Origin of the sequence: Micromonospora orduensis (assembly GCF_006228125.1) — a bacterium.
Lineage (GTDB): Bacteria > Actinomycetota > Actinomycetes > Mycobacteriales > Micromonosporaceae > Micromonospora > Micromonospora orduensis.
This window is the reverse complement of record NZ_VDFY01000151.1, coordinates 1-49,584: the sequence shown is the minus strand read 5'-3', so window position 1 is coordinate 49,584 and position 49,584 is coordinate 1. Positions and strand designations below refer to the sequence as shown.

44 protein-coding genes and 1 riboswitch are annotated in these 49,584 nt (G+C 73.3%); of the genes, 13 read left to right on the top strand and 31 right to left on the bottom strand.

The features are described 5' to 3' along the window. The 10 genes from FHG89_RS13955 to FHG89_RS13910 form a co-directional block, all read right to left on the bottom strand. The coding region (locus FHG89_RS13955) for a sporulation protein (protein WP_139584808.1) at positions 1–878 on the bottom strand (878 nt) is incomplete at its 3' end. 118 nt (positions 879–996) lie between these two features. Continuing rightward, the gene (locus FHG89_RS13950; RefSeq protein WP_139584807.1) at positions 997–2,061 is read right to left on the bottom strand and encodes a hemolysin family protein; all 1,065 of its coding nucleotides are present in this window, start codon (positions 2,059–2,061) and stop codon (positions 997–999) included. Then, the gene (locus FHG89_RS13945) at positions 2,058–3,413 is read right to left on the bottom strand and encodes a hemolysin family protein (protein ID WP_139584806.1); all 1,356 of its coding nucleotides are present in this window, start codon (positions 3,411–3,413) and stop codon (positions 2,058–2,060) included. Before FHG89_RS13945 ends, FHG89_RS13950 begins: the two co-directional genes overlap by 4 nt. Before the next feature lie 180 nt (positions 3,414–3,593). Continuing rightward, the gene (mnhG, locus tag FHG89_RS13940) at positions 3,594–3,953 is read right to left on the bottom strand and encodes a monovalent cation/H(+) antiporter subunit G (protein WP_139584812.1); all 360 of its coding nucleotides are present in this window, start codon (positions 3,951–3,953) and stop codon (positions 3,594–3,596) included. After that, on the bottom strand, positions 3,953–4,216 hold the full coding sequence (locus FHG89_RS13935) for an MrpF/PhaF family protein (RefSeq protein WP_139584805.1): 264 nt from the start codon (positions 4,214–4,216) through the stop codon (positions 3,953–3,955). The genes mnhG and FHG89_RS13935 overlap by 1 nt, the downstream gene beginning before the upstream one ends. Beyond that, the gene (locus tag FHG89_RS13930) at positions 4,213–4,827 is read right to left on the bottom strand and encodes a Na+/H+ antiporter subunit E (protein ID WP_139584804.1); all 615 of its coding nucleotides are present in this window, start codon (positions 4,825–4,827) and stop codon (positions 4,213–4,215) included. Before FHG89_RS13930 ends, FHG89_RS13935 begins: the two co-directional genes overlap by 4 nt. Next, entirely contained in the window at positions 4,824–6,329 is a 1,506-nt protein-coding gene (locus tag FHG89_RS13925; RefSeq protein ID WP_139584803.1) for a Na+/H+ antiporter subunit D, read from the bottom strand. Before FHG89_RS13925 ends, FHG89_RS13930 begins: the two co-directional genes overlap by 4 nt. Next, positions 6,329–6,808 carry a Na(+)/H(+) antiporter subunit C gene (locus tag FHG89_RS13920; RefSeq protein ID WP_139584802.1) on the bottom strand — a complete coding sequence of 160 codons (480 nt, stop codon included), beginning with the start codon at positions 6,806–6,808 and terminating at the stop codon, positions 6,329–6,331. Before FHG89_RS13920 ends, FHG89_RS13925 begins: the two co-directional genes overlap by 1 nt. Beyond that, complete coding sequence (locus FHG89_RS13915) at positions 6,805–9,642, bottom strand: Na+/H+ antiporter subunit A (protein ID WP_139584801.1); 2,838 nt, start codon at positions 9,640–9,642, stop codon at positions 6,805–6,807. The genes FHG89_RS13920 and FHG89_RS13915 overlap by 4 nt, the downstream gene beginning before the upstream one ends. A 155-nt stretch (positions 9,643–9,797) precedes the next feature. Continuing rightward, entirely contained in the window at positions 9,798–10,184 is a 387-nt protein-coding gene (locus FHG89_RS13910) for a hypothetical protein (RefSeq protein ID WP_139584800.1), read from the bottom strand. A gap of 177 nt (positions 10,185–10,361) precedes the next feature. Here FHG89_RS13910 and FHG89_RS13905 point away from each other — a divergent pair, with 177 nt between their 5' ends. Next, positions 10,362–15,011: an ATP-dependent helicase gene (locus FHG89_RS13905; protein WP_139584799.1), complete on the top strand. Its 4,650-nt coding sequence runs from the start codon at positions 10,362–10,364 to the stop codon at positions 15,009–15,011. A gap of 240 nt (positions 15,012–15,251) precedes the next feature. Here FHG89_RS13905 and FHG89_RS13900 read toward each other — a convergent pair whose 3' ends face one another. Then, on the bottom strand, positions 15,252–15,839 hold the full coding sequence (locus FHG89_RS13900; protein WP_139584798.1) for a hypothetical protein: 588 nt from the start codon (positions 15,837–15,839) through the stop codon (positions 15,252–15,254). Between the two features lie 135 nt (positions 15,840–15,974). Between FHG89_RS13900 and FHG89_RS13895 the strand changes: the two genes are divergently transcribed. Genes FHG89_RS13895 through FHG89_RS13885 form a run of 3 tightly spaced genes read left to right on the top strand, consistent with a single transcriptional unit; the run spans position 15,975 to position 17,271 of the window. Then, positions 15,975–16,193 carry a hypothetical protein gene (locus FHG89_RS13895; RefSeq protein WP_139584797.1) on the top strand — a complete coding sequence of 73 codons (219 nt, stop codon included), beginning with the start codon at positions 15,975–15,977 and terminating at the stop codon, positions 16,191–16,193. 9 nt (positions 16,194–16,202) lie between these two features. Then, positions 16,203–17,003: an SAM hydrolase/SAM-dependent halogenase family protein gene (locus FHG89_RS13890; RefSeq protein WP_139584796.1), complete on the top strand. Its 801-nt coding sequence runs from the start codon at positions 16,203–16,205 to the stop codon at positions 17,001–17,003. Between the two features lie 25 nt (positions 17,004–17,028). Further along, on the top strand, positions 17,029–17,271 hold the full coding sequence (locus FHG89_RS13885; protein ID WP_225854764.1) for a CPCC family cysteine-rich protein: 243 nt from the start codon (positions 17,029–17,031) through the stop codon (positions 17,269–17,271). Positions 17,272–17,297: 26 nt separating this feature from the next. Here FHG89_RS13885 and FHG89_RS33715 read toward each other — a convergent pair whose 3' ends face one another. Together FHG89_RS33715 and FHG89_RS13880 are read right to left on the bottom strand one after the other, a co-directional pair. Continuing rightward, a complete protein-coding gene (locus FHG89_RS33715) occupies positions 17,298–17,642 on the bottom strand; it encodes a hypothetical protein (protein ID WP_244295424.1) in 345 nt (114 codons plus the stop codon). After that, positions 17,588–18,553, bottom strand: a complete 966-nt coding sequence (locus FHG89_RS13880; protein WP_244295423.1) for a hypothetical protein — start codon at positions 18,551–18,553, stop codon at positions 17,588–17,590. The genes FHG89_RS33715 and FHG89_RS13880 overlap by 55 nt, the downstream gene beginning before the upstream one ends. Before the next feature lie 109 nt (positions 18,554–18,662). Here FHG89_RS13880 and FHG89_RS13875 point away from each other — a divergent pair, with 109 nt between their 5' ends. Continuing rightward, the gene (locus FHG89_RS13875) at positions 18,663–19,472 is read left to right on the top strand and encodes a DNA-formamidopyrimidine glycosylase family protein (RefSeq protein WP_139584795.1); all 810 of its coding nucleotides are present in this window, start codon (positions 18,663–18,665) and stop codon (positions 19,470–19,472) included. A gap of 163 nt (positions 19,473–19,635) precedes the next feature. Next, positions 19,636–23,283, top strand: a complete 3,648-nt coding sequence (locus FHG89_RS13870) for a hypothetical protein (protein WP_139584794.1) — start codon at positions 19,636–19,638, stop codon at positions 23,281–23,283. A gap of 11 nt (positions 23,284–23,294) precedes the next feature. Here FHG89_RS13870 and pspM read toward each other — a convergent pair whose 3' ends face one another. The 7 genes from pspM to FHG89_RS13835 all read right to left on the bottom strand — a co-directional run bounded on the left by pspM (position 23,295) and on the right by FHG89_RS13835 (position 29,563). After that, on the bottom strand, positions 23,295–24,080 hold the full coding sequence (gene pspM, locus FHG89_RS13865; RefSeq protein WP_139584793.1) for a phage shock envelope stress response protein PspM: 786 nt from the start codon (positions 24,078–24,080) through the stop codon (positions 23,295–23,297). A 22-nt stretch (positions 24,081–24,102) separates the two neighbouring features. Continuing rightward, positions 24,103–24,963, bottom strand: coding sequence for a PspA/IM30 family protein (locus tag FHG89_RS13860; protein WP_139584792.1), 861 nt, complete (start codon positions 24,961–24,963; stop codon positions 24,103–24,105). Between the two features lie 202 nt (positions 24,964–25,165). Next, a complete protein-coding gene (locus FHG89_RS13855) occupies positions 25,166–25,624 on the bottom strand; it encodes a helix-turn-helix domain-containing protein (RefSeq protein ID WP_139584791.1) in 459 nt (152 codons plus the stop codon). A gap of 152 nt (positions 25,625–25,776) precedes the next feature. Further along, a complete protein-coding gene (locus FHG89_RS13850) occupies positions 25,777–26,316 on the bottom strand; it encodes a CinA family protein (protein WP_139584790.1) in 540 nt (179 codons plus the stop codon). 90 nt (positions 26,317–26,406) lie between these two features. Beyond that, positions 26,407–26,997, bottom strand: coding sequence for a CDP-diacylglycerol--glycerol-3-phosphate 3-phosphatidyltransferase (pgsA, locus tag FHG89_RS13845; RefSeq protein ID WP_139584789.1), 591 nt, complete (start codon positions 26,995–26,997; stop codon positions 26,407–26,409). 77 nt (positions 26,998–27,074) lie between these two features. Further along, positions 27,075–28,577: a 30S ribosomal protein S12 methylthiotransferase RimO gene (gene rimO, locus FHG89_RS13840; RefSeq protein ID WP_139584788.1), complete on the bottom strand. Its 1,503-nt coding sequence runs from the start codon at positions 28,575–28,577 to the stop codon at positions 27,075–27,077. A 62-nt stretch (positions 28,578–28,639) separates the two neighbouring features. Next, the gene (locus FHG89_RS13835) at positions 28,640–29,563 is read right to left on the bottom strand and encodes an ornithine cyclodeaminase family protein (protein ID WP_139584810.1); all 924 of its coding nucleotides are present in this window, start codon (positions 29,561–29,563) and stop codon (positions 28,640–28,642) included. 106 nt (positions 29,564–29,669) lie between these two features. Then, positions 29,670–29,728: riboswitch (guanidine-III (ykkC-III) riboswitch) on the top strand. A gap of 55 nt (positions 29,729–29,783) precedes the next feature. On the opposite strand from FHG89_RS13835, the gene FHG89_RS13830 reads away from it, so the two are divergent. Both FHG89_RS13830 and FHG89_RS13825 read left to right on the top strand, forming a co-directional pair. Further along, entirely contained in the window at positions 29,784–30,098 is a 315-nt protein-coding gene (locus FHG89_RS13830; protein WP_139584787.1) for a DMT family transporter, read from the top strand. 73 nt (positions 30,099–30,171) lie between these two features. Further along, positions 30,172–30,417 (top strand): hypothetical protein, encoded by a 246-nt coding sequence (locus FHG89_RS13825; RefSeq protein ID WP_139584786.1) that lies wholly within the window; start codon positions 30,172–30,174, stop codon positions 30,415–30,417. A gap of 64 nt (positions 30,418–30,481) precedes the next feature. Here FHG89_RS13825 and FHG89_RS13820 read toward each other — a convergent pair whose 3' ends face one another. Further along, complete coding sequence (locus FHG89_RS13820) at positions 30,482–32,935, bottom strand: DNA translocase FtsK (protein WP_139584785.1); 2,454 nt, start codon at positions 32,933–32,935, stop codon at positions 30,482–30,484. A gap of 113 nt (positions 32,936–33,048) precedes the next feature. Here FHG89_RS13820 and FHG89_RS13815 point away from each other — a divergent pair, with 113 nt between their 5' ends. Beyond that, positions 33,049–33,528: a type III secretion system chaperone family protein gene (locus FHG89_RS13815; RefSeq protein WP_139584784.1), complete on the top strand. Its 480-nt coding sequence runs from the start codon at positions 33,049–33,051 to the stop codon at positions 33,526–33,528. Further along, the gene (locus tag FHG89_RS13810; protein WP_139584783.1) at positions 33,525–35,099 is read left to right on the top strand and encodes a type III secretion system chaperone family protein; all 1,575 of its coding nucleotides are present in this window, start codon (positions 33,525–33,527) and stop codon (positions 35,097–35,099) included. The genes FHG89_RS13815 and FHG89_RS13810 overlap by 4 nt, the downstream gene beginning before the upstream one ends. A gap of 62 nt (positions 35,100–35,161) precedes the next feature. Here the strand turns inward: FHG89_RS13810 and FHG89_RS13805 are convergent, their stop codons facing one another. The 5 genes from FHG89_RS13805 to FHG89_RS13785 all read right to left on the bottom strand — a co-directional run bounded on the left by FHG89_RS13805 (position 35,162) and on the right by FHG89_RS13785 (position 40,610). Beyond that, complete coding sequence (locus FHG89_RS13805; RefSeq protein ID WP_139584782.1) at positions 35,162–36,850, bottom strand: ribonuclease J; 1,689 nt, start codon at positions 36,848–36,850, stop codon at positions 35,162–35,164. A gap of 52 nt (positions 36,851–36,902) precedes the next feature. Next, positions 36,903–37,829: a 4-hydroxy-tetrahydrodipicolinate synthase gene (dapA, locus tag FHG89_RS13800; RefSeq protein WP_139584781.1), complete on the bottom strand. Its 927-nt coding sequence runs from the start codon at positions 37,827–37,829 to the stop codon at positions 36,903–36,905. A 47-nt stretch (positions 37,830–37,876) separates the two neighbouring features. Continuing rightward, entirely contained in the window at positions 37,877–38,617 is a 741-nt protein-coding gene (gene thyX / locus FHG89_RS13795) for an FAD-dependent thymidylate synthase (RefSeq protein WP_139584809.1), read from the bottom strand. Between the two features lie 180 nt (positions 38,618–38,797). After that, a complete protein-coding gene (locus FHG89_RS13790) occupies positions 38,798–39,391 on the bottom strand; it encodes a DUF2752 domain-containing protein (RefSeq protein WP_139584780.1) in 594 nt (197 codons plus the stop codon). Continuing rightward, on the bottom strand, positions 39,381–40,610 hold the full coding sequence (locus FHG89_RS13785) for a winged helix-turn-helix domain-containing protein (protein WP_139584779.1): 1,230 nt from the start codon (positions 40,608–40,610) through the stop codon (positions 39,381–39,383). Before FHG89_RS13785 ends, FHG89_RS13790 begins: the two co-directional genes overlap by 11 nt. A gap of 80 nt (positions 40,611–40,690) precedes the next feature. Between FHG89_RS13785 and FHG89_RS13780 the strand changes: the two genes are divergently transcribed. Next, positions 40,691–41,242 carry a GNAT family N-acetyltransferase gene (locus FHG89_RS13780; RefSeq protein ID WP_139584778.1) on the top strand — a complete coding sequence of 184 codons (552 nt, stop codon included), beginning with the start codon at positions 40,691–40,693 and terminating at the stop codon, positions 41,240–41,242. Here the strand turns inward: FHG89_RS13780 and FHG89_RS13775 are convergent. Then, a complete protein-coding gene (locus FHG89_RS13775) occupies positions 41,141–42,415 on the bottom strand; it encodes a glycosyltransferase family 87 protein (RefSeq protein WP_139584777.1) in 1,275 nt (424 codons plus the stop codon). The genes FHG89_RS13780 and FHG89_RS13775 overlap by 102 nt on opposite strands. A gap of 35 nt (positions 42,416–42,450) precedes the next feature. Between FHG89_RS13775 and FHG89_RS13770 the strand changes: the two genes are divergently transcribed. Beyond that, on the top strand, positions 42,451–43,026 hold the full coding sequence (locus FHG89_RS13770; RefSeq protein ID WP_139584776.1) for a GNAT family N-acetyltransferase: 576 nt from the start codon (positions 42,451–42,453) through the stop codon (positions 43,024–43,026). Positions 43,027–43,062: 36 nt separating this feature from the next. On the opposite strand, the gene FHG89_RS13765 is transcribed toward FHG89_RS13770, so the two are convergent. The 4 genes from FHG89_RS13765 to FHG89_RS13750 form a co-directional block, all read right to left on the bottom strand. Next, entirely contained in the window at positions 43,063–43,938 is an 876-nt protein-coding gene (locus FHG89_RS13765; RefSeq protein WP_139584775.1) for a carbohydrate ABC transporter permease, read from the bottom strand. 1 nt (position 43,939) lies between these two features. Continuing rightward, on the bottom strand, positions 43,940–45,061 hold the full coding sequence (locus tag FHG89_RS13760; RefSeq protein ID WP_139584774.1) for a carbohydrate ABC transporter permease: 1,122 nt from the start codon (positions 45,059–45,061) through the stop codon (positions 43,940–43,942). A gap of 72 nt (positions 45,062–45,133) precedes the next feature. Further along, positions 45,134–46,381 (bottom strand): sugar ABC transporter substrate-binding protein, encoded by a 1,248-nt coding sequence (locus tag FHG89_RS13755; RefSeq protein ID WP_139584773.1) that lies wholly within the window; start codon positions 46,379–46,381, stop codon positions 45,134–45,136. A gap of 25 nt (positions 46,382–46,406) precedes the next feature. Next, the gene (locus FHG89_RS13750) at positions 46,407–47,369 is read right to left on the bottom strand and encodes a LacI family DNA-binding transcriptional regulator (RefSeq protein WP_244295422.1); all 963 of its coding nucleotides are present in this window, start codon (positions 47,367–47,369) and stop codon (positions 46,407–46,409) included. Positions 47,370–47,541: 172 nt separating this feature from the next. Between FHG89_RS13750 and FHG89_RS13745 the strand changes: the two genes are divergently transcribed. Further along, the coding region (locus tag FHG89_RS13745; RefSeq protein WP_139584771.1) for an amylo-alpha-1,6-glucosidase at positions 47,542–49,584 on the top strand (2,043 nt) is incomplete at its 3' end.

Here is a 49,584-nt window from a genome sequence, read left to right as displayed (position 1 = left end):
GTGCCGCCCAGGCCGTAGCCGGGTTTGATCGGCTCGTCCGGGTGGCGGCTGACATGGGCGGATTCGGTGATCTGCGCGGACCAGTCGGCGTGCGCGGCGGCTGCGGCGTGCCGGTTGATCGCCTGGCGCAGCCAGCCGTCCACGGTTGCGGCCCAGTCCCGCTGCCCGGCGCCCGCGTGCCAGATCCGGAACCGGCTGATGCTCTGGTGGGTGATCCCGGCCAGCGCCAACCGCCGGTCCAGCCAGATGATCACCTCAAGGCCCGCCGAGTTCGTCACGAAGATCAGCTCAAGTTCGGTGATCGGCCCCGCGTAGAGCGGCCCCACCCAGTAGCCCCACCGCTGGTGCAGCGGCAGGGTGTGCTCCACACCCGGCAGCCCGCCCTCCTGCAACCCCGCCTGACGGATCGCGAAGCCCAGCGTGTCCAACGCCGCCAGGATGTGCTGCTGCGTGGGCACCGGATGCACGAAGACCGGCACCATGGCCCCCTGGTCCAGATCCGGGTCGACGGACACCTCGGTCCGCAGGCCCATCCGCAGACTCAGCAGCGGCACCCCGCCGAACATGGTCACCGGGATCTCCCACGGCAGCGGCATGGCGAAGTCGACCGCCCGCCGGCGACCCGCCGGTACGACGAACCGGCCGGCGATGGGCACCTGGTGGAACTGCATCAGCCGCCGCGGCGCCGCCGGATCGTCCGGCTCGACGGTGGTGACCAGGCCGAGCCGGATGTGGCGGACGAGCACGTCCTCGGGGCCGGCGGCCACTGTCACCCGCCCCGGCAGGCGCAGGCCCGGACGGGTGCTCGGGTTGGGAAGCGTGGTCTGCACGGACAGCCCGGTCCAACCGGACTCCCGCGACACCCCGGTCAGCCGCACCGCGCGCCTCCCTCCGGGGCGAGGCCCCGGCGGTCCCGCACCAGCCGTGCCTACCCGGTGGAGGTCACCTCAAGCCGGCCGGCCCGGCCGTGCCGCACAGCACGGCCGGGCCGCGCCGTCATCGCAATCTGCGCCCGCGCGGGACCGTGTCGGTCTCGTCGTCGAACTCGCCGATGACCTCCTCCAGCAGGTCCTCCAGCGCGACGAACCCGATCGGCCGGGCCGGGCCGCCGCCGTTGCGCACCAACGCGAGCTGCGACTGCCGGGCCCGCATCGCCGCCACCGCCTCGGTCACCGACGACGTCGCCGGCAGGGTGAACGCGTGCGTCATCAACTCCCCGGCGGTGGCGGCGCGACCGGTGGTGACCACCCGTACCGCCTCCCGCACGTGCACCAGGCCGCACACGTCGCCCGCCTCGTCCAGCACCGCCAGGCGGGACCGGCCGCTGTCGCGGCTGACCTCCTCGATGCGCTGAGCCGGGTCGTCGCGGCGGACGGTGACCATGGTGGCGAACGGTTCCATCACCTGGGCCACCGACGTGCCCTGCAACTCCAGCATGCTGGTCAGCAACTGGTGCTGCTCGGCGCCGAGCAGGCCGTGCTCACGGGACTGCTCCAGCAGGATCCGCAGCTCGTCCGGACCGTGCACCTGGGCGAGCTGGTCCTGCTGGTTGACCCCGAACAGCCGCAGGATCGCGTTGGCCAGGGCGTTGAGCGCGGAGAGCACCGGCCGGGAGACCCGGGCGAAGGCGCGGAACGGCAGCGCGAGCAGCGTCGCCGAGCGTTCGGCGTCGGTGATCGCCCACGACTTCGGCGCCATCTCCCCCACCACCAGGTGCAGGAAGGTCACCACGCCGAGCGCGAAGATCAGGGCGATCAGGTGACTGGCCGCGTCCGGCAGACCCACCGCGTGCAGCAGCGGGCTGAGCAGGTGCTCGATCGCCGGCTCGGCGAGGGCGCCGAGGCCCAGGGTGCACAGGGTGATCCCGAGCTGCGCGCCGGCCAGCATCAGCGACAGCTCGCGGACGCCGTCCAGCGCCGCCCGCGCCGCCCGACCGCCGTTCGCGGCCGCCTGCTCCAGGCGGTAGCGCTTGCTGGCCACCAGGGCGAACTCGGCGGCCACGAAGAACCCGTTCAGCGCCAGCAGGATCACCGAACTGAACAGTGCGATCCCGGGGCTCATGCGGTCACCTCGGGTCTGGTCAGCTGCAACCGCACCGAGTCGGCCACGTGCCGGTCCACGGCCAGCACCTCGACCAGCGCCCGGGGCTCCGCCTCGTTCTCCTCGCCGTCCGCTCCCTCGGGTTGCAGGCTGATCTCCAGCCGGTCGCCGACCTCCGGCACCCGGCCCAGCTCCCGCATCACCAACCCGGACAGGGTGTCGTACTCGGGGGCCTCGGGCAGGGCGATGCCGGTGCTGTCGGCGACCTCGTCGATCCGCCAGCGGGCCGGCACCACCCAGGACCCGTCGTCCTGCCGGGCCGGTGCCCGCTCCGGCGGGTCGTCCTCGTCCCGGATCGGGCCGACGAGTTCCTCGGCGATGTCCTCAAGCGTGATCACGCCGGCGAAGCCGCCGTACTCGTCGACCACGCACGCCATCTGCCGGTGCCCGGACCGCAGCCGGTCCAGCACAGTGGGCAGCGGCAACGTCTCCGGCACCAGCAACGGTGGCCCCGCCACCGCACTCACCGGGGTGGTCGCCCGCTCCCCCGGGGGTACGCCGAGCACGTCGGCGATGCCGACGATGCCGATCAGGTCGTCGACGCCCTCAGCGCCGCGTACCGGGAAGCGGGAGTGGCCGGTGTCGAGCAACTCGACCACCCGGCTCACCGGTTCGTGGGCCCGTACGGTGTGCACGTCGACCCGGGGCACCATGGCCTCACCGGCGGTGAGTTCGCGGAAGTCGAGTCCCCGGTCGAGCAGCGTGGACATCTCGGCGTCGAGGCTGCCCTCCTCGCGGGACTCGGCGATGATCTGCTCCAGGTCGGCGGGTGTGGCGCCGCTGGGCAGCTCCTCGATCGGCTCGATGCCGACGCGGCGCAGCAGCCGTACCGATGCCCGGTCGAAGAGCCGGATCAACGGCCCGGCGACGGCCAGGTAGATCAGGGTGGACCGGCTCAGCGCCCGGGCCAGCGGCTCGGCCCGCGCGATGGCCAGGTTCTTCGGGGCCAGCTCACCGAGGACCATCTGGACCACGGTGGCGATGATCAGGGCCAGCGCCACCGACAGCGGCAGGCTTACCGACTCGCTGACGCCGGCCACGCCGAGCAGCTCGGCGAGACCACCGCCCAGGTACGGCTCGGCGACGTAACCGACAAGCAGGGCGGTGACGGTGATGCCGAGCTGCGCTCCGGAGAGCATGAAGGAGAGCCGGCTGGTGACGGTCAGCGCGCGGGCGGCTGCCTGGTCGCCGTCGTCGGCGAGCTGGCGCAGCTTGCCCCGGTCGACGGCGACGTAGCCGAACTCCTGCGCCACGAAGTAGCCGGTGGCGGCAGTGAGAATGATGATCAGAAGGAGACCAACGACGATCAACACGGGTCGCTCAGGGCTCCCGGGGTCGTCGGTACGGGGATATGCCGGGCACGACCCGGCTGGCTACTGCTGCCCTCCTGGGCAGAAGAGTCGATCATGCTGTCATTTTATCGGCCCTGGCTGGGACTCCGCTGAGGGTGGGCCGAAGGCATCCGATCGTCCGGTTCACCCGCCGCGCCGGCCTCAGCCCGACCCCGCCGAACCGCCGCCCGATCCGCGGTCGGCCAGTTCGTCGGCGTCGAGCAGGTCCCGGTCCAGCCGACCGGACCGGTACGCGGCCCGGCCGATCATCTGTGCCGCGACCGGGGCGGTGGCCAGCTGGAAGACGGCCACCAGGACGATCATGCCGAGGTCCGCCATCGACCGCAGCCGCAGCGCGATGCCGAGCAGCAGCAGGAGCACGCCGAGCACCTGCGGCTTCGTGGCGGCGTGCATCCGGGACAGGGAGTCCGGGAAGCGCAGCACACCGATCGCGGCGGCCAGCCCGAGCATCGCGCCGGCGACCAGGCAGGCGGCGCCGAGCCAGTCCGCGACCGTCGCGATCACGCCGGCTCCCGTACGGCGAAGCGGGCCAGCGACACCGAGCCGACGAACCCCAGCAGGGAGAGCACCACGAGCACCGGCAGCGTGGTGGCGTGCCGGTTGACCGCCGCCTCCGCGCCCACCCCGGCGATCATGGTGGCGAGCAGCATGTCCGCGGCGATCACCCGGTCCAGCAGCGACGGACCCCGATAGAGCCGGGCCAGCGCCAGCAGCGCGGTCACCGACAGCAGCGCGGTGAGGACGACGGCCAGGACTGTGATCACGGGGAGGTTCCCTTCTCGACGGGTGGGTTGTCGATACGGCGCAGTTCGGCGGCGGAGCCGACCGCCCGGACGATCCGCCGCTCGAGGGCGAGCGTGCGCTCCCGGGCCGCGACCAGCTCCGCCGGCCCGTGGGTGTCCAACACGTGCAGGTAGAGCGTCGCGGACTCGCGGTCCATCTCGAGGACCAGCGTGCCGGGCACCAGCGTGACCGCCTCCGCGGTGAGCGCCATGTTCAGGTCCGTACGCACCCGCAACTCGACCCCGATGATCGCGCCGCGCGGCCGGCAGCCGGGCTGCACGGCGATCCGGGCGACGTGCAGGCTCGCGCTGACCAGCTCGGCGGCGAACCGGGAAGCGAACACCAGCAGCGCCCAGGGCCGCAGCCGGCCGCCGAAGGTGACCGCCGGCAGCGGGAAGAACACCAGCACCGCGCTGCCCACCAGCAGGCCACTGGCCAGGTTCGCCCAGCTGATCTGGCCCCAGAGCAGGTTCCAGACCAGCGCCAGCCAGCCGAGCGCTATCGCCTGGTCCCGCCACCGCCCGAACCGGCCACGCCGGGACGCGGACTGCTCGCCGACAGCCTCCCGTCCGCCGTCGCGCGGCCCGGTCACGGCACACCGTCCGGCAGGACCGCCCGCACGTACGGTGTGCGCGACAGCAGGTCGGTGGCGGCGTCGGTGGTGACGTCGAACAGCGGACCGGCCAGCACGGTCAGCACCAGACCGAACGCGACAAGGGCGACGGTGGCCCCGATCATCAGTCTCGGCAGTTGGACGACCGGGTCCCCGGTGGCGATCCGGGGTGCCCGCCAGAAGGCGATGTTCCACACCCGGGAGGCGACGTAGAGGGTGAGCAGGCTGGTCAGCGTGCCGGCCCCGACCAGCGCGAAGGGCAGCGCCCCGCCGGCCGCCACCCCGGCCTGGAGCAGCCCGAGCTTGCCGAGGAAACCGGAGAACGGGGGCACTCCCGCGAGGTTCATCGCCGGCACGAAGAACAGCACGCCGAGCAGCGGCGCGACCCGGGCCAGCCCACCGATGCGGCGCAGGTCGGTGCTGCCGGCTCGCTCCTCGACCAGCCCGGCGACCAGGAACAACGTGGTCTGGATGGTGATGTGGTGCACCACGTAGAAGATCGCGCCGGAGAGCCCGGCGGCGGTGCTCAACGCCACCCCGAAGATCATGTAGCCGATGTGGCTGACCAGGGTGAACGAGAAGAGCCGCTTCAGATCCGACTGGGCCACCGCGCCGAGGATGCCGACCAGCATGGTCAACCCGGCGACGACCATCAGCAGATCGTCGACCTGCCCGTCCGGGAAGAGCAGCGTCTCGGTACGGATGATCGCGTAGACACCGACCTTGGTGAGCAGCCCGGCGAACACGGCGGTGACCGGGGCCGGAGCGGTCGGGTAGCTGTCCGGCAGCCAGGCCGACAACGGAAAGACCGCCGCCTTGATCGCGAAGGCGAGCAGCAGCATCAGTTGCAGGGCCAACCGCACGCGGTCGGGCAGCGCGTCCAGGCGCTGGGAGAGCTGCGCCAGGTTGAGCGTGCCGGTGGCCAAGTACACCAGCCCCACGGCGGTCAGGAAGATCATCGAGGAGAGGACGCTGACGACCACGTACGTCGACCCGGTCCGGATCCGTGTCTCCGTACCGCCCAGCGTGATCAGCACGAAGCTGGCGACCAGCAGGATCTCGAAGCCGACGAACAGGTTGAACAGGTCCCCGGCGAGGAACGCGGTGGTGACACCGGCGGTGAGCACCAGGTACGTCGGGTGGAAGATGACCACCGGCGTGGTCTCGCCGGTCTCGCTGCGGCCCTGGCCGACCGAGTACAGCAGCACGCAGAGGGTCACCGCCGAGGAGACCACAAGCATCAACGCCGCGAGCTGGTCGGCGACCAGCACGATGCCCACCGGGGCAGGCCAGCCACCGATCACCATCACCACCGGCCCGTAGCGGTACGCCTGCACGAGCAGCACCACCGCGACGGTGAAGGTGCCGGCCAGACAGAGCACGCTTACCGCGCGCTGGATCCGGGGTTGGGTGGCCAGCAGCAGGGTCAGCGCCGCGCCGAGCAACGGCACCACCACCGGTAGCGGCAGGAGCGTTCCCATCACGCCTCTTCCCCGCGCCGCAGCCGGCGGCGGGCGGGTTCGGGATCCACCTGCTCCGGGTCGTCGTCCGGGCCCTCTCCGCCGAGGTCGGCGGCGCCCACCTCGTTGCGTTCGGCCCGGCGGATGATCTGCCGGTCCTCCAGGTCGTCGGGCACCTCGTCGTCACCGGTGAGAAACCAGCTCCGGTACGCGACGGCGAGCAGGAACGCGGTCAACCCGAACGTGATCACGATGGCGGTCAGCACCATGGCCTGCGGCAACGGATTGCTCATCTCGTCCACCGGGCCGGTGCCGACGATCGGCGCCCCACCGGCGCGTCCGCCCAGCAGGATCAGCAGGTTGACCCCGTTGCCGAGCAGGATCACACCGAGCAGGATCCGGGTCAGACTGCGTTCCAACAGCAGGATCACCCCGCAGCCGACAAGCACCGCGACCACGAGCACCAGCATCAGCGTGGGTCCAGCGCCCTCGGCGGTCATGAGCGCTCCCCCTTGTCGACGGCCAGCCCGCCCGCGGCGGTCCCGGTCGCCTCGATGTGCCGGTCCACCTCGGCGCCGAGACTGCGCAGGATGTCCAGCACCAGCCCGATCACGACCAGGTACACGCCGATGTCGAAGAACAGCGACGTGACCAGGTGCGCCTCGCCGATCAGCGGCAACGACTGGTTGATCTCGGCGCTCTCCAGCACCTGCCCACCGATGAGCAGGGCCACCACGCCGGAACCCACCGAGACGGCCAGCCCCGCGCCGAGGACCAGGCCGGCGCCGACCGGGGCCGCCTCGGTCAGCTCGTACCGGCCACCGGCGAGGTAGCGGACCACCAGCGCGAGACCGGCCACCAGGCCACCGGAGAAACCGCCGCCCGGCGCGTTGTGCCCGGAGAAGAGCAGGAACAGCGAGAACAGCACAACGGTGTGGAAGATCAGCCGGATGACCACCTCCAGCACTATCGAACGGCGTTCCTCGTAGAGGGTCGGCCCGCCGCGCAGCCACACCGGCCGGCCCGGCCTGTTGACCCGCCGGTCCGACTCCGGCCGTCGCGGTCGCGGCCCGGTGCGGGACCGCTCGAAGATCAGGCTGGCGACCCCTGTCGCGGCCACCACAAGCACCGCGATCTCGCCCATGGTGTCCCAGGCCCGGATGTCGACCAGGGTCACGTTGACCACGTTGCGGCCGTACCCGTGCGCCACCGCCAGATCCGGGAAGGCGGCGGAGATGTCCGGCGCGCGGCGGGAACTGGCCGCCATGAGGGCCAGCCCGGCCGCGACGACGCCCGCCGCCACCCCGATGGCCCGGCGGGTCCACCGGCTACGGCGCAGTGGCCGGGCCGAGAACCGCTCCGGCAGGCGGCGCAGCACCAGCACGAAGACGGCGATCGTCGCGGTCTCCACCAGGAACTGGGTGAGCGCCAGGTCGGGCGCGCCGTGCAGGACGAACAACATGGCGGTGCCGTAGCCGGTCATCCCCACCAGCAGCATCGCGGTGAGCCGACGGCGGGCACCGACCGCGAGCACGGCCGCCACCGCGATCACCACGACGACCACCGGTTGCAGCGGGCTGTCCCAGAGCGGGATCCGCGCCCGCCACGGGCTGGCGGCGATCATCGCGCCGCCGGGCAGCAGCACCAGGGTCACCAGGATGATGCCCAGGTACTGCGGCAGGGAGCCGCGTTGCGTCGCCCCGGTCACCTCGATGGCCAGCCGGTCGAACCGGCCCACCACCCACTCGTACCCCTGGTTGCCGCTCGTCGGCGAGCGGAGCCGGGCCAGCACCGGGGCGAGCGGCCCGCGCGCCGCGAAGAGCAGACCGCCGCCGAGAAGGGCCAGCACGGACAGGCCGAGCGCCGGGGTCGGTCCGGGCCAGAGCGCCAGGTGCGCGTCGACCCCGCCGAGCAGGTCGGCGTACGGGCGCAGCAGACCGTCCAGCCAGCCGGCGGCCGGGCCGGCGAGCAGCCCGACGCCGGCCAGCACGGCCGGCGGGGCCAGCATCGGGCCGGCGATCCTGCGGGCCGGCGGGATCGGTTCCACGCCCGACCGGTCGCTGAACGCGCCCCACAGGAAGCGGACGCTGTACGCCACGGTGAGCACCGTCCCGGCGACGAAGCCGGCCAGGAGCAGCGGCTGGTGGAGGAACGCCGCGAACACCGCCTCCTTGGCCACGAAGCCGACAAGCGGCGGCACACCGGCCATCGACGCGGCGGCCAGGACGGCGACCACGAACAGCGGCCGGGACCAGTGCCGCAGCCCGGACAGCTCGCGCAGGTCACGGGTGCCCGCGCCGTGATCGATGATCCCGACGACCAGGAACAGCGCCGCCTTGAACAGCGCGTGCGCCAGCAGCATCGCGACGCCGGCCAGGGCGGCGTCCGGGGTTCCGGAGCCGGTCACGGCGACCAGCAGACCGAGCTGACTGACCGTGCCGTATGCCAGCAGCAGCTTCAGGTCGGTCTGCCGCAGCGCCGCCCAGCCGCCGAGCAGCATGGTGGCCAGGCCGGCCACCTGCACGACGGGCCGCCACGGGCCGACCGTGGCGAGCGCCGGCGCGAGCAGCCCGAGCAGGTAGACGCCGGCCTTGACCATGGCGGCGGCGTGCAGGTACGCGCTCACCGGCGTGGGTGCCGCCATCGCCACCGGCAGCCAGGAGTTGAACGGCAGCACCGCCGACTTGGACAGCGCTCCGGCCAGGATCAGCAGCACCGCCGTGATCAGGTGACCGCCGCCGGGCAGCGGCCGGGTGGCGATCTCCGACCAGAGGTACGTGCCGGCGTGCTCACCCAGCAGGATGAACCCGACGAGCATGGCCAGCCCACCGAGGGTGGTGACGGTCAGCGCCTGCGCCGCCGCCCACCGGCTGGACCGCCGCTCGGTGCTGTGCCCGATCAACAGGTACGAGAAGATCGTGGTCAGCTCCCAGCCGACGTAGAGCAGCAGCAGGTCGTCGGCGAAGACCAGCAGGAGCATCGCGCCGGCGAACGCGACCAGGACGGCGGCGAACTGCGCCAGCCCGGCCGATCCGGAGTCGAAGTAGCGGGCGCTGTAGACCAGCACCAGCGCGCCTACACCGCCGATCAGCAGGGTCATCAGCCAGGACAGCGTGGTGACCCGCAGCGCGATGTCGAGGCCCAGCTGCCCGATCCACGGGTACGTCTCGACCACCGCCCCGCCGTGGTCCACGGCCGGCGTACGGGCCACCGCCCAGCAGAACGCGGCGGCGGGCGCCAGCGCCAGCGGGTAGCACGCGCGGGCACCCCACCACCGGACGAGCCGCGGCGCCGTGAGGGCCGCCACAAGGTGGAGGATGAGCAGTACCAGCACCCGTGCTCCCGGTCGAGGTGGCCGGCGCCGGTACAGCGGTGGCGCCTAGCAGCGATCAGACGCCAGTTGCGCGCCCGACGGAGCGTTTTGCCGGAATTCGCCCATTCATCGCCGTGCGGTGCCTCTGGGGCGAGCTGCCCCGCGACCGGCCGTGCTCAGCGCAGCAGGGCGTCGCCGACGGGCAGCGCGTCGTCCAGGGCGGGACGGTCGCGGTGCAGCTCGGCGAGCAGGTCGCGCCGGCCGAGCTGGCGCAGGACCTTGTCGACCACCCGCTCGGCGGCGGTCAGCGACCGCACCGACAGCAGCCGGCCGCGGCTCTCCCGACGCAGCACGAAGTAGTGGACGGCGGCACGGACCTGCCCCCGGTCGGCGGCGCTGGCCTGGGCGGTGGAGATGACCAGCTCCCGCAGGCAGCGGGCGAGGCGTTCGGCGAGCTCCAGCTCCGGCCCGTGCAGGCCGCCGCGGAGCGTGGCGAGGTGGCTGTCGACCTTGCGGATCAGCACATCGGTGCCGGGTGCGACATTCCGTTGCTCACCGGCCATCCGATTCCTCCCACCCGCTCGCGTTGCGAGTGAAGTTACTTTATGTTGCTCGTCACAAGCAAGCAGTTAAGTGAGACTTAACGTATTAAGCACGCATCTCGTGCATATTCCATGCAGCCGGACACATCCCGCCCTGGCCTGTTCGTGGTTGTCGTACCGGCGGGGCACGATGGAGCGGTGACCGGGGCAGAGGGAGATACGGGCGAGGTGCTCGACGGGTTCGGCCCCGCCACCCGCGCCTGGTTCGACGCCGCCTTCGCCGCTCCCACCGCCGCCCAGGCCGGCGCCTGGCGGTCCGTCGCCGCCGGCCGCAACGCCCTCGTCGTGGCCCCCACCGGCTCCGGCAAGACGCTCGCGGCGTTCCTCTGGTCCTTGGACAAGCTGGCCCGCGAGCCGGCGCCCGCCGAGGCCCGACAGCGGTGCCGGGTGCTCTACGTCAGTCCGCTCAAGGCCCTCGCCGTGGACGTGGAACGCAACCTGCGCGCCCCTCTGGCCGGCATCCGGCAGGCGGCGACCCGGCTCGGCGTCACGCCACCCGACATCACCGTCGGCATGCGTACCGGCGACACCCCGGCCGACGAGCGGCGGGCCTTCGCCCGCACCCCACCGGACATCCTCATCACCACGCCCGAGTCGCTGTTCCTGCTGCTCACCTCCGCGGCCAGGGATTCGCTGCGCGGCGTCCAGACCGTGATCGTCGACGAGGTGCACGCGGTCGCCGGCAGCAAACGCGGCGCCCACCTCGCCCTCTCACTGGAACGCCTCGACGAGCTGCTGCCCGCCCCGGCGCAGCGGATCGGGCTCTCCGCCACCGTCCGACCGATCGACGCCTGCGCCCGGTTCCTCGGCGGCGCCCGCCCGGTCGACGTCGTCCAGCCGGCCACGCCGAAGACCATCGAGGTCAGCGTGCAGGTGCCGGTGGAGGACATGACCCGCCTCGACGAGCAGGAGCAGCCACCGGAGGACGACCTCGGCGGTCCCGGGCCACGCCGCGCCTCGATCTGGCCGGCAGTGGAGGAGCGGGTCTTCACACTGATCGGGCAGCACCGCTCCACAATCGTGTTCACCAACTCCCGCCGCAGCGCCGAGCGCCTCTGCGCGCGGCTCAATGAGCTGGCTGCCGAGGAGGTGGCCTCCGCGTCGGCCGGTGACGCTGCCGGCGTACCGGACGGGGTGTCGTCGGCGGACGGCCCGGACGGGGGTGCGCGGCAGTGGGGCGGCCCGGCCGGTCCGCTGCGCAACCGACCGCCCGCCGAGGTGATGGCGCAGTCCGGCGCGGCGGCCGGCGCGGCGCCGGTGATCGCGCGCGCCCACCACGGCAGCGTGTCCCGCGAGGAGCGCAAGCACATCGAGGAGGCGCTCAAGTCCGGCCAGCTTCCGGCCGTGGTGGCCACGTCCAGCCTGGAGCTGGGCATCGACATGGGCGCGGTCGACCTGGTGGTGCAGATCGAGGCGCCGCCGAGCGTCGCCGCCGGGCTGCAACGCGTCGGCCGGGCCGGGCACCAGGTGGGCGCGGTCTCCCGAGGGGTGGTCTTCCCCAAGCACCGCGGCGACCTGCTCTCCTGCGCGGTGGTCGCCGAACGGATGACCGACGGCGCGATCGAGGAGCTGCACTACCCACGCAACCCACTGGACGTGCTCGCCCAGCAGATCGTGGCCATGGTGGCGTTGGAGCCGTGGCGGGTCGGCGACGTGGCCGTGCTGGTCCGCCGGGCCGCGCCCTTCGCCGAGCTGCCCGACTCGGCGCTGCACGCCGTGCTGGACATGCTCTCCGGCCGCTACCCGTCCACCGCGTTCGCCGAGCTGCGTCCCCGGCTGGTCTGGGACCGGGCCACCGACCTGCTCACCGGCCGCCCCGGCGCGCAGCGGCTCGCCGTGACCAGCGGCGGCACGATCCCCGACCGGGGCCTGTTCGGGGTGTTCCTCGCCGGCGCCGAACGGGCCGCCCGGGTCGGCGAGCTGGACGAGGAGATGGTCTACGAGTCGCGGGTCGGCGACGTCTTCCTGCTCGGCTCGTCGTCGTGGCGCATCGAGGAGATCACCCCCGACCGGGTGCTGGTCTCGCCGGCCCCCGGGCAGGCCGCGCGGATGCCGTTCTGGAAGGGCGACCAGCTGGGCCGTCCGGTGGAGCTGGGGCGGGCCATCGGTGCCCGGGTGCGCGGCCTGCTGCGGCAGACCGACGAGGCGGCGCTGGCCGCGCTGCGCGCCGGTGGGCTGGACGACTGGGCCGCCGGCAACCTCATGGCGTACCTGCGCGACCAGCGGGAAGCCACCCGTTCGCTGCCCGACGACCGGACCGTCGTGGTCGAGCGGTTCCGTGACGAGCTGGGCGACTGGCGGCTCGCCGTGCACAGCGTCCTCGGCGCGCGGGTCAACGGGCCGTGGGCTCTCGCGGTGGGCCGCCGGCTCGCCGAGCGGTACGGCATGGACGCCCAGGTGATGCCCTCCGACGACGGCATCGTGGTGCGCCTGCCGGACACCGCCGACGAGCCGCCCGGCGCGGACGTGGTGGTCTTCGAACCCGACGAGATCACCCAGCTCGTGGAGGAGACGGTGGGCACCTCCGCCCTCTTCGCGGCCCGTTTCCGCGAGTGCGCCGCCCGGTCGTTGCTGCTGCCCCGCCGCGACCCGCGCCGCCGCCAGCCGCTGTGGCAGCAGCGCCAACGCGCCGCGCAGCTGCTCGACGTGGCCCGCGAGTACGCGGACTTCCCGGTCACCCTGGAGGCCGCCCGGGAGTGCCTCCAGGACGTCTTCGACCAGCCGGCGCTGGCCGGCCTGATGCGTGACCTGGCCACCCGCAAGGTGCGACTGGTCGAGGTGGAGACCAGCGCGCCGTCCCCGTTCGCGCGGTCACTGCTCTTCGGCTACGTCGGCGCGTTCCTCTACGAGGGCGACGCCCCGCTCGCCGAGCGCCGCGCCGCCGCGCTCGCCCTGGACTCCACGCTCCTGGGTGAGCTGCTCGGCCGGGTCGACCTGCGCGAGCTGCTCGACCCGGCGGTGCTCACCGAGACCGACCGGCAGCTGCGCTGGCTGACCGAGCAGCGCCGTCCCCGCGACGCGGAGGACGTGGTCGAGCTGCTGCGGGTGCTCGGCGACCTCAGCGACGCCGAGCTGACCGAGCGGGGTGTGCCCGAGAGCTGGCTGACCGAGCTGGAGGCCACCCGCCGGGCGCTGCGGGTCCGGATCGCCGGCGAGCAGCGCTGGGTGGGCGTCGAGGACGCCGCCCGGCTGCGCGACGCGCTCGGGGTGGCACTGCCGGTCGGGGTGGCCGAGGCGTACCTCGCACCGGTGGCCGACCCGCTGGGCGACCTGGTGGCCCGCTACGCCCGCACCCACGGGCCGTTCGCGGCGGCGAGCTGCGCGGCGCACTTCGGGCTCGGCGTGTTCGTCGTCGAGCAGGCGCTGCGCCGCCTCGCCGCCACCGGTCGGGTGGTCTCCGGTGAATTCACCCCGGATTCGGCCGGCGCCCAGTGGTGCGACGCCGAGGTGCTGCGGATGCTGCGCCGCCGCTCCCTCGCGGCGCTGCGCCGGGAGATCGAACCGGTGCCGCCCCGGGCCCTCGCCACGTTCCTGCCCCGCTGGCAGCAGGTCGGTTCGTCCGCCCGCGGCGTGGAGGCGCTCGCCGCCACCGTGGAGCAGTTGCAGGGCGCGGCGGTGCCGGCGTCCGCGCTGGAGCGGCTGGTGCTGCCCGGTCGGGTCGCCGACTACTCCCCCGCCCAGCTCGACGAGCTGTGCGCCAGCGGGGAGGTGCTGTGGGCCGGGTCGGGGGCGATCTCCGGCGGGGACGGCTGGGTCACCCTGGCGTACGCGGACGCGGCGCCGCTGCTGCTCCCGCCGCCCGATGACGCGCTGACGCGTACCCCGCTGCACGACGCGGTGCTCGACGCGCTCGGCGACGGGCAGGCGCTGTTCTTCCGGCCGTTGGCCGACCGGGTCGGCTCGACCGACGACGCGGCGCTGACCGGCGTCATCTGGGACCTGGTCTGGGCCGGTCACCTCACCAACGACACCCTCGCTCCGCTGCGCGCGGTGCTCGGTGCCGGTGGGGCGCACCGCTCGCGGCCGTCCGCGCCGCGCACCCGCTACCGGCGGCCCGGTCGGGTGGCGCTGCCCACCCGGGGCGGCCCGCCGACGGTCGCCGGGCGCTGGTCGCGCCTGCCCGACCGGGACATGGACCCGACCCGCCGCGCCGCCGCCCTCGCCGACGTGCTGCTGGAGCGGCACGGGGTGGTCACCCGTGGCGCGGTCATGGCCGAACAGGTGGTCGGGGGGTTCTCGGCGGTCTACCCGGTGCTGTCGGCGCTTGAGGAACGCGGCGCGGCCCGCCGGGGCTACTTCGTCGAGGGGCTCGGGGCGGCGCAGTTCGCGGTGCCCGGCGCGGTGGACCGGCTGCGCGCCCTCGCCGAACCGACCGACGGCGCCCGGGGCCGGGGCGCGCCGGCGACGGTGCTCGCCGCCACCGACCCGGCCAACCCGTACGGCGCGGCGCTGCCCTGGCCGGAGCGGGTGGTCGACTCCGGTGACGGGGCCGCACCGGCGACCGGGCACCGGGCCGGCCGTAAGGCGGGCGCGCTCGTGGTGCAGGTCGGCGGCGACCTGGTCCTCTACGTCGAACGCGGCGGCCGGACGCTGCTCTCCTTCACCGACGACGCCGACACGCTCGCGGCGGCCGGCAAGGCCCTCGCCGACGCCGTGCACTCGGGGGCGTTGGGCGCGATGTCGGTGGAGCGGGCCGACGGCGAGGCCGTGCACTCCTCGCCGCTGCGTGACGCGCTGACCGCCGCCGGCTTCCGGGCCACCCCGCGCGGCCTGCGCCTGAGGGGCTGACCCGCACTCCTTCTCGCGCCGGCCGCTCTTCGCTTCGCCGGACGCAGCCGACCGCCGTGGAGCAGCCTCAGTGGCGGGCGGCGGCCGACCCGTTGCCGAACCCACCGCGCCCTCTTGAGGGGCCGGCCTGGGCGGGACGCACTCGATTGAGCGATATACCTCTGGGTCATAAATATGACTCACAGGTATATCGCTCAATGGCAGACCCGCTCCCGGGCCGAGGACGCGGCGGACCGGTGCTCAGCCGAGGCCGTTGAGGACCTTCTCGTAGCGGGGCCGCTCGGCGGCGGGGGTCTTCGCCTCCAGGTAGTTGAGGACCACGGCGCCGCGCCGGTACGACTGGCCGCCCCACGTCTCGGCGATGTCGCTGGCGCTGGTCTCGTCGGGAAACACGTACACCGTGACGGCATCGGTGGCGATGAGCTCGGAGCAGCCCAGACCCAGCCCGTCAGGTCCACAGTCGACCGATCGGTCCTTCGGGTGCGGCACCCTCAGGCCGGCGGCCTTGAACGCGTTGACGACCTGTGTGGCACCGGGCGCGCCGGGCGGGCGTTGGGGCAGCACCACCGGCGGCGGGTTGGCCGGCCGGCGCTGCGTGGGCCCCTGCGGCGCGACGGACGGTGGGAGCGCCGGAGACGCGGCACCACCGACGCTGGGTGGCGCTGCCGAGGGCGTCGGCGCGCTCGGAAGACCGGTTGCCGCCGGGGCCGATACCGGCGAGGCGGTGGGGGCCCCGCTCGACGGATCGGCGTCGTCACCACCGCAGCCGGCGGTGACGGCGACGGCGACCAGCAGGATCCCGACGGCGGGCAGGCTCCGAAGTGTCACCTGCGCAAGTCTGCCCAACCGCGCCCGGCAGCGGGAGTGGCTGGTCGGCCACCGTGCTGTCCCATATCCGCCAGCCGCGTCGACCACCAGCTGGCGGGCACGCTCCGGAGCCGGCGAGCGGACGCGAGGTGGACGGTGGACGGTGTCGAGGTGCGGGCGGCGGGACCCGCCGAGCGGACGGCGATCGACGCCCTGCACGAACGCGAGTGGGGTGGCCCGTACGTGGTCGCCCACGACACCGGCCACGACGTGCGTACCCTGCCGACCCTGGTGGCGCTTTCCCTGGTGGGCGAGCACGGCATCCCGCTGCACGACGAACTCGTCCTGGAACTGCGCACCGACGCTGAGGGTTAGCCTGCGGACATGTCCGTCACGCCCTGGATCTCACTGACCACCGACTACGGCCTCTCCGACGGTTTCGTGGCCGCCTGCCACGGGGTGATCGCCCGGATCGCGCCGGCGGCCCGGGTCATCGACGTGACCCACCTGGTGCCGCCGGCGGACGTGCGGCGGGGCGCGGCGGTGCTGGCGCAGACCGTGGCGTACCTGCCGGTGGCCGTGCACGTGGCGGTGGTCGACCCGGGGGTGGGCACCGCCCGGCGGGGCGTCGCGCTGGCCACCCCCAATGGGCTGCTGGTGGGTCCGGACAACGGGCTGCTGCCGGACGCCGCCGACGCGCTCGGCGGGATCACCGCAGCGGTGGAGCTGACCGAGCCGCGCTGGCAGGCCGCCCGGGTGTCCGGGACGTTCCACGGGCGGGACGTCTTCGCGCCGGTGGCGGCCCGGCTGGCGCTCGGCGCGGCGCTGGCCCAGGCGGGCACGCCTATCGACCCGGCCGGTCTGGTCCGGCTACCCCCGCCGGCGCTGACCTCGGACGATGACGGCTTCACCGCCGAGGTGTCGACAGTGGACCACTTCGGCAACGTCCAGCTGGCCGCGCCGGCGCACCTGCTCGATCCGCTGCCGGCGGCGCTGCGGGTCGGCCCGCCGGCCCCGGCACCGGCCCACCAGGCCGTCCGGGGCCGCACCTTCGGCGACGCCCCGGCTGGCGGCCTGGTGGTGTACGTCGACTCGGCCGATCTGGTCGCCGTCGCGGTCAACGGCGGGCGGGCGGTGGACCTGCTGCGGGTGGACCCGGGTGACGTCCTGCGGGTTTCCCGCTGATATTCGACTGTGGAATGCTGCCCCGGTGGGTGAACACGTAGTTCCCGTGGGCTGTCCGTGCTGTGCGTCCCGAACCGGCGGGGGGACCTGCCCGGTCTGCTTCTGGACCGACGACGGTCAGACCGACGCCGATGCGGACGCCGTCCGGGGCGGCCCCAACGGCGACCTGAGCCTGTCGCACGCCCGACTCAACTACGCCGTCTACGGTGCCAGCCACCCGCGCTACCAGGACATGGTGCGCCCGGCCCGGCCCGACGAGCGCCCCTGACGGCGCCCGACGGGGCGAGGGCCGGGTCAGCAGGCCGGCACGCTGCCGCCGTACACGCTGGAGATGTACGCGTGGCTGACGTACTGGCCGGTGGCCAGCCGGTTCCAGCGGGTGGTGGTGCGGTACGGGCCGGCCACCGACTGGCCGGTGACGTAGCACTGGAGCGGCACGTTGGCGAACCGGGCGGCGAGGCCACGGATCGGGTACGACGTGCTGGCGCCGGTGCGGATGTTCAGCGGCCCGTCACCGACCACACCGCGCGGTCCGCCACCGGTCCACAGGTAGGCGACGTCCACCCAGGCGTTGGTGGTCAGGTTCAGGCCGTCCCAGAAGGTGCCGTCGGCCAGGTCGATGCCGGCCGGGTTGAGCACGGTCCGCCCGAACTGGTCCTGCCCGCCGTTGTAGCCCGACTGGTAGGCGGCCTGCGCCTCGGGTCGGCCCTGCGGCAGGTTCTTCCAGTTCTCCGTACGGCCGACGGGTTCCAGTAGTCGTCGCGGGTGTTCCACGGGCCGACGTCCCAGACGGGGGCGTACTCGCAGCGGGAGCCCGTGGTGGTGCAGACCCGCACGGTGTAGTCGCCGGTGTTCAGGGGGGACAGGCCGCGCCGCGACGGTAGTGCCGCGAAGTGGTCCCGGGGCTGCACGCTGCGGCCGTTCGCGGTCAGCTCGCCGACCAGGCCGATGCGGGTGGCGTACACCCGGTAGGTGAGGCCCGGCGTGGCCGCGGACACGGCGGCGGTCGCGTCGGCGGTGAGCTGGACGCCCCGGACCGTCGCGGTGGTGCCGCCGGCGGGCGCGGTGAGCACCACCCGGGACTGCACCCGGCTCACCGGGCGGTCGAAGACCGCGCTGGTGGTGGCTGCCCGCCACTCGGTCCAGCCGCTGGCGCGCCATGCCCGGACCTGGGCCTCGACGGTGGCGCCGGCCGGCACGTCGGCGGCGACCTGGGCGCGGACCCGGGTGGCCGGGCGGGTCAGGGTGCGGGGCACGCTCAGCAGCATCCCCTCGGCGATGGCGCTGTGCGGGCTGCGCCCGGCGGGCCGGGTGTCGCGCAGCCGCAGCCCGGCGGCGGTACGACGGACGTTGACGTCGTCGCGGTCGACGACGGACAGGTCGGCGTTCCACAGTTCACCGCCCGGAGCGGCGGCGGTGAGGGTGAGCGGGCTGCCGGCGGCGGGGGTTTCCGGGATTCCGCTGGTGACGGGTAGGAGAGTGGCGGTGAGGGCGAGGGTGAGGGGGGCGACGAGGGCGAGGGAACGGATACGACATTGCGGCCTTGACATCAGCATTCTCCTCAGAACTCCCTGACCCTCGCATGTCGGGAGATCATGAGGAACCTGAGTACAAATAGCGACACATGCGAATCCTGTTCCAACGAGGGAGGATGGTGGGGTGCCCGAAGGCGACACCGTCTGGAACACCGCGCGCGTGCTGCACCGCGCGCTTGCCGACGCACGGCTCACCGGCAGCGACTTCCGGGTGCCGCAGCTGGCGACCACGGATCTCACGGGCTGGACGGTCCGCGAGTCGGCGAGCCGGGGCAAGCACCTGCTGCTGCGGCTCGCCGCCCCGGACGGGGCGCACTGGACCCTGCACTCGCACCTGCGGATGGACGGCGCGTGGCGGGCGTACGCGCCGGGTGAACGGTGGAACGGCCGGCCGGCGCACCTGATCCGGGTGGTGCTGCGCAGCCCCGGCGCGGTGGCGGTCGGCTACCACCTGCACGAGTTGGCGCTGGTGCCGACCGCCGAGGAGGACGGCCTGGTGGGTCACCTCGGCCCGGACCTGCTCGGCCCGGACTGGGACCCGGCCGAGGCGGTCCGCAGGCTCGGCGCCCACCCGGAACGGACCATCGGCGAGGCCCTGCTCGACCAGCGCGCGCTGGCCGGCGTGGGCAACCTGTACAAGTGCGAGGTGCTGTTCCTGCGCGGCGTGTCCCCCTGGACGCCGGTCGGCGCGGTGCCCGACCTGACCGGCATGGTGACCCTCGCGCAGCGGCTGCTCGCCGCCAACCGGGGTCGGTGGACGCAGAGCAGCACCGGTTCGCTGCACCGGGGGCAGACCAGCTACGTGTACGGTCGCCGCGCCCAGCCCTGCCGCCGCTGCGGCACCGCCATCCGCAAGCAGGAGCTGGGCGAACGCGTGACCTACTGGTGCCCGGTCTGTCAGCCGGAGCCGCCGGACGCCCCGCCGCCCGACTGACCACACCGGGGCCGACCGGGGCCGTCCCAGATACGGACGATTGGGTAATTCCTATCTGGCCGTCCGCGTCGCATGCTGCGGTTGAGTGCTCACCGACCGTCAGCAGAGCACCAGGGTCGCCACGCCGGGGTGGCGGGCCTCGTGCCCCGACCCGGGGAGAGTCATGGCGATCTTCCGCAGACTCCGCTCCACCTTCTTCGAGCGCACCAGCCGCGACAGCCACGTCAACGGCCGGACGGTTCCCGTCGTGCCGGCCGCGCGGACCGCTGAGCAGGGCGCGGGGACGACCGACGAGGTCGCTCCGACCACCAGCCTCGACCCGGCCGTCGTACCGCGCAGCTTCGGCCCGGTGCCGAACTTCGCGTACAGCCCCCGACCGGCACGGGACGCCGGCGGGCGGCCGGTGCCCGGCACCGGACTGCGCAAGTTCGTCGACGCCCTCCCGGTCCCGGGTCAGGTGGGCGGCGCGGGGCTCGGTGCGTACCTGCCGGTGGCCGTCCCGGACACGATCAGCTATCCGGGCTGCGACTACTACGAGATCGGCCTCCAGGAGTACGCGCAACGCCTGCACCGGGACCTGCCGGCCACCCGGCTGCGCGGCTACCGGCAGCTCAACCTCGGCACCGACGCGTCCGGGCACAACACGGTGGCGCCCCCGGAGCGGCCCTGGCACCTCGGCCCGATGATCCTCGCCCGGCGGGGCCGGCCGGTCCGGGTGAAGTTCATCAACCAGCTCCCCACCGGTCGGGGCGGCGAGTTGTTCCTCCCGGTCGACGACACGGTCGCCGGAGCCGGCCGCGGCCCGTTGGACGGCCCGGCGCCGTACCCGCAGAACCGGGCGGTGCTGCACCTGGCCGGGGCTCTGACCGGCTGGACGAGCGCCGGCAACCCCGGGCAGTGGATCACCCCGGCCGGGGAGATCACCCCGTACCCGACCGGCACCGGCGTGGCCCACGTGCCGGACATGCCGCCGCCGGGAGCTGGCGCCACCACGCTCTACTACCCGAACGAGCAGAGCGGCCGGCTCATGTGGTTCCACGACAACACCCACGGCCTGGCCCGACTCACCGTCTACGGTGGACAGCTCGCGCTCTACCTGCTCACCGACCCGGCCGAGGACGAGCTGGTGGCCGACCAGGTGCTGCCGGCAGACCAGCTGCCGCTGGTCATCGAGGACAAGACGTTCGTGCCGGACGACACCCAGCTCGCCGCTGAGGACCCGACCTGGGACCGGGAACGCTGGGGTGCCCGGGGCAGCCTCTGGCACCCCCACGTCTACCAGCCGCGACAGGACCCGTACCGCCCCGGTGGACGCAACCCGACCGGGCGGTGGGACTACGGCCCGTGGTCGGGCGCCCCGGCGCCGGGCGGCGTCGGCAACGCGCCGACGTCGGCCGGGCCGGTGCCCAATCCGCACCACGACCCGGTGGGAGCGCCGGACGAGCCACCCCTCGCGCCCGGCGTGCCGCACCCGTCCGCGGTGCCCGAGGCGTACGGCGACACCCCGCTGGTCAACGGCGTCGCCTACCCGTACCTGGAGGTGCGGCCCCGCGCGTACCGGTTCCGGATCCTCAACGCCTGCCTGGACCGCAGTCTCAACCTCCAGCTCTACCGGGCCTGCTCGGACGGGCCGATGTGGACCCTGGACGGCGCCCTGGTCGACGCCGAGGCCGGCGAGGTGCCGATGGTGCCCGCCCTGCGGGCGGCGGACCGGCCGGCGGGCTGGCCGACCGACGGACGGGACGGCGGGGTGCCGGACCCCCGCGCCGCCGGACCGGCGTTCGTCCAGATCGGCAACGAGGCCGGCCTGCTGCCCGCCCCGGTGGTGCTGGCGAGCCGACCGGTCGGCTACCGCTACGACCGGCTCGACCCGACCGTGCTGAACGTCGACGGGCACGCCCTGCTCCTCGCGCCCGGCGAACGGGCCGACGTGCTCGTCGACTTCTCCGCCGTGCCGCCGGGCAGCACGCTGATCCTGTACAACGACGCGCCCGCCCCGCTGCCCGGCTTCGACAGGCGCTACGACCAGCACAGCGACGCCCCCGACCGGACCGCCGAGGGTGGCCCGCCCCCCACCGAGCCGGGGTACGGCCCGAACACCCGTACCCTGCTCCAGTTCCGGGTCACCGGAGACGCGGAGCCGCCGTACGACCTGGCCCGGCTGCGCGACCGGCTCCCCCTGGCGTACGCGGCCAGCCAGCGCCCGCCGATCGTGCCGCAGCCGGCGTACGACGCGGCGTTCGGCACCCGGACGGCAACCGAGACGACGGTGCCGGTGCACGCCGGCACGGTGACCTTCACCCCGGCGGCCGGCACCGGCCCGGTGACCCTGCCGGTGGAGGTCAAGGCCGTACAGCAGGTCTTCGAACCCGACCATGGGCGGCTGGCCGGCCGGCTCGGCGTGGGGCACCCGCACGCCGGGCCGCTGACCCCGGTGACCCTCCCCCTCGGCCCGACCGACCCGGTCACCGAGGTGCTGTTCGCCGCCGACCCGGCCGTGCCGCTCGGGGCGTCGACCGACGGCACGCAGATCTGGCGGATCAGCGGCAACGTCCGGCAGACCGAGCCGCTGTGCTTCGGCGGCTGCGACGTGCAGGTCGTCAACCGGGTCGGCTGGGACGGCGCGCTGCGCGCTCCGCACGGCGCCGAGCTGGGCTGGAAGGACATCGTCCGGGTCAACCCCCGCGAGGACGTGGTGGTGGCGCTGCGCCCCGTCGCTCCGACCCTGCCGTTCAAGCTGGGCGACAGCGTGCGGCTGCTCGACCCGGGCCGCCCGGCCGGCGCCCGGACCGGCTCGACACCCGTCAGCCCCGTCGACGGGCGGCCCGCCGTGGTGGTGAACCAGCTGGTCAACGTGGGCTGGGAGTACCGCTGGCACAGTCAGCGCGCCGCCCACCGCGACCTGGGGATGAGCCGGCCGTTGGTGCTGCGGGTCGCGCCGAAGGCGCCCACCGGGCTGACCGCCACCCCGGTGCCCGGCTCGGCGACCGCGCTGCCGGCGATCGCGCTGGCCTGGACCGGCAACGGGGGCCGTCCGCCCGCCACCAGCCACGTCCTGCAACGGGCCACCGACGCGACGTTCGGTGGCGAGGTCACCACCATCACCGTCGCGGCGACCGCCACCCGCTACACCGACGCGACGGTCACCCCCGGGGTGACGTACCACTACCGGATCCGGGCGGAGAACGCGGTCAGCTACTCGTCCTGGTCGAACAGCGTGCCCGCCTCGGTGCACCTGACCGCCCCGGTCGGCGTCGTCGCCACGATCCTGCCGGCGGCACCGCTGCGGGTGGCCCTGCGCTGGACGAACAGATCCTTCGCCACGGGTATCGACGTGCAACGCGCCACCAACCCGACGTTCAGCAGCGGCCCCGGCACCACGGCGATCGGAGTCGGCACCCACCACCTGGACGTCGCGGTCGCGCCGGACACCACCTACTACTACCGGGTCCGGACCACCTACCTGGGCGCCGCGTCGGCCTGGTCGACGGTCGCCGCGGTGAGCACCCCACCCGCGCCGGGCATCCCGAGCGGGGTCAGCGCCACGGCCAGCGCGCCGGGCCCGGACACGGCGACGGTGGTCCTGGGCTGGACGGCGGACACGAGCGTCGGCTCAGGGTCCGGGTTCATCGTGCAGCGGGCACTGGACCCGGCGTTCGCCCGGGAGGTCGCGACCTTCACGGTGACCGGTCGCGGCTTCACCAACACGGGGCTGACCCGGGGCGTGACCTACCACTACCGGATCCGGTCGTTCAACGTCGTGGGCAGTTCGGCGTACACCGGCCCGGTCTCCGTCACGACGCCACCGTGACCGTCGCCCGGTCAGCGGGTGGGCGCGCGCAGCGGGGTGCCTGCGGTGCGCAGCTCGGCCAGCGCCGAGGCCACGCCGTGCAGCAGGTCGGTGGCCTCGGTGAGCCGGTCGGCAGCCGGGTGGGCGGCCTGCGGCCGGGCGTCCTCGGCCAGGTAGCCGGCGGCGGCCACCACGAGCCGTTCGTACGCCGCGACACCGCTCTCCAACTGGGCGGCCAACGCGCCGTGCGCCTCGGCCAGCGGCGGGCGCGCGTCGGCCGGGGCCAGCCGCAGCGCACGTTCGACGCTTGCCACCCGGGCGGCCAGCTCGCGCAGCGAGCGGTCGGCGGCGGCGGCCTCCAGCACGGCCGGCTCGGCGAGCCCGGTGAGTCGCGGCGCCATCCCGGCCAGGGTGAGGGCCGCCCGATCCAGCCGGGCCCACGGCGCACCGGCGCTGGTGCCCCGCAACGCCACCCGGGAACGGACCCGGCGGACCTCGGCCAGCACACCATGGCCGACCGGCAGCCGCTCGACGGCCGCCACCAGCCGTGCCCTGGACCGGGCCGCGGCCTCTGCCGGGTCCAGTGCCGGGGGCGCCGGTCGGGCGGCCAGCGCCCGCAGATCGATCCACCGCCAGGCGGCGAGCGCCACCGCGCTGCCCGCGGCACCGGCCCAGGCCGCGTCGGGCAGACCGAGGCCGGCGTACGGGGTCAGCACCGCGGCGGCGCCACCGAGCCCACCGGCCAGCACGCTCCACCGCCGGGCCGACCGGCGCAGCCGATCCAGCCGGCGGAAGTACCGGGTTCGCTCGTCTGCCACCTGACCTCCTCGGATGAGACGTTCAGCTGGCGGCGGTCGGGTCGCCGGTGTTGCGCTCGCGGGCCATGCTGGCGCGCAGCTCGTCCAGCCGGGCAGCGGCGGCGGGGTCGGCCGCCTTCTCGGTCTGCGGCGCGGCCGGTCGCTGCGCGGCGCCGAGCTGTTCCCCGGCCATGCTGGACCGGATCTGCTCCAGCCGGGCCGAACCGGCCGAGTCGATTGTCGCCTTCTGGATCTCCAGCATGCGGCCCTCGACCGAGTTACCGGCGAGTTCCGCGCGGCCCATCGCGTTGGCGTACCGCCGCTCGATGCGGTCCCGCACCTCGTCCAGGGACGGGGTGTTGCCGGGAGCGGTGAGCGACGACATCGACTCCAGCGAGCGGGCCACCGTCTCCTGCATCTTGGCCTGCTCCAGCTGGCTGAGCAGCTTGGTGCGCTCGGCGAGCTTCTGCTGGAGGATCATCGAGTTGTTCTCGACCGCCCGGCGGGCCTGCGCGGCGGCGCCCAACGCCTGGTCGTGCAGGGTCTTGAGGTCCTCGGTGGCCTGCTCGGCGGAGACCAGCTGGGTGGCGAGGGTCTGCGCGGACTGCTCGAAGCGCCCGGCCTCGGCCTCGTCACCCTTGGCCCGGGCCTGGTCGGCGAGCACGAGCGCCTGCCGGGCGTTGCCCTGCAACCGCTCGACCTCGGACATTTGGCGGGACAGCTTCATCTCCAGCTGGCGCTGGTTGCCGATGACCGCGGCGGCCTGCTGGACCAGCGCCTGGTGCTGCCGCTGGGCGTCCTCGATGGCCTGCTGGATCTGCACCTTCGGATCGGCGTGCTCGTCGATCTTGGCACCGAAGAGCGCCATCAGATAGTTCCAACCCTTGACGAACGGGTTCGCCATCTCCGCGGTATCCCCTCAGTCGCGTCACTCCACCCGCGGTCGGGACCGGACGAGCCGGCCGACCGCGACCCCGGCCGGTCTCCATCGTCCCAGCCGAACGCCAGCACGGCATCCGTACCGGGCGGTCGACGGCACCGGCAGCTCCTGTGGGCAACCCTACGCGGCTGGGGCCACCTCGCCCATGGTCAACCGGGAGGACGGCTCAGGCGGCGCAGACCACGTCCCGGTCGCGCTCGGTGGGGCGGACCCGGGTGCTGCGCAGAGTCGCCTTGAGCGGCGACTCGTGGCGGACCGAGACGGCGACCTTGCCGTCGGAGGTGACCTGACGCACGCCGCGGTTGGTGCTCTTGCGGACGGCGGTCGCCGCGCCGACGGGCGTGGCCTCGGCCGGCTCGTCCTGCATGTCGACGAGCACGCCGGGCATCTGCTCGGCGAGCGCCACGGTGTCGCTCACCTCGCGCAGCAACTCGGACAGGCGGGCTCCGAGCGCGTCACAGATCGCGGCCAGCAACTCGCTGGACGGCTCCTTGTGCCCCCGCTCGATCTCGGAGAGGTAGCCGAGGCTGACGTTCGCCGCGGTGGACACCTCGCGCAGGGTGCGGTGCTGCCCCTGCCGGCGCGCCCGCAGTGCGTCACCGATTACCCGGCGTAGCAGGACCATCGCACCTCCCCCTGAGGGATACTTCTCGCTCGGCGTCGGGCAGCCGGCCGCGGCGGACCGCGCCGGCTCCGAGCGTCGGAGCCTTCCCGCAACCGTACCCGCTGCGGGCCCGTGCGACATCCCGCCCCGCCCGTCAGATGACCCGCGACGGCTCACCGGTGGCCGGCGCCGGCCGAGTCACGGGTCGCGTCGTCGGCGTGGATCCGCTCGGTGAGCAGCCGCAACGCCTCGGTCACCGCCGCCGACCGGATGTGGTCCCGCCCGCCGTCCAGATCGAGTTCGCGGACCTCGCCGCCGTTCGGGCCGGCCACCGCGACGTAGACCAGGCCGACGCGCTTGCCGTCCTGCGGCTCCGGACCGGCGACCCCGGTGGTGGCGATCCCCCAGTCGGCGCCGCAGCGCTGCCGGCCACCCTCGGCGAGCGCCGCCGCGACGTCCGGGTCCACCGGCCCTCGCTCGTCGAGCAGCCCGGTCGGTACGCCGGCCAGCGTGGCCTTCAACTCGGTGGCGTAGACGACCAGCCCGCCCCGGTAGATCCCGCTGACCCCGGCGATCTCCACTATCGACGCGGCCAGCAACCCACCGGTGAGCGACTCGACCGTGGCCAGCGTCTCGTGCCGCTGCGAAAGGCTGTGCACGGCGCCTGCCGCCGGACTGCCCACCGGCGGCTCAGATCCCTGATCCTTCTGCATCGAACCGTCCTTCCCACTCATCGCCACCCAAACCTCCCGATCCGACGTCGTCGATCATGAGCCTGGCGGCCCGACACGCCGCAGGTCCGGTCAGCGGGGGCGGCGCAGGCGGAGGGCCTGGACGATGTAGTCGAAGCCCGTCACGACCGTCACCAGGACGGCGGCGGCCATGATCCAGGGACCGACGACGGCGAGGGCCGCCGGCATCGGCCAGAGGTACCAGGCGATGGCGAGGATCTGGAGCGCGGTCTTGATCTTGCCGCCGCGGCTGGCGGCGATCACGCCGTGCCGGATCACCCAGAACCGCAGCCCGGTGATGCCCAGCTCGCGGACGAGGATCAGCACTGTCACCCACCAGGGCAGCCGGTCGTACCAGGAGAGCAGCACCAGGGCCGCGCCGGTGAGCGCCTTGTCGGCGATCGGGTCGGCCACCTTGCCGACCGAGGTGACCAGAGCGAACCGGCGGGCGATCCAGCCGTCCACCAGGTCGGTCGCCGAGGCCACCGCGAAGATCAGGCAGGCCGCCATCCGCCAGCCGGAGTGGCTCATCCCGGACGCGATCACCGAAGCGGCGAAGACCGGCACCAGCGCCAGCCGCAACGCGGTCAACGCGTTGGCGGCGTTGAGCACGGGCACCCGCGCGACCACCCGGGCCGGCGTCGACTCCGTCGCCCCGGTCACCGTCTCGCTCCGCTCGGGCCGCCGTGGCGCTCCCGGGACCACACCACCTGGCTCCCCCGCTCCGTTCGGACCCGCCGTCACCGTGCCGCGCCGGGCGCCGCCGAGATCATCTCATCCGGCACGGCGAGCAGGTCCACCCCTTCGGTGCCGGTCACCGTCGCGCGGACCAGGTCACCCGGGCGCAGCGCGGCCAGGTCGACCCCACCCTCGGCCGGGGCGACCAGGGTCGTCGAGCCGTCCACCTCCGGCGCCTGGTGCGCCGCCCGGCCCTCCACCACACCGTCTTCGATCGAGTCGACAAGCACCTCGACTGTCGAACCGAGACGGTCCTCGGCCCGCTGCGAGCACAGCTCGTCGGCGAGCGCGCTGAGCCGGTCGTACCGCCGCTTGATCGTCGCGGCGGAGACCTTGCCGGGCATGCCGGCGGCCTCGGTGCCGTCCTCGTCGCTGTAGTCGAACATGCCGATCGCGTCGAGCCGGGCCTCGGTGAGGAACCGGACCAGCTCGTCGACGTCGGCGCGGGTCTCGCCGGGGAAGCCGACGATGAAGTTGCTCCGGGCGCCCGCCTCCGGCGCCAGTTCGCGGGCGCTGGCCAGCAGCTCCAGGAACCGGTCGGTGGAGCCGAAACGGCGCATCCGGCGCAGCACCGGCTCACTGGAGTGCTGGAACGACAGGTCGAAGTACGGTGCCACGCCCGGCGTACCGGCGATCGCCGCGACCAGGCCGGGTCGGGTCTCTGCCGGCTGGAGGTAACTCACCCGCACCCGGACGATGCCGGACACCGCGGCGAGCTGCGGCAGCAGCTTCTCCAACGCCCGGGGGTCGCCCAGGTCCTTGCCGTACGAGGTGGAGTTCTCGCTGACCAGCACCAGCTCCCGTACGCCCGTCTTGGCCAGCCACTCCGCCTCGGCGAGCAGCTCGTCCGGCGTACGCGACACGAACGCCCCACGGAACGCGGGGATCGCGCAGAACGCGCAGCGGCGGTCACACCCGCTGGCCAGCTTCAGCGAGGCGACCGGGCCGGTGTCCAGCCGGTGGCGCAGCACCTGGCGCAGGTGCGCCGGGGTGTGCTCGTCGGTGTCGACGGTGGTCCGCGTCACGGTGCCGTGACCGGGGAGCGAGACGGCGGTGTCGCGCCGCTGCACCGGGGTCAGCGGCAGCAGCTCACGCCGGTCCCGGGGGGTGTGCGCGGTCACCTGCTCGCCGGCGACGACCGCGTTCAGGCGGGCGGCGATGTCCGGGTAGTCGTCGAAGCTCAGCACGGCCTGCGCCTCGGGCAGGCTGTCGGCCAGCTCCCGGCCGTACCGCTCGGCCATGCAGCCCGCGGCGACCACCTTGGCGCCGGTCCCGGCGGCGGCGAGCAGGGTCTGGATGGAGTCCTGCTTGGCCTTCTCCACGAAGCCGCAGGTGTTGACGACCACCACGTCGGCGCCCTCGCCGTCGGTGGTCACCTGCCAGCCGTCGGCGTGCAGCCGGGCGGCCAGCTCCTCCGAGTCGACCTCGTTGCGGGCACAGCCCAGGGTCAGCAGGGCGACACGACGGCCCTCGGCGTTGGCATCAGGGGAGGTGGCAGACACCATCCGAGGGTACCGGGCCGGCCTGGGAGGCCCACGCACGCGTACCAGCGCCTCCCGGTGGACGGTCACCGCGTCGGGGCGGCCACCCGCGTCAGCCGGTCGAGCAGGAAGACCTCGGTGCCGGACAGGCCGGTGGAGCAGAAGACGGAAATCTGGTCCGCGGTGGTCCGGCCGGGGACCGCGCCGGCCAGGATGCCGCCCAGGTCGCGCAACCGCCCGGCGTACGGGGGTGTGGCCGCGAGCATCGGCGGCCGGTAGTCGACCGCCTGGGCGGGTGAGTCGGTGACCAGCAGCTCGGCGACGTCCAGCAGGTCGGTGCCGAACTCGCTGCGATCGCGCTGTTTGAAGCCGACCGCGTTGACGTGCGTTCCGGGGCTCAGGTCGGCGGCGCACAGCACCGGGGTCGGGCTGGTGGTGGCGAGCACCACGATGTCCCGGCCGGTCACGGCCGCGCCCGGGTCGGCCACCGGGCGGGCCGGTACGCCCAGTTCGGCGCGGACGCGGGCGGCGAAGGCGTCCCGCCGGGCGGCGGAGCGGCTGTGCACCACGACCTCGCGCAGGGGTCGGACCGCGGCGGCGGCCCACACCTGGCTCCACGCCTGCCGGCCGGACCCGATCACCGCGAGGGTCGCCGCGTCGGGCCGGGCCAGCGCGTCGACGGCGACGCCGCCCAGCCCTCCGGTCCGCCGGGAGCCCAGCTCCTCGCCCACGGCGACCGCCCGGATCGCCCCGGTGCCGGCGTCGTGCAGGACGACCAGCTGCTCGGCCTGCGGGTGCCCGAAGGTGTCGTACGAGCGGAAGCCGTACCACTCGTCGACCAGGTGTCCTGCCGTGAGCACCATCCGCCCACCGGCCAGCGGGGCGGCGGCCCGGGGCGGGGCGACCAGCCGGCCGTCGTACGCGGCCAGCAGGGCGTCCCGCATGGCGTCGACGGTGGTGGCGGCGTCCAGCGCGGCGGCGACCTCGGAGTCGGCGTAGAGCAGGGTCATGATTGCCATACTGCAAGTTGAAGCGAGGTAGAGGTCAACGCGAGGTGTCGGGAGTCACCGCACCCGACGCCGGGCCGGTGCTAGCGTCGGCTCCGGTGGCCCCGGACGCTCGCGGTCGCCCCGGACGAGTGGTGGGCGTACCCGGTCAGGCCAAGACGCCCCGCGTGATGTGCCGACTCGTCCCGGTGCGGCAGCCCGGGCGCCGACCCGTGAGGTGGACATGGCCTGGCTCGTACTGGTGATCTCCGGACTGCTGGAGACGGCGTGGGCGACCGCCCTGGACCGCAGCGCCGGCCTCAGCCGACTGGTACCGACAGTGGTGTTCGTGGTGACCCTGGTGCTGAGCATGGCTGGCCTGGCGTACGCGCTGCGGGAGATCCCGGTCGGCACCGGGTACGCGGTCTGGGTCGGCATCGGCGCGGTCGGCACCGCCCTGGTCGGGATGCTGGCGCTCGGCGAGTCGGCGAGCCTGCCCCGGATCCTGTGCCTGCTGCTCGTGGTCGCGGGCGTGGTCGGCCTGAAGGTCTTCCACTGAAAAGGACGCGTGACAGGTCCCCACAGTGGGTATTGATCGATCCGTCACGACAGGCTCTCATACGGAGGACGACATGGCCGACATGTCCAGCACCGCCCGCCCGCGCAGCAACGCCGCCCGGATCCTCACCATCGTGGGCTTCGTCTTCGCGGTCCTCGCCCTGCTGCTCAACCCCATCATCTTCGGCGTGCTCGGCGTCATCGCGGGCATCGTCGGCGCGGTGCTCGGCGACAAGCCGCTGGGCTGGTACGCCGCCGCGGCCAGCGTCCTCGCCGCGATCATCAGCCTGGTGATCATCGGCGCGCTGATCAACAACTGACCGCACTCCGACGCGGGCCCGCCGGTCACCGGCGGGCCCGTCGCGTGTGCGGGGTCGGACGACGTCAGTCCACGTCGCCGCGCAGGCCGCTCAGGACGTCCTCCAGCTCGTCCGGCTTGACCAGCACGTCACGCGCCTTCGACCCCTCCGAGGGCCCGACCACCCCGCGGGTCTCCATCAGGTCCATCAGACGACCCGCCTTGGCGAAACCGACACGCAGCTTGCGCTGGAGCATCGAGGTCGAGCCGAACTGCGAGGTGACCACCAGCTCCACCGCCTGCACCAGCAGATCCAGGTCGTCGCCGATGTCCTCGTCGATCTTCTTCTTGCTCTCCTGCGCGGGCGCCAGCACATCCGGGCGGAACTCTGGCTCGCGCTGGTCCTTGCAGAACTTCACCACGTCGGCGATTTCCCGCTCGGTGACCCAGGCGCCCTGGATCCGCACCGGCTTCGACGCGCCCATCGGCAGGAAGAGCCCGTCACCCCGGCCGAGCAGCTTCTCCGCGCCCGGCTGGTCCAGGATGACCCGCGAGTCGGCGAGGGACGAGGTCGCGAACGCCAACCGGGACGGCACGTTCGCCTTGATCAGACCCGTCACCACGTCGACCGACGGACGCTGGGTGGCCAGCACCAGGTGGATGCCCGCCGCCCGGGCCAGCTGGGTGATCCGGACGACCGAATCCTCCACATCGCGCGGCGCCACCATCATCAGATCGGCCAGCTCGTCCACGATCACCAGCAGGTACGGGTACGGACGCATCTCCCGTTCGCTGCCCGGCGGGGCCTTGATCTCGCCGTTGCGCACCTTGCGGTTGAAGTCGTCGATGTGCCGGACGCCGTTCGCGGCGAGGTCGTCGTAGCGCATGTCCATCTCGCGGACCACCCAGTCCAGCGAGTCGGCCGCCTTCTTGGCGTTCGTCACGATCGGCGTGACGAGGTGCGGGATGCCCTCGTAGCCGGTCATCTCGACCCGCTTCGGGTCGATCAGCAGCAACCGCACCTCGTCGGGGGTGGCCCGGGTGAGGATGGACACCAGCAGGGTGTTGAGGCAGCTCGACTTGCCCGCGCCGGTGGCCCCGGCGATCAGGATGTGCGGCATCTTGGCGAGGTTGGCCACCACGTAGCCGCCCTCGATGTCCTTGCCGAGCGCCACCACCATCGGATGGTGGTCGCTTGTCGCCGCCCGCGAGCGCAGCACGTCGCCGAGCGCCACGTTCTCCGGGTCGGTGTTGGGGATCTCCACGCCGACCGCGCTCTTGCCCGGGATCGGGCTGAGAATCCGTACGTCCGGCGACTTCACGGCGTACGCGATGTTGCGGGACAGCTGCGTGATCCGTTCGACCTTGACGCCGTGCCCCAGCTCCACCTCGTACCGGGTGACCGTGGGACCCCGGGTGAAGCCGGTGACCGCAGCGTCCACGTCGAACTGGTCGAACACGCCGGTGAGCGCGGCGATCACCTCATCGTTCGCCTTGCTGCGGGTCTTCGCGGCGGCACCGGCGCTGAGCATGTTGGCCGGCGGCAGCGTGTAGTCACCGGCAAGTCCGGTCAGCGCCAACTGCTCGGCCCGCGTCGGCGCGGGCGAGTGCTCCGGCGGCTCGACCGGCTTGCGGCTGGCCGGCACCTTCGACGGCGCCTTGCGCGGCAGGACCATGGTCTCCTGGAGGTCGGCGCCCTCCAGGTCGTCGAAGTCGTCCGGGTCCAACGGTGGCGGCATCCGCTTGGCCGGTCGCCTGCGCGCCGGCCGGGCCGCCGGCTCCTCCGACTCCTCGGTGGCCTCCGGCGGCGCCACCAGCCCACCGGCGAGCAGACCCAGCCGCTCCGGGATCTTGTTGATGGGCGTCGCGGTGACCACGAGCAGGCCGAAGAGGAGCAGCAGGACCAGCAGCGGTACGGCGACCCAGGCGGTGACCGCCCGCTCCAGCAGCCCGCCGACGCCCGCGCCGACCAGGCCGCCGGCGTAGTCACGCTGCAACGGGTCCGTCGGGTCCTGACCGATCTGGAGCAGCGCGGCGGTCGACACCAGCAGCGAACCCCAGCCGATCAACCCGCGGCCCCGGTGCGCCGGGTCCGCCGGCTGACGCATCAGCCGCCACGCCCCGATCATCAACAGCACCGGTACGACCACGGAGATCGCACCCAGGAACAGCCGGACCGTGTCGGCCAGGCGCGCACCCACCGGACCGGCGCCGGAGAGCCAGAGCGCCACGGCGCTGAGCAGGGCCAACCCGAACAGGAGCAGCCCCGCCCCGTCGCGGCGGTGCTCCGGGTCGAGGTCGCGGGCCGAGGCGGCCTGCCGGCCGGCGGCGCGCACCGCCCAGCCCATCCCGTGCGCCAGTCCCATCCACAGTGCACCGACGGCGCGGCCGACGTACACCGCCGGACCCGGCCGGGCGGGAGCGGTGCGCCGGCGGACCGGCGCCCTGGTCTTCTTCGCCGGTTGGCGGGCACGGTTGTTGGTGCCACCGCGCGGCGACGCGCCGCGCCGCCGGCTCGCCTGAGAGGTACGGCCCGCCATAGAGTCACGGTAACGGCGGGACCCGGCAGAACGCCGCTTTTCCGGGTCGTGTCCGCGCGTCGCAGCACGGACCGCGCCGCCGGTCGTGATATCCGCCTCAGAAGGGATGCCCCATGGCGTCGCCGGGATTCGAGGACGGTCCGGACGATCCGCTTGCCGGGCACCCCGATGTGTTGCGCCCACTGACCGGCGAACTGGTCGCCGCGGTGCTCGCCGCGCGGGGCCGAGCGGTCGGGCGGGCGGTTAACGGCGACCTGGTGGGCCGCTTCGACGACAACCTGATCTGGTTCCTGCGCGTCGGCGCGGCCGGCGAACTGCTCCAGGTCCGCACGATGGTCACGCCCACCTTCGGGATCGAACGGGTGCCGGAGCTGTACGCCTTCTGCAACTCGTGGAACCACGACCGGCTCTGGCCCAAGGCGTTCGTGCACGTCGACGACGGCGGCCGGGCTCGGGTCTACGGTGAGGTGATCACCGACCTGGAGCGGGGGGTGACCCCGCACCAGCTCGACCAGCTGCTCGACTGTGGCATCTCGGCCGGCTGTCAACTCGCCGTGGCCGTCGCTCGGCTGCCCGGCGCGGTGCCGGCGTGACCGTACACCGCGATCCGGCGCTGGTGAGCGCGCTCGCCGACGCACGCGACCTGCCCGACGGGCCGGACCGGCTGCTCGCCCTCGAACGGCTCGCCGAGCGGGCCGACGCGGCCGGTGACCTCCGGTCGGCACTGGACGCCCGGTTCGCGCTCATCGAGGCGTACCTGCTGCACGGCGAACGGTGGCGGCTGGTCGAGCCGGTGCGCCGGTGCCGGGCCGCCGCCGACTACCGGCCCGAGCTGCTCACCGACGACGAGGGCCGGCTGCTGCTACGCCTTCAGCGCTACGCCGTGGAGGCGCTGCTCGGCACCCCCCGGGTGGGGCTGGACCAGACCCGGTCCCTCCTGGACGATCTCGCCCACCGGGTCGGGGCGGACGGTCCCGACGCGTCGACCGTCGCCGAGCTCCGCTGCCGGATCGCCGACCACCTCGGCGACGAGCCCACCGCCCGGCACTGGTACCAGCGGTGGGCCGGCACGGTCGGCGGGCCGTCCGGCGGATGCCCCGGCTGCGCACCGGCCCGCCGCGCGGAGCTGCTCGCCGGCTGGGGAGAGTGGCGGGCCGCGCTGACCGAGCTGGCCGAGCCCACCCGCGACGCGGTGGACTGCACGGACCAGCCCGAGCGGGCGCTCGTGGCCGGGCTGCTGCCCGAGCTGCGCGTCGGCGAGCCGGAACGGGCCGCCGTGGCGCACGTGCGGGCGTACCGGCGGCACCGGCGCGAACGGGCGGCGTTCCCGTTCCTCGCCGCGCACCTGCGGTTCTGCGCGTTGGGTGGGCACCTGGAACGCGGGCTGGCCATCCTGGCCGAGCAGCTGCCCCGACTGGACCGGCCCACCGACGACCTCGCCGCTATGGAGTTCGCCGCCGCCGGCGCGCTGGTCTGCGCGCTGGCCGTCGAGGCCGGCCTCGGCGTGCGCACGGTGCCGCGACCGGCGTACGGCGGGCGACCGGCCACCGACCTGGACGTCGCCACCCTGGGCGCCCTGCTGCTCGCGATCGCCAACGAGCTGGCCGGCAGCTTCGACGCCCGCAACGGCACCGGCCACCACTCCGGCCGGATGGCCGCCTGGCTGGCCGAACGCCCCGTGGCGGCGCCGGTGCCCCTGCCCGCCGACGACGCCGAGCCCGACGCGGGCGACGCCGAGCCCGACGCCGACGACGGACGCGAGGTTGCCACGCTGACCATCGACATGATCACCGCCGCGCTGGACCGACGCGGGGACCGGTACGCCGTGGACGAGGGCGCCACGGTGGTCGGCCGGTGGGGTGCCGTGGTGATCCAGTTCCGTCGGGCCGGCGAACGCGGCGAGGTGCTGCACGCCCGCGCCATGGCCGCCCGCCGGCTGCCGGCGACCCGCCGCGCCGAGGCGTACGCCTTCTGCAACGCCTGGAACCACGACCGGCTGCTGCCCAAGGCGTACGCGCACGACCTCGGTGAGGAGCTGGTGCTGGCCGGCGACGTGGCCACCGACCTGGCGCACGGGGTGGCCCCGGAGCAGCTCACGGTGCTGGTGGACGCCGCCATCGCCACCGGCGTCGCGTACGCCGAGGCGGTCGCCGCGCTGCCCTGACGCCTACGGACAGATACTGCCGGCCCACCTCATCGGGGTGGGCCGGCAGTAGCGGGACCTGCTCAGACCTCGACGACGGTGGGCACGATCATCGGGCGACGACGGTACGCGTCGTTGACCCACCGCCCCACGGTCCGCCGGACGATCTGCTGGAGCTGGTGCGGGTCGGTGATGCCGTCCGCCGCCGCCCGGTTCAGTGCCTCGGTGACCAGCGGGATCACCGGGTTGAACGCCTCCGGGTCCTCGGAGAAGCCCTTCGCGGACAGCGTCGGACCGGCGACCACCTTGCCGGTGACCGAGTCGACGACGACTGTGGTGGCGATGAAACCGCCGTCGCCGAGGATCCGCCGTTCGGTGAGCAGCGACTCGCTGACGTCGCCGACGGCGAGGCCGTCGACGTAGACGTACCGGCTCTTCACGTGCCCGACGAGGCTGGCCCGGCCCTCGACCAGGTCGACCACGTCGCCGTCCTCGCAGATGACCACCCGGTCGGCGGCCACCCCGGACTCGATGCCGAGGCGGGCGTGGGCGCGCAGGTGACGCCACTCGCCGTGCACCGGCATCAGGTTGCTGGGACGGACCACGTTGAGCAGGTAGAGCAGTTCCCCGGCGGGGGCGTGCCCGGAGACGTGCACCTTGGCCACGTCCTTGTGCACGACCACCGCGCCCGCCCGGGCCAGCCGGTTGATCACCCGGTAGACCGAGGTCTCGTTGCCCGGGACCAGCGAGGACGCCAGCACGACTGTGTCGCCGGGCGCGATGGTGATGTGCCGGTGGTCGCCGCTGGCCATTCGACCCAGGGCGCTCATCGGCTCACCCTGCGACCCGGTGGACATCAGCACGATCTGCTCGGGAGGCAGCGTGGTCGCCTCCTCGATCCCGATGACCAGGCCGGCCGGGATGTTGAGAAGGCCGAGGTCCCGGGCGATGCCCATGTTGCGGACCATGGACCGGCCGATCAGCGCGACCTTGCGGCCGTGCTCGGCGGCGGAGTCGAAGACCTGCTGCACGCGGTGCACGTGCGAGGCGAACGACGCCACGATGATCCGGCCCTTGGCCTTCGCGAAGATCGAGTCGAGCACCGGCCCGATCTCCCGCTCCGGGGTGACGAAGCCGGGGATCTCCGCGTTTGTGGAGTCGGACAGCAGCAGGTCGACGCCCTCGGCGCCGAGCCGGGCGAAGCCGGCCAGGTCGGTGATCCGGCCGTCCAGCGGGAGCTGGTCCATCTTGAAGTCGCCGGTGTGCAGCACCAGGCCGGCCGGGGTGCGGATGGCCACGGCGAGCGCGTCCGGGATGGAGTGGTTGACCGCGAAGAACTCGCACTCGAACGGGCCGAGCCGCTCCCGGCCGCCCTCCCGCACGGTGAGCGTGTACGGCTGGATGCGCCGCTCGGCGAGCTTCGCCTCGACCAGGGCGAGGGTGAACTGCGAGCCGACCAGAGGGATGTCGGGCTTGTGGGCGAGCAGGTACGGCACCGCGCCGATGTGGTCCTCGTGGCCGTGGGTCAGCACGATCGCCTGGACGTCGGCCAGCCGGTCCAGGATCGGGCCGAAGTCGGGCAGGATCAGGTCCACGCCCGGCTGCTCGACGTCGGGGAAGAGCACCCCGCAGTCCACGATCAGCAGCTTGCCGTCGTACTCGAAGACGGTCATGTTCCGACCGATGGCGCCGAGCCCGCCGAGCGGGATGATCCGCAAACCACCTTCCGGCAGCGGCGGGGGCAGTTCCGCCTCGATGTGCGCCTCGGTCACGCGTCCACCTCATTCTGCGACGCCGTCACCCGGCGCCCATCGTGTCGTTCGATCATTCGGGCAGCTCCAGGCCCGCTGCCGCGAAGTCCGCGCGCAGCTGGGCGATCTCGTCGTTTGTGGCGTCCACGAGCGGGGGTCGCACCGGGCCGGCCGGCAGGCCCAGCGACGCCAGGCCGGCCTTCACCAGGATGGCGCCCTGGGTGCGGAAGATGCCGGTGAACAGCGGCAGCAGCCGCCGGTGCAGGGCAAGCGCGGCCGGCATGTCCCCCGCGTCGTACGCCTCGATCATCTGTGCGGTCAGCGCCCCGGTGAAGTGCGTCGAGGTGCCGACCACGCCCACGGACCCGACGGCCAGCGCCGGCAGGGTGAGCGCGTCCTCGCCGCAGTAGAAGGCGAGGGCGGTCCGGCTGGTCACCCAACTGGTGGCGGTCAGGTCGCCCTTGGCGTCCTTGACCGCGACGATCCGGCCGTGCTCGGCGAGCCGGACCAGCGTCTCGGTGTCGATCGGCACGCCGGAGCGGTGCGGGATGTCGTACAGCATCACCGGCAGGCCGGTGGCGTCGGCCACCGCGGTGAAGTGCCGCAGCAGCCCGCTCTGCGGCGGCTTGTTGTAGTACGGGGTGACCACCAGCAGACCGTGCGCGCCGGCCTTCTCGGCGGCGGCGGCCAGCTCGATGGTGTGCCGGGTGTCGTTGGTGCCGACACCGGCGACCACCTTGGCGCGGTCACCGACGGCCTCCACGACGGCCCGGATCAGGCGTTCCTTCTCCGCGTCGCTGGTGGTCGGCGACTCGCCGGTGGTGCCGTTGACCACCAGCGCGTCGTTGCCCTGCTCGTCGACCAGGTGGCTCGCCAGCTGGGCGGCGCCGTCGAGGTCGAGCGAGCCGTCGGGGGTGAACGGGCTCACCATGGCCGTGAGCATCCGGCCGAAGGGGCGGGACACCGGCCGGGCCGAAGCGTCAGGGTGGTCGTGCGTCATACCCTCCAACCTAGCGGACGACCAGCCGGCGCCCGCCGGGGAAGGCCTCAGGACGCCTCGTGCGGGCTGGCCGCCACCTCGGTGCCGTCCGGCAGCGTCGAGATCACGAAGTCGGCGAACACGTTCGGGGCGATCCCCTGGAGCTGGCGCAGGCACTCCACGGCCAGCTCACGGATCTCCACGTCGGCGTGCTCGGTGGCCCGCATGGCGATGAAGTGCCGCCACGCCCGGTAGTTGCCGGTGACCACGATGCGGGTCTCGGTGGCGTTGGGCAGCACCGCGCGGGCCGCCTGCCGTGCCTGCTTGCGGCGCAGCGTCGGGTTGGGCTCGTCGGAGAACCGCTGCTCCAGCCCCTCCAGCAACTCCGTGTACGCCCGCACGCTGGCCTCGGCGGCCTCGGTGAACTTCTTGTGCAGCTCCGGGTCGTCCGCGATGACCGCCGGCTCGACCATTGCCGCGTCGCGCTCGGGGACGTAACGCTGGGAGAGCTGGGAGTACGAGAAGTGCCGGTGCCGGATCAGCTCATGGGTGAACGAACGGGACACCCCGGTGAAGTAGAAGGTCACCGACCCGTGCTCCAGCACCGACAGGTGCCCGACCTCCAGGATGTGCGCCAGGTAGCCGGCGTTTGTGGCGGTCGCCGGGTTCGGCTTCTTCCACGACTGGTAGCAGGCCCGGCCGGCGAACTCGGCGAGCGCCTGGCCACCCTCCGCGTCGGTCGACCACGGCACGTCGTCCGGGGCCGCGAACTGGGTCCACGCGATCAACTTGACCTGGGGCTGCACCATCTCCGGCATTCCTGGGACTGTAGTGGCGCGGCCCCTCCCGGCCCAACTCAGGCACGCCCCCTGCAATGTCGATCACTCAGCTCCGAAGCGTTCGAACTACAGGTGCCGGCCGGGCCGCGGAGAGGCCACCGGCGCGAACCGCCCGTCGGGCGGGACTGGCGGGGCGGGGGTGCAGCCGGCTCAGACGTAGAGCGACGTGAACGGCGCCCAGGGCAGGTTGCGCAGCACCGAGAAGGCGAGCCACGCGGCCAGGAAGCCGCCGATGACCTTGGAGCTGATCCGCAGCTCGGGCATCCGCCAACCGAACGCCTGGCTTCCCGCCCAGGCCACGAAGAGGTACGCGAGGAACGGCAGCGCGAAGACGAACAGGAAGTGGTGTCGGGCGGCGGCCGGAAGGTCGCCGTGCAGCACGTACCAGAGCGCGCGGGTGCCACCGCAGCCCGGACAGTCCAGGCCGGTGGTCAGCTTGAGCAGGCAGGTCGGCGCGGCGTCCGGGTCGGCGTACGTCGGGTTGCTGAGCAGCGCGTAGCTCATGCCGGCAGCGACGCAGCCGACGGCGGCCAGGGGCACCGCCCAGCGCGGCGAACGCTCGTAGAGCCGCAGCACGAAGCGGGTGAGCCGATCCGGCTCCGGTGCCGGGTATCCACCCGGCGGGGGCGTCGGCCAACCCGCCGGGCCGGCGGCAGCGTCCGCCGGCAACGTGTGGACCGCCCCCGGTGCGGGCTGCGGCTGGTCGACCGGTCCCGGAACGCTCGTCACGCGCTCACGGTACACCGGACACGCCGGCCAACGCGGCGGCCAGCGGACCGGCCAGGTCGCCGGCGGCGGGCGGCGCCACCGCGTCCAGGCCGAGCCAGCCGGCGAGCCGGTACAACTCGGCGGCGAGCGCCACCGCGGTCTCCCCCGGGTCGGCGCCCGGTTCGAGCCAGGCGGCCGGGACCAGCAGCACCCCGGCCCTGCGGTCGGCCTTCAGGTCGACCCGGGCGGTGAACCGGTCGCCCTGGAGGAAGGGCAGCACGTAGTAGCCGTAGACCCGCTGCGGCGCCGGAACGTAGATCTCGATCCGGTAGCTGAAGTCGAAGAGCCGCTCGGTGCGGGCCCGTTCCCAGATCAGCGGGTCGAACGGGCTGACAAGCGTGTTGGCCCGGATCCAGCGGGGCAGCCGGGCGGACGCGTGCAGCCACGCCGGCTGCCGCCAGCCGGCCACGGTGACCGGCACCAGCTCACCGGCCTCGGCGAGCTCCGCGACGGCCTGCCGGGCGCCGGCCAGCGGCAGCCGGAAGTAGTCGCGCAGCTCCGGCTCGGCGGCCACCCCCAGCGACCGCGCGGCAAGGGCCACAAGCGTCCGGTACGCCTCGGCGTCGGTAGGGGTCGGCGCGTCCAGCACGGCCGCCGGCAGCACCCGCTCCGGCAGGTCGTAGCGGCGCGCGAAGGAGGTGCTGCGCTCCGCGGCGGTCACCTCGCCGGCCCAGAACAGGAACTCCAGCGCGCGCTTGACCGCCGACCAGTTCCAACCCCAGTTGCCGGTCTCGCGGGGCGCGTCGTGCTCGATCTCGGCGGCGGTCAGCGGACCCCGGGCGGCCACCTCGTCGCGTACCCAGGCGACCAGCTCCGGCTGCTCCTGCGCGATGCGCCGCATGCCGCCCCAGGACTCGCTGTGCGCCCGGGCCATCCGCCAGCGCAGCATCGGGTGCAGCCCGACCGGGACCAGCGACGCCTCATGACCCCAGTATTCGAACAGCTCCCGTGGGCGACGGTAGGCGGCCTGGTCGAGCAGGGTCGTCGGGTACGCGCCGAGCCGGCTGTACAGCGGCAGGTAGTGCGCGCGTTGCAGCACGTTTACCGAGTCCATCTGGATGAGGGCGACCCGGTCGAGGACCCGGCGCAGGTGCCGGCGTGTCGGCACGCCGGTCGGCGGCGGGTCGGCGAAGCCCTGGGCGGCGAGCGCCACCCGGCGGGCCTGGGCGAGCGAGAGTGATTCCGGTGCGGCCATCGTCGGCGACCCTAAATCATCGGTACGACGCCGGTGCGGGAAGCTGGACTCGGACCGTCATCGGGGCATAGAACGGTGCAATGCTGACCATCCGCCGGGAGGAACCGGACGACGCCGAGGCGGTCGCCCGGGTGCACGTGCACGGCTGGCAGGCGGGCTACGCCGGCTTCATGCCGGACGAGGTGCTCGGTCGGCTCAACGTGGTGGCCTGGGCGCAGCGCCGCCGGGACGTCGGCACCGCCGACCCGGAACACCCGTTCACCACCCTGCTCGGTGAGGTGGACGGGCTGGTCGTCGGCTTCACCACCTTCGGGCCGTACCGCCGCAACCAGGACCGGGACGACCTGGACCCGGCGGTCGGCGAGGTGCTGGCGCTCTACGTCGAGCCGGCGTTCTGGGGTGACGGGACGGCCGCCGCCCTGCTCGACGCCGCCCGCGTCGGGCTCAGCGAGCGGGGCTGGACCGGCTACCGGCTGTGGGTGCTGGCGGACAACAAGCGGGCCCGCCGGTTCTGCGAACGGGTCGGGCTGTCACCTGACGGTGAGCGGTCGACCTACCAGGTGCCGCTCGCCGGCGGGCGCGGGCCGGTCGGGCTGGTCGAGCTGCGGTACGCCGGACGTCTCGACGGGTGACCCGCCCGGGGTCAGCCACCGGCGGATCGGCAGGAAGGCCAGCAGCGCGAGGCTGATCCAGACGTAGGCGTTGCTGCCCAGGAAGCCGTCGACGCCTGTGAAGTCCTTCTCCCAGACCCACACGGTCCGGCTGATCAGCAGCACGTACCCGATGGTCACGGCGGCGAGCAGGACGCGCCGGCGGCGGCCGGCGGGCGCGGCCATCGCGTTGTCGACAAGGAGGATCAGCGCGGGCAGCAGCCAGACCAGGTGGTGCACCCAGGTGACCGGGCTGACCAGGCACATCACGGCGCCGGTCAGCGCCAGGCCGGTCGCCTCGTCACCCGCCGCGACGGCCGCCCGGGACCGCCAGGCCCAGAGCGCCAGGGTGCCGAGCACGAGCAGCAGCCACAGCAGGGTGCTCGGGTGCTGCGGGTCGAGCCGGGCGACCACCCCGCGCAGCGACTGGTTGGACACGAAGGCCAGCTCGCCCACCCGGCCCGTGTTCCACAGCGCCTCGGTCCAGAACTCCCGGGACGCGTCCGGGAAGAGCGCACCGGCCAGCAGGGACACCCCGGCGGCCGTGCCGCTGGCGGTCAGCGCCGCGCGCCACCGCCCGGTGACCAGCAGGTAGACGATGAAGATGCCAGGCGTCAGCTTGATCGCGGTGGCCAGGCCGATCCCCACACCCGCCCAGCGGTTGCCGGCCGGCAGCAGCCGCAGCAGGTCCACCGCCACCAGGAAGAGCAGCAGCGTGTTCACCTGACCGAAGTTGACCGTCTCCCGCATCGGCTCGAACGCGGCGGCCAGGCAGAGCGCCACGGCGAGGGCGAACCACCGGGTCCAGCCGGCGCGCCTGGCGATCGGGTCGACCAGCCACCAGATCAGGACGGTGGTGGTGACCACGCTGGCGAGCACGCTCACCACGATCGCGGCCGACCACGGCAGGTACGCCATGGGCAGCATGACCAGCGCGGCGAACGGCGGATAGGTGAAGCCGTACTGGGTGTTGGGTTTCAGGTAGTCGTAGATCTCCCCGCCGTCGTGCACCCACCACGTCAACGCGCCGTAGTAGACCTTCAGGTCGAAGAAGCCGTGCCGTACGGCCGCGACGGCGAGGAACGCGGTGACCGCCGCGGCGAGCGCCACCACGCCCACGACCTGCGCGGCCGTCCTGTTGGCACCCTGCGCCACCGTCGCCTCCCTGGCCCTGCGTAGGCTTCCGTCCCATGGCTCTCGGGTACGTCCGCCCGGCGCGTCCCGAGGACGCCGGCGAGATCGCACGCATCCAGCTCGCGACCTGGCGGGTCGCGTACCGCCGGATCCTTCCTCGGCATGTGCTCGACAACCTGGACGAGGCGTTCCTCGCCCGGCGGTGGAGCGCCGCGGTGCTGGAGCCGCCCTCGGGCGCGCACCGGGTGCTGGTCGCCGTCGAACAGGCCGAGCAATCGTATCTGGTGGGGTTCGCGGCCTCCGGCCCGGCCGACGCCGAGGCACTGGCGCCAGGCGAGCCGGCCGACGCGCTCGGCCCGGACGTGGCCGCCGTGACCGACCTGCTGGTGGAGCCGCGCTGGGGTCGGCGGGGGCACGGCAGTCGACTGCTCGCCGCCACCGTGGACCTGTGGCGGGAGGACGGGATGGGACGGGCGGTGGCCTGGGCGTTCGACGGTGACGAGGCGACCCGCAAGTTCCTCACCAGCACCGGGTGGGAGCCCGACGGCGCGGCCCGGGCGCTGGACGTCGACGACATGCTGGTGCCGCAGGTCCGCCTGCACGTGGGAGTTCCGGCCGAGAAGGTCGAGTGACCGGTGCGGCGGCCCGGGCCGCCGCACCGGTCCGGGTCAGCCCTTGTCCGAGCCGTCGTTGGCGTCGCGGACGAAGTACCGCTGGAACACCACGAAGATGATCGCCACCGGGATCGTGGCGAGCAGCGCGGCGCCCAGCTTGAGCGGGTACTGGGTGCCGCTGCCCAGGGAGCCGCTGACCAGGTCGGCCAGGCCGCGCGGCAGGGTGAAGAGGTCCGGGTCCTGCACCGACACGAGGCTGTGCGGGAACTCGTTCCACGAGCCCTGGAACGACAGGATGGTCAGGGTGATCAGCGCCGGTTTCGCCATCGGCAGCACCACCGACCAGAAGGTACGGAAGATGCTCGCCCCGTCGATGCGGGCGGCCTCCTCCACGCTCACCGGGATCGACTCGAAGAACTGCTTCATGATGAACACGCCCGCCGCGTCGGCCAGCAGCGGCACCACCAGACCGGCGTAGCTGTTGTAGATGCCGAGCTGGTTGAGCACCAGGAACTTCGGGATCAGCAGCACCACGCCGGGCACCGCCATCACCGCGATGACGGCCGCGAACAGTCCGCCGCGACCCCGGAATCGCAGCCGGGCCAACGCGTACCCGGCGAGCGAGTCGAAGAACACCCGCCCGAGGGTGACCAGCACCGTCACCAGCAGCGAGTTGCCCAGCCAGAGCGGGAAGTTGGTGCCGGCGAAGATCCGTTCGAAGCCGGCCAGGCTGAGCGGGTCCGGAAACGGCGAGAGCGGGTTCGCCGCCGCGTCCGACTCGGTCTTGAGCGAGTTGCCGATCTGGATGACGAACGGGTAGAGGAACACCAACCCGAAGAAGACAAGCGTGGCGTACCCCAGGAAACGGGTGGCCAGCGTGCGGGCCGCGCGGTGGTCGCGCCCCGCCGGGCGGTCGGTCGGAACGGCCATCTCAGGACCTCTCCGGTACGCGTCGACGCCGCCAGCCGCGGCGCGGCCGGTCGGTGTCCCGCTCGGCCAGCGCCCGGCGCTGGATCAGCGTGAGCACGATGATGATCAGGAACAGGACGAACGAGATCGCCGCGCCGGAGCCGTAGTCGAAGTCCCGGAACGCGGTCCGGTACGACAGGTACGCCGGGGTGACGGTGGTCTTGGCCGGGTCGCCCTGACTCATCACGTACACCTGGTCGAAGACCTGCCAGGAGCCGATCAGGCCGAGGGTGAGCACCAGGAACGTGGTGGGCCTGATCATCGGCAGGGTGACGTGGCGGAACCGCTGCCAGCGGGACGCGCCGTCGAGGGTGCTCGCCTCGTCCAGCGCCACCGGGACGTTCTGGAGCCCGGCCAGGAACATCAGCATGAACGTGCCGGAGGTGGTCCAGACGACCAACGTGATGATCGAGATCATCGCCACGCTGGGGCCGGCCAGCCAGTCCCACCAGGTCAGCCCGAACGGGCCGCCGTCGGCCAGGGCCGCCGGCGGCGAGTCGACGCCGACCGCGCCGAAGAGCAGGTGCAGTAGGCCACGGGAGTCGGCGAACCACTCCGGGCCGTCGATCCCGAGGAAGCCGAGCAGCGCGTTGACCGCGCCGGAGTTGGCGAACAGGAACAGGAACACCACGCTGATCGCGACGGAACTGGTGACCGAGGGGAAGTAGAAGGCGCTGCGGAAGAAGCTCTTGCCCTTGAGCATCCGGTTGTTGACGACCAGCGCCAGGCCGAGCGCGAGCACGGTCTGCGCCGGCACCACGATCGCCACGTAGTACATGTTGTTGCGGATGCTGGTCATGAAGTCGCGGCGGGCCAGCCCGTCCTCGGTGAACAACTGGGTGTAGTTGTGCGCGCCGACGAACGGCACGTCGCCGGTGAACGGGCTGCCCTGGCCGTTCCAGTCGGTCAGGCTGACCCAGAGCGCCATCAGGATCGGCAGCAGCAGGAACAGCCCCAGGATGACGATCACCGGCGCGACGAAGAGCCACCCGGCGAGGTTCTCGTTGCCGCGGGTTCCGCCCCGGCGCCGGCGAGGGCTCGTCCCGGGCGCGGTCGACGCGGCGGTCAGTGTCTCGGTTGCCATCTCCCCTCCCCTCTTCTCTCGGGCCGACGTGCGGCGGGGGCCCCGCTGGTCGCCGGGACCCCCGCCGTCACCTCAGCTGCCGCCGAGCGCCGCCTTGGCGTTCTTGTCGAAGTTCTGCAACACGGTCTTCGGGTCGCCGTTGGTCAGGCCCTGCAGACCGGTGTCGAGGTCCTTCAGGACGCTGTCCATCTTCGGAGTGTTCACCGGCCCCTGGGCGTACGCGGCGCCGTCGACGAACACCTTGTCCGCCGGAAACGCGGAGGTGTACTGGTCGCGCACCGACTGGCGGGACGGCATGACACCGAACGCCTTGGCGAAGCTCATCTGCTGCTCGCCGCTGGTCATCGCCTCGACGAACGTGATCGCCTGGTCCTTGTACTTGCTCTTCGCCGCGATGCCCCAGCACTGGGTGAAGGAGAGCGTGCCCTGCCCCTTCGGGCCGGCCGGCAGCGCCACCACCTTGTACTTCACGTTCGGGAAGTCGTTCTGCAGCGCGCCCTTGATCCAGTTGCCCTCGATGGTCATCACGGCCTTACCCTTGCCGAACGCCTCACCGGACCAGCCGGCGTCGAGCTGCTTCGGGTACTTGGCCAGGCCCGAGGTGAGCAGGGACTTGACGTACTGGAGGGCGGCCAGGTTCTCCGGGGTGTCGGCGGTCGGCTGCTTGCCGTCCTTGCTCAGCAGCCAGCCGCCGTTCTGCACCAGGAAGGCGCCGATCCGGTCCCGGGTGTCGCCGAGAGCCAGCGGGACCTGCCCCTTGGCCTTGATCTTCTGCGCGGTCGCGGTGAGCTGGTCCCAGGTGGTCGGCACGTCGGCGTCGGTCAGTCCGGCCTTGGCCCACAGGTCCGTGTTGATCTGGAGCGCCAGGGTGGAGAAGTCCTTGGGCGCGCAGTAGAGCTTGCCGTCGTACGTGAACGTGGTGCGCAGGCTCTCGTAGAAGTCGCCCGAGTTGCTGATCTTGTCCCCGTACGGCTCCAGGGCGCCGACGCTTGCGTAGTCGGCGAACCGGGCCGCGTCCACGTAGAAGACGTCCGGCGGGGTGCCGCCGGCGAGGGACTGGCCGAGCTGCTGGGTGAGGTCCTGCGCCGGGGTGACCGTGGCGGTGTTGCCGGAGCTGCTGGCCCATTTCGCCGCGGCGTCCTGGACCGCCTTGGTCTCGGCCTCGCCGGACGAGCCAATCAGGATCTGGAGGCTGGCCGGGCCACTGGACTGGGCCGCGTCGCCGGAGTCGTCGAAGCCGCTGCCGCAGGCCGCGGAGCCGAGCAGGGCGACGGCGGCGAGGCCGGCCACCGCCGCCCGTGTGAGGGTTCGAGGTGCCATGGGTTTCTCCTGTTGGGGGTGGGGGTTACGCGGTGTGCCGCAGTGCCAGCGAGGGCTGGAGCAGCACGGGAGGAGGGCTCTCGTGGTTGCCGTCGAGGACGCCGGTGAGCAGGTCCACGCAGCGGGCGGCGGCTTCGCCGAGCGGTTGGCTGACGCTGGTCAGCCCGACCGCCGCGGCCACCGGTGTGTCGTCGAAGCCGATCACCGACACCGGCGGTTCGGTGCCGCGAACGGCCTGGAGGGCGCCGAGGGCGAGCGAGTCGCTGGCGCAGACCACGGCGGTCGGCGCGGCGGCGACGAGCAGGTCGCGCATGAGACGTTCGCCCTCGGCGATGCCGTCCTCGGTCTCCCGGTGCAACCCGGTCGGGTCGACGTCGGCCGCGAGGAGGGTGTCGTGCCAGCCGGCGCGCCGGTCGTCGCCGACACCGGAGCCGGCCGGCCAGCCGATGAACGCGATCCGTCGGTGGCCGGCGTCCAGCAGGCGTCGGGTGGCCTGGGCGGTGCCGGCGGCGCCGTCGACGTCCACCCAGGGATGCGCGTCGAGCGCGTCCCATGGCCGGCCGAACGTCACGAACGGCACGTCCCGGTCGGCGAGCCATTCGGTACGTGGGTCGCCGTACTTGGTGCCCACCAGCACGAACGCGTCCAGCTCGTACGTGCCGAGCAGGTCACCGTAGGTGGCGATCTCCCGGTCGTCGTCGGGGGCGGTGTAGAGCAGCACGCGGTAGCCGGCGGCGTCGGCGGTCTCGGTGAGGCCGTGCAGGAAGCGGTCGAGCACGGAGCCGTTGATGCCGTCGCGGGTCGGTTCGATCCGGGCGGCGATCAGCCGGGATCGGCCGGTTCGCATCTGTCGGGCCGCCTGGTTGGCCCGGTAGCCGAGCGCGTTGATCGCGTCCTCGACCCGCTGGCGGGTCTCCTGCCGCACGATGTGCGGGGCGTTGAGCACGTTGGACACCGTCTGCCGGCTCACTCGGGCGTGCCGGGCCACCGTCGCTATGGTCACCTTTTCGGGCACTGAATCCCTCTCGCCGTCTTGAACGATCCAATCTGGATAAGGCAGGATTGGATCGTTCAAGTTTCTGGAATGTTTCGCACTTTGCACCGCCACGGGCGCGTTGTCAAGACGTGCGTCCCGCACCCCGAGGATCTGGAGCCACACCGTGATCGAACGCCAGCTGCAACCCCTCCTGCACGAGTTGGTGGGGGTCGTCCTGGCCCCTACCAGCGCACTCGGGGACGCGACCGGGCAGATCCGCCCGACCGGCGTCCAGGGCGTCTTCCACGCCGACGCCCGGGTGCTCGCGCGGGCCGAGCTACGGGTCGACGACCGGGAGCTGGAAGGGCTGACGCGCGGCGACGACGGCCCGCACGGCGCGCGCTTCGTGGGCCTGGCCCGCTGGCTCGGCGACCCCGCCCCCGACCCCACCGTCCGCGTCGACCGACTCCGCCGGGCCACCCGTAACGGCCTCACCGAGGAGCTGCGGATCGTCTCCACCGCCACGGTCGGCGTACGGGCCACCGTCAGCGTCGACCTCGGCTGCGACCTGGCACCCATCGAGATGGTCAAGTCCGGTGGCGCCGCCGCACCGCTGGAGGCCAAGACCGGCCAGCCGGACGTGCTCAGCTGGGCGGCGGACGGCATCACCGTCACCGTCACCGCACCGGGCGCCCACGTGCTCGCCAGCGGCGAACGGGCCACCGCACCCCGGCTGACCTGGCCGGTCGAGCTGCCCCCCGGCGGCGGCGACACCGTGCTGCGCTGGCAGCTCAGCGTCGAGGACCCGCGCGCCGTCGTCGTCGGCCCGGCCGGCGAGCCGGAGTGGTCCCGGCCCGAGGTGACCGCCGACGACCGACGCCTCGTCCGACTGCTCGACCGCAGCCTCGACGACCTGCGCGGCCTGCGGCTGGCCGAGACCGGCGCCCCCGGGGACGTCTTCCTCGGCGCCGGAGTGCCCTGGTTCCTCACCCTGTTCGGCCGGGACAGCCTCTGGGCCGCCCGGATGATGCTGCCGCTCGGCACCGACCTGGCCGCCGGCACCCTGCGGGTGCTCGCCCGCCGCCAGGGCACCCGGGTCGACCCGGCCACCGGGGAGTCCCCCGGCAAGATCCTGCACGAGCTGCGCGGGCACGAGGTCGCGCTGCCCGCGAACGGGCTGCGCCTCCCGCCGGCCTACTACGGCACCGTCGACGCCACAATGCTCTGGGTCAACCTGCTGCACGACGCCTGGCGTTGGGGTCTGCCCGCCGAGCAGATCGAACCACTGCTGCCGCACCTGGAGGCCGCGCTGCGCTGGCTCGGCGAGCACGCCGACCCGGACGGCGACGGCCTCGTCGAGTACGTCGACACCACCGGACACGGGCTGTCCAACCAGGGCTGGAAGGACTCCGGCGACGCCGTCCGCTACCACGACGGATCGCTCGCCACCGCGCCGATCGTGCTGGCCGAGGTGCAGGGGTACGCGCACGAGGCCGCCATCAACGGCGCCGCGCTGCTGGACGCCTTCGGCCGACCGGGCGGGGACCGCTGGCGCGAACACGCCGCCGACCTGGCCCGCCGGTTCCGCGACAGCTTCTGGGTCGACGGCCGGTACGGCCCGCAGCCCGCCCTGGCCCTCGACCGGGACAAGCGCCCCGTCGACTCCCTGACCAGCAACATCGGCCACCTGCTCGGCACCGGCCTGCTCACCGTCGACGAGGAGGCCCAGGTCGCCCGGCTGCTCACCACCGACACGCTCGCCGCCGGATTCGGGCTGCGGACCATGTCCACCGACGACGCCGGCTTCAGCCCGCTGTCGTACCACTGTGGCTCGATCTGGACCCATGACACCGCGATCGTGCTCGCCGGGCTGGCTCGCGCCGGGCACCGGGACGCCGCACTCGGCCTGGCCGAGGGCCTGCTCAGCGCGGCCGAGGCGTTCGACTACCGGATGCCCGAGCTGCACGGCGGCGACGACCGGTCACTGGTGAACCGCCCGGTGCCGTACCCTGCGGCGTGCCGGCCGCAGGCGTGGGCCGCCGCGGGCGCGGTGCTGCTGCTCCAGGCCGCCACCGGGCTCTACCCGAACGTGCCGGGTGGAACGGTCCAGCTGACCCCGCTGGCCGGAGTCGAACTGGGTGCCGTGGCGGTCAACGGCCTCCGCGTGGCCGGCACCCCGGTGACTGTCACGGTCTGGCTCTTATACACATCTGACGCTGCCGACGAT

Excerpts from the sequence above, each read along its gene's own strand:
- FHG89_RS13950 (WP_139584807.1), bottom strand. The coding sequence starts at position 2,061 with ATGAGCCCCGGGATCGCACTGTTCAGTTCGGTGATCCTGCTGGCGCTG.
- FHG89_RS13925 (WP_139584803.1), bottom strand. The coding sequence starts at position 6,329 with ATGGGAACGCTCCTGCCGCTACCGGTGGTGGTGCCGTTGCTCGGCGCG.
- FHG89_RS13920 (WP_139584802.1), bottom strand. The coding sequence starts at position 6,808 with ATGACCGCCGAGGGCGCTGGACCCACGCTGATGCTGGTGCTCGTGGTC.
- FHG89_RS13910 (WP_139584800.1), bottom strand. The coding sequence starts at position 10,184 with ATGGCCGGTGAGCAACGGAATGTCGCACCCGGCACCGATGTGCTGATC.
- FHG89_RS13890 (WP_139584796.1), top strand. The coding sequence starts at position 16,203 with ATGTCCGTCACGCCCTGGATCTCACTGACCACCGACTACGGCCTCTCC.
- FHG89_RS13880 (WP_244295423.1), bottom strand. The coding sequence starts at position 18,553 with ATGTCAAGGCCGCAATGTCGTATCCGTTCCCTCGCCCTCGTCGCCCCC.
- FHG89_RS13870 (WP_139584794.1), top strand. The coding sequence starts at position 19,636 with ATGGCGATCTTCCGCAGACTCCGCTCCACCTTCTTCGAGCGCACCAGC.
- FHG89_RS13860 (WP_139584792.1), bottom strand. The coding sequence starts at position 24,963 with ATGGCGAACCCGTTCGTCAAGGGTTGGAACTATCTGATGGCGCTCTTC.
- FHG89_RS13855 (WP_139584791.1), bottom strand. The coding sequence starts at position 25,624 with ATGGTCCTGCTACGCCGGGTAATCGGTGACGCACTGCGGGCGCGCCGG.
- FHG89_RS13850 (WP_139584790.1), bottom strand. The coding sequence starts at position 26,316 with ATGCAGAAGGATCAGGGATCTGAGCCGCCGGTGGGCAGTCCGGCGGCA.
- rimO (WP_139584788.1), bottom strand. The coding sequence starts at position 28,577 with ATGGTGTCTGCCACCTCCCCTGATGCCAACGCCGAGGGCCGTCGTGTC.
- FHG89_RS13835 (WP_139584810.1), bottom strand. The coding sequence starts at position 29,563 with ATGACCCTGCTCTACGCCGACTCCGAGGTCGCCGCCGCGCTGGACGCC.
- FHG89_RS13830 (WP_139584787.1), top strand. The coding sequence starts at position 29,784 with ATGGCCTGGCTCGTACTGGTGATCTCCGGACTGCTGGAGACGGCGTGG.
- FHG89_RS13825 (WP_139584786.1), top strand. The coding sequence starts at position 30,172 with ATGGCCGACATGTCCAGCACCGCCCGCCCGCGCAGCAACGCCGCCCGG.
- FHG89_RS13820 (WP_139584785.1), bottom strand. The coding sequence starts at position 32,935 with ATGGCGGGCCGTACCTCTCAGGCGAGCCGGCGGCGCGGCGCGTCGCCG.
- FHG89_RS13815 (WP_139584784.1), top strand. The coding sequence starts at position 33,049 with ATGGCGTCGCCGGGATTCGAGGACGGTCCGGACGATCCGCTTGCCGGG.
- dapA (WP_139584781.1), bottom strand. The coding sequence starts at position 37,829 with ATGACGCACGACCACCCTGACGCTTCGGCCCGGCCGGTGTCCCGCCCC.
- thyX (WP_139584809.1), bottom strand. The coding sequence starts at position 38,617 with ATGGTGCAGCCCCAGGTCAAGTTGATCGCGTGGACCCAGTTCGCGGCC.
- FHG89_RS13785 (WP_139584779.1), bottom strand. The coding sequence starts at position 40,610 with ATGGCCGCACCGGAATCACTCTCGCTCGCCCAGGCCCGCCGGGTGGCG.
- FHG89_RS13780 (WP_139584778.1), top strand. The coding sequence starts at position 40,691 with ATGCTGACCATCCGCCGGGAGGAACCGGACGACGCCGAGGCGGTCGCC.
- FHG89_RS13770 (WP_139584776.1), top strand. The coding sequence starts at position 42,451 with ATGGCTCTCGGGTACGTCCGCCCGGCGCGTCCCGAGGACGCCGGCGAG.
- FHG89_RS13765 (WP_139584775.1), bottom strand. The coding sequence starts at position 43,938 with ATGGCCGTTCCGACCGACCGCCCGGCGGGGCGCGACCACCGCGCGGCC.
- FHG89_RS13760 (WP_139584774.1), bottom strand. The coding sequence starts at position 45,061 with ATGGCAACCGAGACACTGACCGCCGCGTCGACCGCGCCCGGGACGAGC.
- FHG89_RS13755 (WP_139584773.1), bottom strand. The coding sequence starts at position 46,381 with ATGGCACCTCGAACCCTCACACGGGCGGCGGTGGCCGGCCTCGCCGCC.